General features: G+C 38.1%; 44 protein-coding genes, 1 tRNA gene and 1 pseudogene (1 of these 46 running past the window's edge). 13 read left to right on the top strand and 33 right to left on the bottom strand.

Features of this window, described 5'->3' with window-relative positions; translation table 11 throughout:
• The 7 genes in view from ADIARSV_RS18430 to spt are tightly spaced (at most 41 nt apart) and all read right to left on the bottom strand, a layout consistent with a single transcriptional unit that may run on beyond the window.
• A protein-coding gene (locus ADIARSV_RS18430) for a DUF5686 and carboxypeptidase-like regulatory domain-containing protein (protein ID WP_016197173.1) crosses the window boundary here: on the bottom strand, positions 1-502 show its start. The gene continues 2,060 nt to the left of window position 1, outside the view; 502 of the gene's 2,562 nt are visible here — the first part of the coding sequence; it begins with the start codon at positions 500-502; its stop codon lies off the left edge, out of view.
• The gene (locus ADIARSV_RS18425) at positions 503-874 is read right to left on the bottom strand and encodes a GtrA family protein (RefSeq protein ID WP_040300625.1); all 372 of its coding nucleotides are present in this window, start codon (positions 872-874) and stop codon (positions 503-505) included.
• A 5-nt stretch (positions 875-879) separates the two neighbouring features.
• Positions 880-1,323: a phosphatidylglycerophosphatase A family protein gene (locus tag ADIARSV_RS18420; RefSeq protein ID WP_016197172.1), complete on the bottom strand. Its 444-nt coding sequence runs from the start codon at positions 1,321-1,323 to the stop codon at positions 880-882.
• A gap of 1 nt (position 1,324) precedes the next feature.
• Entirely contained in the window at positions 1,325-2,653 is a 1,329-nt protein-coding gene (locus ADIARSV_RS18415) for an inositol-3-phosphate synthase (RefSeq protein WP_016197171.1), read from the bottom strand.
• A 41-nt stretch (positions 2,654-2,694) separates the two neighbouring features.
• Positions 2,695-3,693, bottom strand: coding sequence for an NAD-dependent epimerase/dehydratase family protein (locus ADIARSV_RS18410; RefSeq protein ID WP_016197170.1), 999 nt, complete (start codon positions 3,691-3,693; stop codon positions 2,695-2,697).
• The gene (locus ADIARSV_RS18405; protein WP_016197169.1) at positions 3,690-4,811 is read right to left on the bottom strand and encodes a hypothetical protein; all 1,122 of its coding nucleotides are present in this window, start codon (positions 4,809-4,811) and stop codon (positions 3,690-3,692) included. The genes ADIARSV_RS18410 and ADIARSV_RS18405 overlap by 4 nt, the downstream gene beginning before the upstream one ends.
• A 2-nt stretch (positions 4,812-4,813) precedes the next feature.
• Positions 4,814-6,016, bottom strand: coding sequence for a serine palmitoyltransferase (spt, locus tag ADIARSV_RS18400; RefSeq protein WP_016197168.1), 1,203 nt, complete (start codon positions 6,014-6,016; stop codon positions 4,814-4,816).
• 967 nt (positions 6,017-6,983) lie between these two features.
• Between spt and ADIARSV_RS18395 the strand changes: the two genes are divergently transcribed.
• Positions 6,984-9,260 (top strand): glycosyltransferase family 4 protein, encoded by a 2,277-nt coding sequence (locus tag ADIARSV_RS18395; protein ID WP_040300624.1) that lies wholly within the window; start codon positions 6,984-6,986, stop codon positions 9,258-9,260.
• A complete protein-coding gene (locus ADIARSV_RS18390) occupies positions 9,260-10,267 on the top strand; it encodes a glycosyltransferase family 4 protein (protein WP_016197166.1) in 1,008 nt (335 codons plus the stop codon). The genes ADIARSV_RS18395 and ADIARSV_RS18390 overlap by 1 nt, the downstream gene beginning before the upstream one ends.
• On the opposite strand, the gene ADIARSV_RS18385 is transcribed toward ADIARSV_RS18390, so the two are convergent.
• From ADIARSV_RS18385 to tsaD, 7 genes are all read right to left on the bottom strand, one after another.
• On the bottom strand, positions 10,264-11,730 hold the full coding sequence (locus ADIARSV_RS18385) for a glycoside hydrolase family 130 protein (protein ID WP_016197165.1): 1,467 nt from the start codon (positions 11,728-11,730) through the stop codon (positions 10,264-10,266). The genes ADIARSV_RS18390 and ADIARSV_RS18385 overlap by 4 nt on opposite strands.
• Positions 11,731-11,844: 114 nt before the next feature.
• Entirely contained in the window at positions 11,845-12,786 is a 942-nt protein-coding gene (locus tag ADIARSV_RS18380) for a DUF58 domain-containing protein (protein ID WP_016197164.1), read from the bottom strand.
• 54 nt (positions 12,787-12,840) lie between these two features.
• On the bottom strand, positions 12,841-13,161 hold the full coding sequence (gene trxA / locus ADIARSV_RS18375; RefSeq protein WP_016197163.1) for a thioredoxin: 321 nt from the start codon (positions 13,159-13,161) through the stop codon (positions 12,841-12,843).
• A 97-nt stretch (positions 13,162-13,258) separates the two neighbouring features.
• Complete coding sequence (dnaE, locus tag ADIARSV_RS18370) at positions 13,259-16,831, bottom strand: DNA polymerase III subunit alpha (protein ID WP_016197162.1); 3,573 nt, start codon at positions 16,829-16,831, stop codon at positions 13,259-13,261.
• Positions 16,832-16,882: 51 nt separating this feature from the next.
• A complete protein-coding gene (crtD, locus tag ADIARSV_RS18365) occupies positions 16,883-18,373 on the bottom strand; it encodes a 1-hydroxycarotenoid 3,4-desaturase CrtD (RefSeq protein WP_016197161.1) in 1,491 nt (496 codons plus the stop codon).
• 26 nt (positions 18,374-18,399) lie between these two features.
• Positions 18,400-18,576: a hypothetical protein gene (locus tag ADIARSV_RS21990; protein WP_016197160.1), complete on the bottom strand. Its 177-nt coding sequence runs from the start codon at positions 18,574-18,576 to the stop codon at positions 18,400-18,402.
• A 9-nt stretch (positions 18,577-18,585) separates the two neighbouring features.
• On the bottom strand, positions 18,586-19,587 hold the full coding sequence (gene tsaD / locus ADIARSV_RS18360; RefSeq protein ID WP_016197159.1) for a tRNA (adenosine(37)-N6)-threonylcarbamoyltransferase complex transferase subunit TsaD: 1,002 nt from the start codon (positions 19,585-19,587) through the stop codon (positions 18,586-18,588).
• Positions 19,588-19,664: 77 nt separating this feature from the next.
• Between tsaD and ADIARSV_RS18355 the strand changes: the two genes are divergently transcribed.
• The gene (locus ADIARSV_RS18355; RefSeq protein ID WP_052017055.1) at positions 19,665-24,077 is read left to right on the top strand and encodes a translocation/assembly module TamB domain-containing protein; all 4,413 of its coding nucleotides are present in this window, start codon (positions 19,665-19,667) and stop codon (positions 24,075-24,077) included.
• A 2-nt stretch (positions 24,078-24,079) separates the two neighbouring features.
• Here the strand turns inward: ADIARSV_RS18355 and ADIARSV_RS18350 are convergent, their stop codons facing one another.
• The 3 genes from ADIARSV_RS18350 to ADIARSV_RS18340 all read right to left on the bottom strand — a co-directional run bounded on the left by ADIARSV_RS18350 (position 24,080) and on the right by ADIARSV_RS18340 (position 27,220).
• A complete protein-coding gene (locus ADIARSV_RS18350; RefSeq protein WP_016197157.1) occupies positions 24,080-25,300 on the bottom strand; it encodes a bifunctional 3,4-dihydroxy-2-butanone-4-phosphate synthase/GTP cyclohydrolase II in 1,221 nt (406 codons plus the stop codon).
• 75 nt (positions 25,301-25,375) lie between these two features.
• On the bottom strand, positions 25,376-26,815 hold the full coding sequence (locus ADIARSV_RS18345; RefSeq protein ID WP_016197156.1) for an LptF/LptG family permease: 1,440 nt from the start codon (positions 26,813-26,815) through the stop codon (positions 25,376-25,378).
• Between the two features lie 24 nt (positions 26,816-26,839).
• Complete coding sequence (locus tag ADIARSV_RS18340; RefSeq protein WP_016197155.1) at positions 26,840-27,220, bottom strand: START-like domain-containing protein; 381 nt, start codon at positions 27,218-27,220, stop codon at positions 26,840-26,842.
• Between the two features lie 147 nt (positions 27,221-27,367).
• Here ADIARSV_RS18340 and ADIARSV_RS18335 point away from each other — a divergent pair.
• Positions 27,368-27,444, top strand: a tRNA-Met gene (locus ADIARSV_RS18335).
• Positions 27,445-28,362: 918 nt separating this feature from the next.
• Here the strand turns inward: ADIARSV_RS18335 and ADIARSV_RS18330 are convergent.
• Positions 28,363-29,649: a DUF4861 family protein gene (locus ADIARSV_RS18330; protein WP_152439943.1), complete on the bottom strand. Its 1,287-nt coding sequence runs from the start codon at positions 29,647-29,649 to the stop codon at positions 28,363-28,365.
• 365 nt (positions 29,650-30,014) lie between these two features.
• Between ADIARSV_RS18330 and ADIARSV_RS23335 the strand changes: the two are divergent.
• A pseudogene (locus ADIARSV_RS23335) lies at positions 30,015-30,290 on the top strand (hypothetical protein); the annotation flags it as partial.
• 259 nt (positions 30,291-30,549) lie between these two features.
• On the opposite strand, the gene ADIARSV_RS18320 reads toward ADIARSV_RS23335, so the two are convergent.
• Positions 30,550-33,402, bottom strand: coding sequence for a TonB-dependent receptor (locus tag ADIARSV_RS18320; protein WP_016197151.1), 2,853 nt, complete (start codon positions 33,400-33,402; stop codon positions 30,550-30,552).
• Between the two features lie 514 nt (positions 33,403-33,916).
• Here ADIARSV_RS18320 and ADIARSV_RS18315 point away from each other — a divergent pair.
• The 6 genes from ADIARSV_RS18315 to ADIARSV_RS18290 all read left to right on the top strand — a co-directional run bounded on the left by ADIARSV_RS18315 (position 33,917) and on the right by ADIARSV_RS18290 (position 39,932).
• Positions 33,917-34,804, top strand: coding sequence for an outer membrane protein assembly factor BamD (locus ADIARSV_RS18315; RefSeq protein WP_016197150.1), 888 nt, complete (start codon positions 33,917-33,919; stop codon positions 34,802-34,804).
• Positions 34,805-34,811: 7 nt separating this feature from the next.
• Entirely contained in the window at positions 34,812-35,144 is a 333-nt protein-coding gene (locus ADIARSV_RS18310) for a DNA-directed RNA polymerase subunit omega (RefSeq protein WP_016197149.1), read from the top strand.
• Positions 35,145-35,202: 58 nt separating this feature from the next.
• Positions 35,203-36,399 carry a bifunctional phosphopantothenoylcysteine decarboxylase/phosphopantothenate--cysteine ligase CoaBC gene (coaBC, locus tag ADIARSV_RS18305; RefSeq protein ID WP_016197148.1) on the top strand — a complete coding sequence of 399 codons (1,197 nt, stop codon included), beginning with the start codon at positions 35,203-35,205 and terminating at the stop codon, positions 36,397-36,399.
• Complete coding sequence (gene porD, locus ADIARSV_RS18300) at positions 36,399-37,301, top strand: type IX secretion system protein PorD (protein WP_016197147.1); 903 nt, start codon at positions 36,399-36,401, stop codon at positions 37,299-37,301. The genes coaBC and porD overlap by 1 nt, the downstream gene beginning before the upstream one ends.
• A 62-nt stretch (positions 37,302-37,363) precedes the next feature.
• Entirely contained in the window at positions 37,364-39,031 is a 1,668-nt protein-coding gene (recN, locus tag ADIARSV_RS18295; RefSeq protein ID WP_016197146.1) for a DNA repair protein RecN, read from the top strand.
• 88 nt (positions 39,032-39,119) lie between these two features.
• Entirely contained in the window at positions 39,120-39,932 is an 813-nt protein-coding gene (locus tag ADIARSV_RS18290; RefSeq protein WP_016197145.1) for an enoyl-ACP reductase FabI, read from the top strand.
• Positions 39,933-40,002: 70 nt separating this feature from the next.
• Here ADIARSV_RS18290 and ADIARSV_RS18285 read toward each other — a convergent pair whose 3' ends face one another.
• From ADIARSV_RS18285 to ADIARSV_RS18275, 3 genes are all read right to left on the bottom strand, one after another.
• The gene (locus tag ADIARSV_RS18285; RefSeq protein WP_152439942.1) at positions 40,003-40,392 is read right to left on the bottom strand and encodes a hypothetical protein; all 390 of its coding nucleotides are present in this window, start codon (positions 40,390-40,392) and stop codon (positions 40,003-40,005) included.
• Positions 40,393-40,478: 86 nt separating this feature from the next.
• Positions 40,479-40,967 (bottom strand): hypothetical protein, encoded by a 489-nt coding sequence (locus tag ADIARSV_RS18280; RefSeq protein WP_152439941.1) that lies wholly within the window; start codon positions 40,965-40,967, stop codon positions 40,479-40,481.
• A gap of 17 nt (positions 40,968-40,984) precedes the next feature.
• Entirely contained in the window at positions 40,985-41,686 is a 702-nt protein-coding gene (locus tag ADIARSV_RS18275) for an SDR family NAD(P)-dependent oxidoreductase (protein ID WP_016197142.1), read from the bottom strand.
• Between the two features lie 128 nt (positions 41,687-41,814).
• Here ADIARSV_RS18275 and ADIARSV_RS18270 point away from each other — a divergent pair, with 128 nt between their 5' ends.
• Complete coding sequence (locus ADIARSV_RS18270) at positions 41,815-42,792, top strand: GDP-mannose 4,6-dehydratase (RefSeq protein WP_016197141.1); 978 nt, start codon at positions 41,815-41,817, stop codon at positions 42,790-42,792.
• A 457-nt stretch (positions 42,793-43,249) separates the two neighbouring features.
• Here the strand turns inward: ADIARSV_RS18270 and ADIARSV_RS18260 are convergent, their stop codons facing one another.
• The 6 genes from ADIARSV_RS18260 to ADIARSV_RS18235 all read right to left on the bottom strand — a co-directional run bounded on the left by ADIARSV_RS18260 (position 43,250) and on the right by ADIARSV_RS18235 (position 51,955).
• Positions 43,250-44,158 (bottom strand): lysylphosphatidylglycerol synthase transmembrane domain-containing protein, encoded by a 909-nt coding sequence (locus ADIARSV_RS18260; protein WP_016197139.1) that lies wholly within the window; start codon positions 44,156-44,158, stop codon positions 43,250-43,252.
• On the bottom strand, positions 44,133-45,083 hold the full coding sequence (locus ADIARSV_RS18255; RefSeq protein WP_016197138.1) for a glycosyltransferase family 2 protein: 951 nt from the start codon (positions 45,081-45,083) through the stop codon (positions 44,133-44,135). Before ADIARSV_RS18255 ends, ADIARSV_RS18260 begins: the two co-directional genes overlap by 26 nt.
• Positions 45,080-46,684 carry an ArnT family glycosyltransferase gene (locus ADIARSV_RS18250; protein WP_016197137.1) on the bottom strand — a complete coding sequence of 535 codons (1,605 nt, stop codon included), beginning with the start codon at positions 46,682-46,684 and terminating at the stop codon, positions 45,080-45,082. Before ADIARSV_RS18250 ends, ADIARSV_RS18255 begins: the two co-directional genes overlap by 4 nt.
• Positions 46,685-46,746: 62 nt before the next feature.
• Positions 46,747-48,798, bottom strand: coding sequence for a TonB-dependent receptor (locus tag ADIARSV_RS18245; RefSeq protein WP_016197136.1), 2,052 nt, complete (start codon positions 48,796-48,798; stop codon positions 46,747-46,749).
• Positions 48,799-48,804: 6 nt separating this feature from the next.
• Positions 48,805-50,091, bottom strand: a complete 1,287-nt coding sequence (locus tag ADIARSV_RS18240) for a PQQ-dependent sugar dehydrogenase (RefSeq protein ID WP_040300621.1) — start codon at positions 50,089-50,091, stop codon at positions 48,805-48,807.
• Positions 50,092-50,698: 607 nt separating this feature from the next.
• Positions 50,699-51,955, bottom strand: coding sequence for a prephenate dehydrogenase (locus ADIARSV_RS18235; RefSeq protein ID WP_016197134.1), 1,257 nt, complete (start codon positions 51,953-51,955; stop codon positions 50,699-50,701).
• Between the two features lie 120 nt (positions 51,956-52,075).
• Between ADIARSV_RS18235 and ADIARSV_RS18230 the strand changes: the two genes are divergently transcribed.
• Positions 52,076-52,690 (top strand): hypothetical protein, encoded by a 615-nt coding sequence (locus ADIARSV_RS18230; protein ID WP_016197133.1) that lies wholly within the window; start codon positions 52,076-52,078, stop codon positions 52,688-52,690.
• A 75-nt stretch (positions 52,691-52,765) separates the two neighbouring features.
• Here the strand turns inward: ADIARSV_RS18230 and rpsJ are convergent, their stop codons facing one another.
• The 5 genes from rpsJ to ADIARSV_RS21985 all read right to left on the bottom strand — a co-directional run.
• Complete coding sequence (gene rpsJ / locus ADIARSV_RS18225) at positions 52,766-53,071, bottom strand: 30S ribosomal protein S10 (protein ID WP_016197132.1); 306 nt, start codon at positions 53,069-53,071, stop codon at positions 52,766-52,768.
• A 62-nt stretch (positions 53,072-53,133) separates the two neighbouring features.
• Entirely contained in the window at positions 53,134-55,242 is a 2,109-nt protein-coding gene (gene fusA / locus ADIARSV_RS18220) for an elongation factor G (protein WP_016197131.1), read from the bottom strand.
• Positions 55,243-55,340: 98 nt separating this feature from the next.
• Positions 55,341-55,808, bottom strand: coding sequence for a 30S ribosomal protein S7 (gene rpsG / locus ADIARSV_RS18215; RefSeq protein WP_040300620.1), 468 nt, complete (start codon positions 55,806-55,808; stop codon positions 55,341-55,343).
• 17 nt (positions 55,809-55,825) lie between these two features.
• On the bottom strand, positions 55,826-56,245 hold the full coding sequence (gene rpsL, locus ADIARSV_RS18210) for a 30S ribosomal protein S12 (protein ID WP_040300619.1): 420 nt from the start codon (positions 56,243-56,245) through the stop codon (positions 55,826-55,828).
• A 420-nt stretch (positions 56,246-56,665) separates the two neighbouring features.
• A partial coding sequence (locus tag ADIARSV_RS21985; protein WP_040300618.1) for a M1 family aminopeptidase occupies positions 56,666-57,671 on the bottom strand: 1,006 nt, incomplete at its 5' end.

Genomic DNA, 57,671 nt, shown 5'->3' with positions numbered 1-57,671 from the left:
ACAGATCACTTAAGGCGAATGAAAGCTTCTCGTACTTTTGATACTCAGCGAAATTATAACCTCTAACCCTGTTGTTATCTTTATTTGCGATTACCTTCTCAATTAGCTCTACAGCAGGATTATCTTTATTTCTGTATTTTTTTCGTCTTCCTGATTTAACAACAACCTCCGATAATACATTCGCATCTGCCTTTAAAAGCACTTTAATGGTTTGAGGAATACCTGGAGTGATATTTCTAACCTGTGATGTATAGCCTACGTATGTAAAAGAAATGGTTTTATAATTGCCACTCAATTGCACATTAAAATTACCGTCGGCATCCGTACTGGAACCTAACCTGGTCCCTGGTATAGTGACACTGACAAAAGGTAATGTTTCTTTAGTCTTTGCGTCAATTACTGTCCCTTTAACCACAGTATTTTGCGCAAATAACAGTTGCACACAGAATACGGAGATGATGGTAAAAAAGCTAATTTTAATAAACCTGTTGATTGAATCCACTTATTTAAAGACAAAATGTTTTTGTAAAAAATAGTTCCAACCTACGCTAACGAAAAGAGATACAATTACTTTACTGTATATATAAGATATGCTCATATAATGAGTGAGAACAAATACCCCAGAGGTATTCAAAATTATATTCCCAATCCAAACTAATACATATCTAAAAGCTTGCAAATGCAACTTTTCACCACGGGCTTGAAACACCCATATTCTACCCAGTGTAAAGTTGGTTAACCCTCCTAATATGTTGCCAGCTAAATTAGATGACACATACCAATGGTTAAAAACCTCCACACTGACTATTGTAGTAGAAAAGTCAATAGCTGTGCCACTAAATGATGCAAGTTGTGCTTTGATGAATTTTTTCATTGAATTTACAGAAAGCTTACAAATAATGCGATTTGCAGGATCAGGTTTGCATAAATTCCTGCCAGAACGTCATCCATCATTACTCCTAAACCACCTGGCAGTTTTTCAAGGCGTCTGATATAAAATGGCTTAGTGATATCAAAAAGTCGGAAAAGAAGGAATCCAACAACTAAGGTTTTAAAACTTAACGGCACAAAGAGCATGGTGACGTACATACCTGCAATTTCGTCAATAACGATCCGATAATTATCTTTTCCCCATAGGGGCTCCATTTTTTCTGCTGTGTACCAGCCTACTGCAAAAATGATTAGGGCAATAAGTACTGACAACGAGGGACTAATTCCACAAGTCCGGCTATAATACAAGCATATACAGCATAACAGGGAAGCAATTGTACCCCCTCCTTTAATATAGCCAATACCCAGACTTGTGGAAATTAATTTATACATATTATTGAATAGAGTCAACCAGGTCCTGATAATAATCTAACCCAAGGTGGGTAATTAGATCTTCATCCATCATATGGCGCAATGTATTCTGCAATTTCATCAATTGTTTAAAAATGTCATGCTCAGCCCTTAACCCTTCGGCAGTTTGAGGCGACTTTAAATAGAAGGACAACCATTCCTGAATTCCTGACATTCCTGCTCTCTTGGAAAGATCCATAAACAAGGCAAGATCTAATACAATTGGGGCAGCTAGAATGGAGTCGCGACAAAGAAAGTTAATCTTAATCTGCATCGGATATCCTAACCAACCAAATATGTCAATATTATCCCAGCTCTCTTTATTATCACCGTGTGGCGGATAATAGTTAATTCGAACTTTATGATACATATCAGCATACAAATCCGGGTTAGCTTCCGGTCTGAAGATCTCATCCAAAACGCTCAGTTTTGAAACTTCTTTCGTCTTAAAATTATCCGGATCATCCAATACCAGGCCATCTCTGTTCCCTAAGATATTTGTAGAAAACCAACCACGAACACCAAGAGCCCTGGCACTTAAACCTGGAGCAATGATTGTTTTCATGAGGGTTTGTCCGGTTTTAAAATCCTTACCCGCAACAGGAGTATGTGTCAAACTAGCCAGTTCTAACAAAGCTGGCGTATCCACAGTTAAGTTAGGGGCACCATTTGCAAAAGGAACACCTTCTTTAAGAGCCGCATAAGCATAAATCATACTCGGCGCGATTTCAGGATCATTGTTACGCAATCCCTCTTCAAACGCGGCCAACGTAAGATGTACATCGCTGATCTGATGATAGATCTCTGTTGATCCGCACCATACCATCACTAGCCTCTCACAATTATTATCCGCTTTAAAATTACGCATATCTTGAATTACCTGTTCGGCCAGATCCTGTTTGGTCACAAAGGACTTGATATAAGTGCCATCCAGATTTTTAACATAACGCCTGTCAAAAGCAGCTTTCATTGGAACGATAGCTTCTAATTCTGCCTTTACAGCAAATAAAAGATCCTTTTCCAATACTTTTGCTTTAGAGGCCGCTACATATACGTTATCGGCATACACATCCCATCCACCAAACACAATATCATTCAAATCAGCCAAAGGGACAAAGTCTTTAATCTTTGGGTTTCGATCTTCCGTTCTTTTACCAACACGAATATTACTCATTTGAGTAAGTGATCCTATTGGTTGAGCGAGACCCTTTTTAACGGCCTCTACCCCTGCAATAAAAGTTGTCGCCACAGCACCTAAACCAGGAATCAGAATTCCCAACTTACCTGTAGCAGGTTTTACTTGTTCTTTCATTTCTATTGATCTATTTTTATTGAATTATTAAAATATTAATCTTAGGTTAGCCAATTATTTTGCTTGTACCATAATAAAGTCTCTTCCATCCCCTTTTTAAGCGGGTAATCGGGAATAAAATTCATATCCTGTTTTAACGCAGAAATAGAACATGACCAGTTTTCAGCATTTAATTCGGCAACTTTCTCTTTATTCAATGCAGGAGCATCGCTTCTGAACGTATATATCAATTCCATAAAAGCCCCCAGAAGACTCACTAGAGGGATCGGTAAATGGAACTTAAATGTTTTTTTCTTTAATATGTTTTTTGTGATCTCTGCCAGCGCATATTTTGAGTATACAGCTCCGTCGGATACATTGTAGCTACTGCCAATGGGAGTGGTAGTTTGCAAACTGGCCAGAAGTACCTTGACAAGGTCTTTCACATAAATAAAACTTAATTTCTGTGGATTACTGCCAATATAAGGCTCCAAGCCTGAGGCTATAGTTTTAATAATAATAAAGATATCTTTTTCACGCGGCCCATAAACGGCTGTAGGACGAACGATCACTAATCGAAGGTTCGGTATTTCTTTCAACTGCTTTTCAGCAAGAAGTTTACTTTTCCCATAGGCAGTAACGGGTCGGGGGACATGATTAACCTCTATAAGGTTGTTATCATGATAGCCAATTGGCCCCAATGCAGCAAGACTACTTACAAAGACAAACTTTTCCAAAGGAATAGCGGCTCGAGCAGCTGCGTTTGCCAGGTTTACCGATAGCTCCGCATTTACGTAATCATAATCACGCTGTGTTTTTGCTTTCGTCGATCCGGCACAATGGATAATAAAGTTATATTGATTTTGCTCTAACTCAGCCTGCAATTTCTGAGGATCAGCCATACTGAGATTGACCCAATGGACAGGCAATGATTCGAAATCCTTTATATTACTAGAAGGTCTAACGGCTGCATAGACATCCAAACCTTCATCAAGAGCCGCGGATATAAGATGTGAACCCACAAACCCGGAGGCACCTGTAATTAGGATCCGTTTTCTCATAAAGCCTTTTCGAGAAGCCTGTATTTTTTATAAATTTTACCGTTAATAGCTTCAATAGCATTATTCATCATATAGTTATCTTCTAACATCCAGGAGCATTCAGCACCTTTAATGTTATTGGAAATCGCATTTTGAATAATTAATCCGTAAAGACACGCCTCAATTCCAAGCTTCCTATACTCTGTTAATACACCTAAAGCCATCACCCTTAACCAATCAACCTTTTTAAGACCAAACAAAAGTTTAAATATCCCAAAAGGCAATAAACGACCTCGTTTTACTTTGCGAAGCACTTGATTGATATCAGGAATCCCCAGTGCAAAGCCTATAAACTTATCACCCTGTTCAGCCACAAGACAAAATTCAGGATTTACAATCATCTTAAGGTCTTTAGCCAGATAATCAAATTCTTTTTCAGTCATTGGAACAAATCCAAGGTTTCTATCCCATGCCTGGTTATAAACATCGCGTAACTTGGCGGCTTCATTTTTGAAGTCTTTCATGTTTACTTTCCGAATAATAATATTGCTTCGCTTCAATCTAGCTTGTAAAGCACCTAGCAATCTTACAGACCGGTCGTTATGTGTATCGTAAGGCACATCATAAGCGAGTAAATCTGTTTTTTTTGCATAGCCTGCATTTTCAATCAGCTGAAGATAATAGGAATAGTTATAAGGCATCATCACGACAGGGGGACTATCGTATCCATCAATAAGGAGCCCTACCGTTTCGTTAGTCGAAAAATTTGCCGGACCAATAATAGTAGTAATACCTTGTTTTTTCAACCATAACTCCGCTTGATTAAGAAGCGCAGTGGCCACTTTCTGGTCGTTGATACATTCAAAGAAACCAAAGAAACCGTCAGTGGTATTGTTAAAGGCATTATGATTATTATTCAATATAGCGGCAATGCGTCCACAAACTTTATTCTGATCATCGTAAGCCAGAAATAACTGAACCTTTGAATGATCATGAAAAGGGTGCTTGCCCGGAGTCAACAAATCATGTTGAGCAATATATAATTCGGGTACATAATTCGGATCATTACGATATAAATCATGTGGAAAATCAATAAAACTTTTTATATGTTTTTGTCCTTCGAGAGCAAGCACCTTCATTTCTAATTCTTTATAGCTGCAAATATGTCACGTCTTTTAAAGGCGTGTGTGAGTTTATCAACCGCTTCGTCAATCTGATCAAACGTATGTGTCGACATGAGTGAAAGTCGAAGTAAGGATGAATCAGAAGGCACAGCAGGAGAAACAACAGGGTTTACAAACACACCATCCAGTAATAAATCATTGGTAACCTGGAAAGTTTTTTCGTTATCACGAACATAGATTGGAAGTATAGGACTTTCAGTATGACCAATATCGAAACCGTTTTCTAACAATAGCTTCTTAGCATACCTGGTGTTATCCCAAAGTTTGTCTATAATCTGTGGTTCGGCCTGAATAATATCGAGAGCAGCAATAACACTTGCAACTGCTGCAGGAGTCATACTTGCACTGAACAATAAGGAACGTGCCCGGTGTTTAATATAATCAATGGTCGCTTCGTCAGCAGCAATAAAGCCGCCTAAAGAGGCCAGTGACTTACTAAAAGTACCCATAATCAGATCGACTTCATCAGTCAAGCCGAAATGAGATGCAGTTCCAGCACCATTTACACCAATAACTCCCAGACTATGGGCATCATCTACAAAGATATTTGCACCAAATTCATTAGCCAGATCAACTATTTCAGGTAATTTAACAATATCCCCTTCCATGCTGAATATACCATCTACTGCAATTACCTTAGCTGCTTCTTCAGGCAACAAAGCTAACTTTGCACGAAGGTCATTCATGTCATTGTGAGCATATTTAATAGTTTTGGAGAAAGATAGACGGCTACCGTCTATAATTGAAGCATGATCAAACTCATCAAGGATGAGATAATCATTTCGGTTGGTGACGCATGATAAAACACCCAGGTTAACCTGGAAGCCGGTACTGAAAATTACAGCGGACTCTTTACCTACGTAGGTAGCAAGCTTACGCTCCAATTCCAAATGAATATCCAGCGTTCCATTTAAGAAACGTGAACCTGCACATCCTGTGCCATACTTATCAATTGCCTGTTTGGCTGCTTCCTTGATTTTGGGATGACTTGTAAGGCCTAAATATGAATTAGAGCCAAACATTAAAACTTCCTTACCATCAATAAACACCACTGTATCCTGGCCGGATTCTATAGCCCGGAAATATGGATACAAACCCTTTCTTTTAATTTCTAATGCTTCTGTAAAAGAAAGAACCCGATCATGTAATTTTTTACGCATTAAGGTGAAGTTAATTTTTTGTAAAAGTAAAACTCATTTATGTGATTATACGCTTTTATTTGGTCTTTTTTTTGTCTTATTTGACCATTAGTCGTAAAAAGTCAAAAATACGCTAATAGATTAATTAATCCCATCTTAATATTTTTTCGTGTTGACGTAGATGCTTAACTGAAACCTAACACTAGTTTAAATAAAAAAGTTTTACATGATATTGAATTTCAGAACATTAAATATAAAAATAACAAGTTAATAAAAAAATATTTCTTTACAACAACAAAAAAATATGACCATTTAGGTATAAATCTTTTATTTCAAATCGATTAATTTCAATTTAAGCAGTGTATATTGAATTATGTATGCTTAATTTTCTCTATTTTGAAGATTTAAGCAAACGAATGACATTATCTATTAAAAAGGCTTCATTTAAAACCTGAGTTTATAAATAGCTCCTTCCCCGGTGCTTTTGAACTATCTCGCTATTAATTTTAGCGCACATTATAGGCACCTTGTACGCACCTCCTCCGCACCTTCTCCGCTCGGGAATGTACAAAGTGCGGATTAGTTGAGAGTCAGCTCGGCTTTAATCGGCGCTTAAATAATAATTTGTGCTGCACTAACGGAAAAGAAGAAAAAATTTGTGGTTTAAAAAACCGGGCAGCATTGATTTGATATTGATATACGTTTTAGTTCATCATTAAACACTTAATTTAATGATCCTTAACACAACTCGGATATTCCCTTTTAATGTATATTGAGCAGCATGTTAATTCGTATATTTGTGCGCTGGTAAGGTTTTTATTCTTATTCAATTGTTTTAGGTAAACAACATGTTTTTTCAAAACAACGCAGCATTTAATCGATGTTAATCGTACCCCTCTGATTAGATTAGTAGATCCCAGACTACCTACAAACAACCGAATCAATAGGTTTTAAAAACAATGTCTGCCTTAAAATTGTTAATCTAATAATGAAAATAGCATATATTTCTACGTATTTACCCCGTGAATGTGGAATTGCTACATTTAACAGCAATCTCATTCAAGCAATAAGCTCTAATTTTAAAGATCAAGTTTTTTCAGATAGTGGATTTGTAGTAGCAATGAACGATTCTGATGATATTAAACAATACGCTTATCCTGAAGAAGTAAAATTTGTAATCCGCCAGGAACAACAGAAGGATTACATTCACGCAGCAGAATATATTAATGAGAGTGATGCGGACTCGTGTATTTTAGAGCACGAGTTTGGAATTTATGGTGGTGAGTGTGGAATTTATCTATTGTCATTACTTACTTCTTTACAAAAACCGCTAATTACTATCCTTCACACTGTATTACGAGAGCCTAATTATACCCAAAAGCTCATTACACGGCAAATTGCACAGCACTCTTCACGTATTGTGGTGATGAGCAAAAAAGCGGTCATGTTTCTGACTACCATTTATGGGATTCCTTTAGAAAAGATACAGTTAATTGAACATGGTGTACCCGATTTGGAGTCACCTAAGGTTAATTTAGTAAAAAACCAAGCTCCGTTTAAGGGCAAGAAGACCTTATTTACATTCGGTTTAATCAGCCGGAATAAGGGTCTGGAAACTGTGATACGTGCACTTCCGGGAATTGTAAAAAAACATCCTGATGTGGTTTATGTCATACTAGGGAATACACACCCTGGTGTGATAAAGAGCTCTGGCGAAGAATACAGAGATTCATTGAAGCAACTTGCGGCAGAACTTAACGTAGCAGAGCACCTTTTCTTTGTAAACAAATTTGTTTCAGAGGAAGAGTTAATGCACTACCTTACTGCATGTGATATTTATGTAACTCCATATTTAAACGAGGCACAAATCACAAGTGGCACCCTTTCTTATGCTGTAGGTGCTGGTGCAGCCGTGGTTTCTACTCCATACTGGCATGCCCAGGAATTACTGGATAACAATAGAGGCCGGCTATTTAATTTTAAAGATTTCAATACGCTGGCAGATATCGTGAATGATTTGCTTGACAATGCAGACAAACTAAAGAAGTTAAAGAAGAATGCCTATGAATATGGCTTACATCTAAGATGGCCGTTTATTGGTAAACAATACATTAATGCATTTAACAAGGCCATAAAAGATGCACGATCTAAAACGGAGAATTCTACATTTCTTCCCGAAAAAGAGTCGTTGCCTCCATTTGACCTCACACATATCCGCCGGCTTACAGACTCCACAGGCTTAATACAGCATGCCAAGTACGGCATTCCGAATTATAAAGAAGGGTATTGCCTGGATGACAATTCACGTGCTTTGATCCTCATGCTGATGGTTCATCAATATGATAAGTCATCGGAAGCATTGGAACTTTTCCCTAAATACCTGAGTTACATCCATTACATGCAGCGAGAGGATGGGAATTTTAGAAACTTTCTGAGCTTTAACCGGGACTATCTGGATGAAAAAGGTTCGGAAGATTCGTTCGGAAGAACGATTTGGGCACTGGGCTACCTAATAAATGCCTCACCAAATAATTCATACCGTGAGTTTGGCGAAGATTTGCTTCGATACTCAATACCTCATTTTAAGGCCCTCCGGTATATCCGGGGAATTGCCAATACGCTTATTGGGGTGACTTATTATTTAAAGACTTATCCATCAGACGGAAACATGATGGGTCAGCTTCAAATACTCACCGAACAACTGGTGGCAGCCTATAAGGCCAACAGGTCGGAAAACTGGCATTGGTTTGAGTCGAGCATGACTTATGATAATGCGATACTTCCGCTTGCCTTGTTACATTCTAGTGAAATAACAGGAATTGATAGTGTACGCTTAATTGCATTGGAATCATTGGCATTTTTAGAAGAAAAAACATTTCACAAAGACTATCTTACTCCAATTGGTAATAATGGATGGCTGATTAAGGGAGCAGAAGCACCTGTGTACGACCAACAGGCTATTGAAACCATGGCCATGGTACTTATGTATTCCCAAGCGTATCATTTAACTCAAGATCCCAAAATGCTACATAAAATGTATCAAAGCTTTATGTGGTTTTATGGTCTGAATGAGTTGCGGATTCCTTTGTACGATTCAGAAACAAAAGGCTGTTCGGATGGATTGCAAATGGGTGGCATCAATAGAAACCAAGGTGCTGAAAGTACGTTGGCTTGTTTAATCTCTCATGTAGCGGTTCTTAAAGGCATGGATGATGCATCCCGGTATTATAAAATTAAACGTAAGGCTTCAGCCTCTGTTCTTTAATGAAGATAGCTGTATTATCATCTATTGCCTGGAGGACTCCTCCAAGGCATTATGGTCCATGGGAACAAGTCGCATCTAATATTACAGAGGGTTTAGTGAAGCAAGGGCACGATGTGACGCTGTTTGCTACTGCCGATTCCCTGACTAAAGGCAAACTTGATGCTGTAGTAAAAAAAGGATACGAGGAAGATAATAACCAGGATGCCAAAGTATTAGAATGCCTCCATATCAGCAATTTAATGGAGAAATCTTCTTCATTTGATCTTATTCATAGCAATTTTGACTTTCTGCCATTAACCTATTCCGGACTTATTAAAACTCCTTTTTTAACTACAATTCACGGATTTTCTTCTGAAAGGATTCTACCAGTCTATAAAAAGTATAACCACTCTACTCAGTATGTGTCGATAAGCAATTCAGACCGGAGTCCGGAGCTTGATTATATAGCAACAGTATATAACGGATTGAATGTACCTGACTTTGACTTTAATGATTCGCCAGAAGATTACCTATTATTTTTTGGCCGCATCCATCGGGATAAAGGTGCAGCAGAAGCTATTCAGATAGCGATTAAGAGTAATAAAAGGCTGATAATGGCTGGACTAATTCAGGATACCAACTATTTTGAGGAACTGGTTAAACCCTTTTTAAATGAACAGATTCAGTTTATTGGTAATGTAGGTCCATCGGAGCGGAGTACAATATTAGGCAATGCGCTTGCGCTATTACATCCCATTCATTTTAACGAACCCTTTGGAATGAGTGTTGCTGAATCTATGCTGTGTGGAACTCCCGTTATTGCTTTTAATAAAGGGTCAATGCCTGAGTTGATAAATGATGGAAAAAGTGGGGTATTGGTAAATTCTATAGACGAAGCAGCAGAAGCAGTAAAGACAATATCATGTATTGATCGCCTTTACTGCCGTAACTGGGCCGAATCTAAATTTTCAACTGAAAAAATGGTGGCCGATTATATTCGTGTATACCAAAAGATGCTTAGCCTTTAAGCCACATCTGAAGTTAATTTATCAATCAGTTCCTTTAATCCTACTATTGCGAAAGAAGAAGAATAATCAGACAATCCGTAAGGTATGATCAGTTTATCATTATTGATTATTGATCCACAAGAATAAACTACGTTAGGAACATATCCTTCTCTTTCTTCCTTGTTTGGCACAAGTAAAGGTTCCTTTAATCTTCCTATTTCTACGCTAGGGTCATCTAACTTAAATAAACTAGCTCCAAGGCAATACCTTCTCATCGGACCAACACCATGAGTGATGACAAGCCATCCATATTCAGTTTCAATTGGCGAGCCGCAATTCCCTATTTGAACAAATTCCCAATTATATTTTGGTTCCTGAAGTAAGATCGGATCCTCCCAAATGGTAATATTCTTGGAATACATGATATAATTGTTCCATCCATCTATACGGGAGATCATGACATAATTGCCATTTATTTTACGTGGAAACAGTGCCAGGTTCTTATTCTGAGCTCCCTTTCCATATAATGGTCTTATTTTAAAGTCATAGAAATCGCGGGTTTCAAGCAGTTTAGGCATGATCATCGCACCGTCAAAGGCAGTATAAGTGGCATAATATATCGGATTTCCATCCTCATGTGTAAATTTCACAAAACGTGCATCTTCAATACCTTTTCTTTCGAGTTCAGAATAGGGAAAAATAACCCGGTCGGTAATATCGGTATCCAGGGAAAAGACCATCTCATAATACGAGTCAGAAAGCCATAATACCTTTTCATATTGAAGCTTTTTATAATCATCTTCTTCAACACGCTGGCATTCCATAATTATTTTTCTTAAAGCGGCGTATTCAAATTGATCGTCAAGTTTTGCTTTTAAAACTTCTAAAACACCCTCATCAATGATTGAGGTTACGGCTTTTTCAAAAAATAACTTTTTGTTGTATCGCGCATTTCTGATTACTTCAGCCTCATCAATATAGTTTCCTACAGGAATAACATTGATTGAATTATCTTTATTAATAATAGCTCTTCTAAACACGATCGAGGAAATATGCCCCTCGCCTACCGCTCTAAAACTTATAATCAGTCGTTTTTGTCCTTCTTCTAAATCACTCTGATCGGGATCTTCTACAATAGAAGGATTAAAAAAAGCAGCTGATTCAATTGAGTATTCATGGGTAAAATAAGACCCGATTAAAAGCCTGCGATAATGTTTAACTTCATCATAATCAATATTTAACTCCTCAAAAAGATGTTTTAACTTATTACAATGTTTGTGAAGTAAACGGGTAATATTCCTTTGTCTTTTTGAATAATCTTGCAAAATTGGAGAAATCAATCCGAAGACTTCCTGCTCATTAATGGCCATTACTCTTCTAATAATTCCTTTAGCTCTTTCTTCACCGTTAAAAAAAAATCGTGCTATTACTCTTTTTGAATCAGGGTAAACCTTAACTGGTGATCGTTCAATAGGGATTCTCATAAATTCTATATATGGCTATCGAGCCAATTATTTTAAATGAATATTAATAATATCAATGTACTGATCTTTTTTAAATAATGACCAATAAAACGTTTCTTATGTAGTTAAACACGCTCAAACAGTCATTCTATTTCGCTTTATCAAATAGGAATGGAGTACATCATTAAAGCCGGCATTTATATCTGCCTCAATTAAATCGATTGAATATTGGGCGCACTTAAGTCTGAGTTCTTTTAAATTTGATGCAACAGATTCTTTAAATGCTTCTCGCAACAAGGAAGGATGTAACTTGATCGTTTCTCCGTTTTCGATATCTATAAAATGATAAGGACGTTCCTTGAAATTAAAGTTTATCTCTGTTTCATAGTCGAGCACGTTAAAAATAATGATCTCATGTTTATTGTGTTTAAGGTGCTGTAGTGCAGCAAAGAGGTCTGAATAATTAGCTGTTTCGGTATAAGACTCATACAAATCTGTGAAAATAATTACTAATGACCTTTTATGCAGCTTCTCAGCGAGCTCGTGTAAAGAGGATACGAGTGCTGTTCGTTTATTTTGGGAACTGTGTAAGATTAGGTTTTGAAGTTCCGATAAGAGGAAATTCTGATGAGCCGTTGTTGATCTGGCGGCAGATGAAAACTCAAGGGTATCAGAGAAGTAGCTTAATCCAAATGCGTCTCTTTGTCGCTTAAACAGTTGCATCAACGCTGCAGCTGAGCAAGCCGAAAAAATAAGTTTGTTTAGTTTGTTTTCCGGAAAAAACATCGATGACGATACATCAAGAACAAGTTGGCATCTTAGGTTTGTTTCTTCTTCAAATCGCTTTACAAATAATTTATCCGTTCTTCCATATAACTTCCAGTCCACATTTTTAATAGAGTCCCCATTGTTATATAAACGATGCTCTGCAAATTCGACAGAGAAGCCATGAAAGGGGCTTTTGTGTAATCCCGTAATAAAGCCCTCTACAACTTGCCTTGCAAGAAGCTCCAGATTAATGAAACCCTCCGAACTAATATCTTCAAGTTTTAATATTGCTTTCTGAACTTTTCCCATAAAGTAAAAAACCGGCCCCAAGGAGCCGGTCAGAACTAATTCTTTACATTTAATTTAAGCTAATTGCTTAACTAATTTATCGGCAAGTACTGATTTTGGCACTGCGCCAATCTGTTTGTCAACAATTTCACCGTTCTTAAAGAACAGTAAAGCAGGAATATTTCTGATTCCGAATTTGGTAGATATACCCGGATTATTATCCACGTTTACTTTTCCAATTACTGCCTTTCCTTCGTATTCCTTAGATAATTCTTCTACTAAAGGACCAACCATACGGCATGGGCCACACCATTCTGCCCAAAAGTCAACTAATACAGGTTTATCAGATTTGAGAACTATTTCATCAAAGTTTGCATCTGTTATTTCTATAGCCATTTTTAATTATTTACAGGTTTCTTAAGCAAATTTATGAATACAATAACCTTACCACAAATTAATTGGGACATTGTGACAGGGAAATGTTTAAAGCCTGCTAGTTAAACCTATACATGATATTTTTGGAGTTTAAAGCATGTAAGAACTCATTACTAGGAAATATTTTAAAATTCTTAGAAGGCATCTCTATCGAGATTGCTCTTTCTTCCTCATCATATATGGCAAATTTCAATAAACAATTTCTATTTGGGTTTTGCTCTATATTAAGATTAAGAAGCTCATCAATCTGCTCAATAAAAGTGGATGATAGCCCTTGTAAAGGTAAATGTATGGTGAGACATTTAGACATCTTATCCCTTAAATCAGATAACAACGAAATCTGAGTAATCTTAAATTCCCAATTATCTTTTTGACGATATCGCTCAGATATGGTGCCCTTTATCTGTAAAAAGTAACCGTCTGTAAAAAACATCTTTTGCTTTACATACTCCTCACCAAATAAAACAATTTCAGAAGAATGGTTATAATCTTCCAGCATCATAGAGCCGAAAGGCTTGCCATTTTTAGTATAACGATCTTCAGCATTAGATACTAATCCCCCAATGCAGATCTCTTTGTTTTTAAGTTTCTCGAATTCTTCTGCATCCTCCTCATTCATCTCGCCGCTTTTAGACTCTGCCAAAAGCTTTAAGTGTCTGACCTGATGCGTACAGAAATTACTCATTTCAAACTTATAATTGTCGAGCGGATGTCCGGTAAGATAAATACCGATCATTTCCTTTTCGTATTTAAGTTTTTCGAGCAATTCCCATTCTTCACAATCAATCATAATGGGTTCCGAAATATTTGCATCAGAAGTACCACCAAACAAAGAAGACTGTGAGCTATTTAAGCTATCTTGATAATCATTATTATATTTAACAAGACGCTCTATGCCATTATAAAAAGCCCCCTCCGCTTTAAAAAAGAATTGTGAACGGCTGAATCCGAAGCAATCAAAGCCACCACTATAGGCCAGATTTTCATAAACTCTTTTATTAACAGTTCGGGAGTTTACACGTTTGGCAAAATCGTAGATACTAATAAACGGCCCATTCAGATCGCGTTCCTCAATAATACTTTCAACAGCCTTTTCGCCCACCCCTTTTATAGCGGACATTCCAAAGCGGATTTCTTTTTTCTTATTAACGGCAAAGCTCAGGTTCGACTCATTTATATCGGGACCCAGAACAGCAAGACCCATACGGCGACATTCCTCCATAAAGGTCGTGATCTTCTCAATATTATTCTGGTTATTTAATACCGCCGCCATGTATTCAGAGGGGTAATGTGCTTTTAAATAGGCAGTTTGAAAGGCTACAAGTGCATAACAAGTGGAATGCGATTTATTAAAGGCATAAGAAGCAAAAGCTTCCCAATCCGTCCATACCTTCTCCAACTGCTTCGCATCATGCCCTTTTAACTTTCCATTTTCAACAAATTGCGGCTTCAATTTGTCAATCATCTTTTTATCCTTTTTACCCATTGCCTTACGCAATACATCGGCATCGCCTTTTGTAAAGCCAGCAAGTTTTTGGGATAGGAGCATCACCTGTTCCTGATAAACATTGATTCCATATGTATCAGCAAGATATTCCTCCATATCCGGAAGGTCATAGGTAACCAACTCCCGGCCATGCTTACGTGCAATAAAATTGGGTATATATTCTATTGGTCCCGGACGGTATAATGCATTCATCGCAATAAGATCTTCAAACTTATCAGGCTTAAGTTCTCTTAAATACATTTTCATGCCTTCACTTTCAAACTGGAATGTTCCATTTGTATCACCACGTTGATAAAGTTCAAGTGTGGTCAGGTCATCCAGCGGGATATAATCGATATCAATGGAGATCCCATAGTTTGATTTGATCAGTCGAAGGGCATCTTTAATAATCGTTAGGGTTTTTAAGCCCAAAAAGTCCATTTTAATTACCCCGGCATCTTCAATAACCCGCCCATCGTATTGCGTAACCAGCAATGGGGAGTCTTTCATGATCGCTACCGGAATAATATTGGTCAAATCTTCCGGTGCAATGATAATACCCGCGGCGTGAATACCTGTACCTCTGATCTGGCCCTCGAGCTTTCCAGCCGCACGAAGTACCTGTGCTTTCATGTCATTCCCTTTCAGGATCGCATTAAGCTCAGGCACCTGTTCAAAAGCTTGTTTAAGTGTAATGCCAAGGGTATCAGGAACCATCTTCTTTAAAGCATTACTATCAGACAAAGGCACATTTAAAACGCGCGCTACATCAGCAATACTACTCCGTGCTGCCATAGAGCCATAGGTTACAATCTGCGCAACCTGGTTCTTCCCGTATTTCTCGACCACATAATCGATTACCTTCTGACGCCCTTCATCATCAAAATCCGTATCAATATCGGGCATTGACTTTCTGTCTGGATTTAAGAAACGCTCAAATAGCAGATTATACTTGATAGGGTCAATATTGGTGATACCGGTACAGTAGGCAACAACAGATCCTGCCGCAGAACCACGACCGGGTCCAATAAATACCCCAATGTCCCTTCCTGCCTTTATAAAATCGGATACAATCAAAAAGTACCCTGCAAATCCCATGATACGAATCGTGTTCAACTCAAAATCAAGACGCTCCTGAACTTCTGGTGTAATTTCCTGGTACCGTTCTTTCGCACCTCTCATGGTCATATCCTTTAGGAATTCCCATTGATTCATTACATCATCCTTATGGATACTGAATTCCTTAGGTATTGGGAAATTGGGAAGCATAATATCTCTTTTCAGCTTGAGATGCTCCACTTTATCTATAATTTCATTGGTATTATCTAACGATTCGGGAACATCATGAAACAGTTTACCCATTTCATCCTGTGTCTTAAAGTAAAACTGGTCATTTGGAAAACCAAAGCGATATCCTTTTCCACCCTCCTCATCTGTTGCAATTGGGGTTATTTGCTTTTCTCCTGTATTTAAACAAAGCAAGATATCATGTGCATTTGAATCCTCCTGATCCACATAATGTGAATCATTAGTACAAATGGTTTTGATGTTATATTTTTTAGCAAACTTTAAAAGAGTATCATTTATAATTTGCTGTTCAGGAATAGCATGACGCTGAAGTTCAATATAATAGTCGTCACCAAACAGATCATACCACCATTTAAGTTCTTTCTCTGCTTCCTCTTCTCCTTTTTTAAGAATAGCCTGAGGCACTGAAGCACCTATACAGCAGCTTGTCGCAATCAGTCCTTCGTGATATTGAAGTATTAACTCTTTATCAATTCGAGGCCATTTGCTATACAGCCCTTCCAGGTAACCCAGAGAGCAAAGCTTAGTCAGATTTTTGTAACCCTGAGCATTCTTAGCCAGAAAGAGCTGATGAAATCGAACGTCACGTTTTTCTTTGGTGAATTGTTTCTTATGCCTGTCATCCACTAAATAAAACTCACATCCTACGATAGGCTTTACATTATGCTTACCCGCTTCAGCAACAAATTTAAACACGCCGAACATGTTTCCATGGTCGGTAATTGCCAGGGCCTTCATGCCATCGGCAGCAGCTTTCTTATACAGTTTAGATATATCTGCTGCTCCGTCAAGAAGAGAGAATTGTGTATGTACATGTAAATGAGAGAATTCCGGCATCGCTAATCGTTCTATAAGGAAAAACTAAAATTACAAAAAATGAATCTTGAATTACTTGCATGTTGAAAAACTCTCATCAATAATTTTAGCTGATAGTAGTGCTAATGGAATGCCTCCTCCAGGATGAACGCTTCCCCCAACAAAATATAACCCATCAATGGTACTTGAAAAATTAGGATGACGAAGGAAAGCAGCAAATTTACCGTTTGAACTTGTACCATATATCGAGCCCTGATATGAAAATGTATTGGATTCAATAATTCTTGGGTCCATTACATTCTCGGATACAATGAGTGACCCAATATCTGCTTTTAATATTCGGCTTAATTTCTCTATAATATGATTTCTAGCCTCAGCTATTAATACATCCCAGTCCTGCCCGATATTGGCTGGTACATTAATCATAACAAACCAGTTTTCTGTACCTATTGGCGCATCAGTAGGGCAGTATTTTGATGTAATATTGATATAAACAGTAGGATCATTATAAATAGTTTTATGCTTCCAAATGGCAGAAAACTCCTTTTCATAATCCTCACTAAAGAAAATATTGTGCAAATCAAGCAAGGGAAACGTCTTATTTATACCCCAATAAAAGATAAGCGCAGAACTGCTTCGTTCCTGTTTTAAGATCTTGTCAGGTTTCTTTACTCCTTTTAACAGCTGATTGTAGGTAAACCACACATCCATATTTGATATAACATGCGGTGCATAAACAGATTTATCCTTCATTTGTATCCCTTTTACCTTTTTATCTTCGAGAAGGATCTCTTCAACTTTAGCGTTATAATGAAAATGAACGCCAAGCTCCTCTGCTAGCCTAACCAAAGAACTGGTAATGCTATACATTCCATTTTCTGGGAAATAAGCACCGAAATGTTGCTCCAAATGAGGGATGATATTCAGAGTTGCTGGGGCACTATAAGGGTTTGAGCCATTGTATGTGGCATATCGATTAAAAAAACGACGTGTTTTACTATCCTGAAAATCACTTTCATTTGCCTTATTCATTGTCCTGAAGGGATCAATATCCGGAAAACGTAAAAAGGACTTTATCGTACTCCAAGTGAAGTAAGTGCTCAGCTTATGAAGCGATTTTTCTAAAAAGACATGATGGGTAATAGTATAGATCTTGCTGCTCTTTTTTAGAAACCGAATGATTGATTGTTTCGTGTCAGCAGTTTTTAATTCAAACTCTTTAGCCAACTTATCAGGGTCTGACCAAGCCGTTAAAATGGTGCTATCCTCAAAAAAGTACTGACATACAACATCTAGCTTTTTATATCTGAAATAATCCTGAGGATCTTTGTTTGCCAAACGAAACAATTCATCTACGTATTGAGGCATAGTAAATAAACTTGGACCTGCATCAAAGCGAAATCCTGAATTGGTAAATTCAGTTAATTTACCCCCTGGAACTGAATTCGCCTCATAAACATCAACCTCATATCCTTTGATGGCCAATCTTATTGCAGAGGCGATCCCTGCAATACCAGCACCTACAACAATAACGTGTTCATTACTTATCTGACGGTCTGTCATTCGAAACTTTTATACAGGAATAAACTTTAAATCCCCTTATCCTTATTAGCCTGATAAGCAACAAGTACGGCAAAGACAAGGAGTATGATCAACACCGCAATCCCCAAATTACGTTTCTGCTTATCTTTCCAGATCAGATAAAAAATAAAGCCCACTAATGGAATTGCGAAAACGAAGGCGAATATTAATGAATTAACTATCATTGTTTTTATTTAAAAGTCCATTCGGGCAAGGGGAGAAACATCCTGTCCAACAAAATCTCCATGAATGTATTTATAATATCCGGCAATGGCAATCATAGCAGCATTATCGGTACAATATTCAAATGCAGGAATATAAATCTGCCAGTTTTCTTTCGCAGCTGTTTCAGTAAGCAGATCACGGAGCCCCGAATTTGCTGAAACCCCTCCTGCAATTGCAACATGAGAAATGTTGTATTGTTTAGCTGCCTTTTTGAGTTTATTAAGTAAGATAGTAACGATCCGATATTGTACTGAAGCGCAAATATCTGTCATGTTATTCTGCACAAAATCCGGATCAAGCTTCTTATGATCTCTTACAAAATAAAGTATCGAGGTCTTTAATCCACTAAAGCTAAAATTCAATCCAGGGATCTGCGGTTCAGGAAAATTAAAGGCATGTGGATTACCTAACCTGGCCTGTTTATCCACTAAGGGTCCACCAGGATAAGGCAACCCTAAAATCTTAGCCGTCTTATCAAACGCCTCTCCTGCTGCATCGTCAGTGGTCTCCCCTACAATCTCAATATCGAAATAATCTTTCACAAGAATGATTTGTGTATGCCCACCGGATACCGTAAGGCAAAGAAAAGGAAAAGCAGGTTTCGGATCATCTATAAAATGAGCCAGTATATGGGCATGCATATGATTTATTTCAATCAGAGGCACATTTAGAGCCAATGCAAAGCCTTTAGCAAAGGATGTTCCTACAAGTAATGAGCCTAAAAGTCCGGGTCCTCTTGTAAAAGCAACCGCTTCAATGTCTTTTTTGCTTACTTTAGCGGCCAAAATAGCTTCTACCACTACAGGAATGATATTTTGTTGATGAGCCCTGGAGGCAAGTTCGGGAACTACGCCTCCGTATTTTTCATGAACTGCTTGAGTTGCAATTATATTAGATAGGATTTTACCATCTTTACATATAGATGCAGAGGTTTCATCGCAGGACGATTCGATAGCGAGAATTGTAGCCAAACTAGATAATGAATTTGTTGTTGTGATACTTAAAGTACAAAATTATTAAAAAACTACTTAAAATAACATTATGGATCTTGTCAGCAATAATTTTGCTGGCTGCATCACTAATATTTGCACTGCAATTTAAATCAGTTCAAACATTTGCTGCCAAAAAGGCCGCCACCTATTTATCAAAAGAACTCGATACTAAAATCGAGATTACCAGTTTGTACATTAAACCTTTCAAGCTTATTGTTCTTGAAGGCCTCTATGTACAAGACCGCGATAAAGATACATTACTTTATACGCCTAAATTCTCTGTTGACTTAAATTTACTTTCATTAAAGAACAAGACTATTGATATAAATACGATTCAACTGGACAGTGGATCATTTTTTCTGAAGCGATACCCCAATAAAACCACCAACCTCCAGTTTATTCTCGATTACTTTAACTCGGGTAAACCCAAACAGAAAACAACTGGAAAACCCTACACGATTACCTTAGAAAAGGTCATTGTGAATAACACCTCCTTTAAATATAAAAATCTGAATGATTCCACCTTTACAACCGGAGTTAATTTCAACGACATAGCCCTGAGTAAATTAAATGCAGTATTAACGGGAATAGACATCAACAACTACCTCTTTAAAGCTAAGGTTCGTGGTCTGTCTTTTGAGGAAAGAAGTGGATTCAAACTCAATAACTTAAATGCCAATACCACAATTGATACGGCAAGGATGGAATTTGCGGACCTACATCTGGAAACAGACAGGAGTCTGGTTAGCAATTACCTGGTATTTAAATATAAAAACTTTGGTGACTTCAGCGATTTTATTAACAAAGTATATGTCAAAGGATCATTAAAAAATAGCACCCTCGATTCTAAAGATATCTCCTACTTTACTACAGCTCTCAAAAAGATGAATGTTTCCTTTAAACTTAATGGAAATATCAGTGGATATGTAAATAATATTAACGCCCAAAAATTCTCTATTACCGCAGGTCAGGCTACTTATGTTAAAGGTGACTTTAAAATTAAGGGACTGCCAAACCTGGATAAGACCCATTTAGATTTAAAAATAGAGCGGTTCTTTACCAATAAAAAAGATGCTGATAATTTAATAAAACGAACCACCGGACTAAGCGGCAAAATCCCATTGATCGCACAAAAGCTAGGTAATGTTAGTTTTACCGGTTCATTTAAAGGACTCATTAAAGATTTTGAGACAAAAGGTGAAATTAAAACAGGCCTTGGTAGGTTAATTCCCGATATCAGAATGAACCTTTTAAATTTACCAGCTTATTCAGGAACCGTCAAAGCAGTAGATTTTAACCTGGGAGAATTACTCGATCAAAAATCACTAGGCCGCACCACGGTTACCGCTAAAGTAGATGGAAAAGGCTTCAACTTGAATCAACTTAAGGACAAAATAGATGCAAATGCAACCTACTTTGACCTGAAGGGCTACCGATATACCAATATTAATATCAACGGGAATATTATTAATAAACTTTTCCAGGGTAGGATTAAAATTAATGACCCAAACATCAAATTAGATTTCAACGGTGACATCAACTTAAATACAACGCTCCCCTCCTTCAATTTCAATGCCTCGCTTACAGGTGTAAATCTGCATAAACTCCATTTCTCCAAAGACACACTTCAGCTGGATGCAGACTTGAATACAGCATTTACAGGGAACAATTTAAACAACATTGAAGGAAAACTAGAGATGAATCGGTTACGTTTTACCAGTTCCGACAGCTCATTAGTTGTAAATTCTATCGTTTTAAGTGCCGATGGAATTGGTAGCTCCAGATCTATTGCGATAAACTCAGACATCCTCGAAGCAAAAATCAACGGTCAGTATGATCTGAATACCCTTCCATCCTATTTCAAATCAGTAGTTAAACGCTACATTCCATCATTAAAAACAGATATACGAAAGTTTGGCTTACAGGAATTCAATTTTTATTTAAATATAAAAGACTTTGCTCCTTTGAGCATGCTGCTCATTCCTGATCTTAAAATCCCTAAGGGAGCCGTTTTTTACGGACGATTTAATAGCAATGATAGTCTCGCCGCAATTAACGGATCAAGCGAACTGATCCAGTATAAAAAGATCAAAGTGAATAATTTCATTATTGATGAATCAGCAGCAAGCAAAGCCCTTAACTTGTTTATGACCGCCGACCGCATCGATATAACGGATAGTCTATACATCCAAAATATAAACGTTGCCAACATATTATACAAAGACAGTCTGGCTCTCAATATCAAGCTTTCAGATAAAGATGCCAACAATCAGCTCGATTTAAATGCTTTGGTAGAATTTGGAACCGACACCCTTGCCAAATTAAGCCTGCTTCCTTCTGATTTTATTATTAACAGAGAGATCTGGAAAGTTCCCGAGCAAGTTAAACTACGATTTGATAAGCGAAAAGTGTTTGTCCAGGGCTTTGAACTCCTACGAAATGACCAACTATTAACAATTGATGGAATTATTTCAGACCAACCTGAAGACAAGCTGAATATAGATTTCCAAAACTTTACCCTTGTAACCTTCAATTCTTTAACAAAAGCAGCAGGAGTAGTTCTGGGGGGACGACTAAACGGAAAAGTAGCTTTAAGCTCTGTTTTAAAAACCGCAAAAGTAGAGTCACAATTAAAGATAGATACCCTTGTGGTTAATAATACAGGAGTAGGTGACCTTAAACTAGTTGCGGATCTCGATAATGAGACCAAACTGGTAAATGTCACTATGGATATCACTAAAGATGGCAAAAAAACCATGAATATCCAGGGGACCTATAATGCCAGCGCCGAAATCAACACCCTTGATTTAAATGTAAGTATGGAGGATAATGAATTGGTCATCTTCACCCCTGCCATACGAAGCCTGGTTTCCAATGTTAAAGGTAAAGTTTCTGCCAAGGTAAATGTAAGCGGCAACATCCTTGATCCTAAAATAAACGGAACCCTAAGTTTAAAAGATGCTCATTTAACAGTGAATTATTTACGAACACCGTACCGGATCACAGACAATGTAGCCATAGAAAACAGTGTCATCAATCTTGATGATCTGGAATTAACTGATATTAACGACAATAAAGCCATTGCCACTGGAACAGTAGACTTAACCAATCTACAGAATCCGGTAATGGATATTTCAATCAAAGCTACTCGCTTCATGGCATTGAATACCACTGCAAAAGACAATCCTATCTACTACGGAACTGCTTATGCAACAGGAACCTTTAAGTTCAGAGGGCCTATAAAGAGCATGAATATCGATATTAATGCCAAAACAGAAGCTGGTACCGTATTCAATATCCCTTTAAATGCCTCTGAAACAATTGGAAATAATGATTACATCACATTTGTAGCAAAAGACTCTTCATTCACTCCCAAAGCACAATCTTTCTTCCAGGGGCTTGTCATGAATTTTGATCTGGTAGTTGATGAAAACAGTCAGGTCAATATAATAACCAACCTGGGGAAATTAAACGGGAGAGGAAATGCCACTTTAAATCTTAAGATTACCAGTTTAGGCGATTTTGAAATGTACGGTGATTACCTCATATCAAGTGGTAAATTTCAACTTACCGCACAAGATTTTATCAATAAAATATTTGATCTAAGTCAGGGTGGATCTATCCGCTGGACAGGCGATCCCTCAGACGCCCTCATCAATTTAAAAGCAGTTTATGGTGTACGAACAGATATCAGCCCTCTTTATCAGGCAGCAGGACGAGCAGCATCATCAACGGGTAGGGTTCTTGCTGAAGCAATAATGAACCTAAGTGGCAATCTGGCACAACCGGATATCTCCTTTGACATTAACTTTCCTTCAGATACTTATTTCAAAGATGAGTTTCAAAACTACTTTAGCGACGTAAACAATAAGAATACACAAGCATTGAGTTTAATTGTGCGGCGATCATTTTCACCTAACACAGGGCTGGTAAATGTACAGGCAGTTAACTCCACTTTATTCAGTGCTGGTACTGAGCTTTTCTTTAACCAGCTGAATAATATTCTTGCACAGTCTCTTAATCTTAATTTTGTGGATTTAAATATTCGCTCACTTAATGAAGCCAGCGCCTCATTACGGCTATTAAAAGATCGATTAGTAATCACAGGAGGTGTCACAGACAGAAGAGCTGAACTGAACGACTTAAACATAATTGGCAATTCAGTAGCGCGGGATGTTGAGCTTTTGTACTTGTTACGAAAAGATGGGAGTCTTAATTTAAGAGCATCAAACCGGTTAAATAATAGAAACTTTCTAAATCCTGATCAGGAATACATCAGTGCTATTGGGTTACTTTACCGACAAGACTTTGAAACTCTAAATGAGTTTTTACGCGCCTTGGTTGGTAAAAGAAGAAGGGATGAAAGGCAATTACCCGCTCCCATCCCTGTTTCTAAATCCCCTTCAACTCCTGCTGTAATTATTTTACCAACTTCTACAGAAAGTTCTGAAAAGAAAACATCAAAATAATATTAAATGATTGGATTATTCATAATAGAATGTCCCATTCGATCACGCTTAGTCTTCAGATATAATTCATTATGAACATTAGAAGCTATTTCGATTGGAATATTTTCAACAATCTCAATCCCATATCCTATTAATCCAGCACGCTTGGTTGGGTTATTAGACAGTAGTTTCATTTTAGTAATACCCAGACTTCTTAATATTTGAGCGCCAACACCATAATCCCGTTGATCCATTTTAAAACCAAGTTGAAGATTAGCATCAACCGTATCAAAACCATTCTCCTGAAGGTTATAGGCATGAAGTTTATTAATAAGTCCTATTCCACGACCTTCCTGATTCATATAAATAACAACGCCTTTACCCGCTTCATCAATCATCTGCATCGCTTTATGAAGCTGGGGGCCACAATCGCATCTGCATGAACCAAAGATATCACCAGTCACACAAGAACTGTGTACACGCACTAAAACGGGTTCATCAGGCTCCCACTCGCCTTTAATAAGCGCAAGATGATGCTCCTGTGTATCCGTTTGTGTATAGGCTATCATTTGAAAATCGCCCCACTCTGTAGGAAGCGTTACCGAAACTTCTTTAGTGATTAAAGATTCAGTTTGCAAACGATAGTTTATGAGATCCTTAATGGAAATTATTTTTAAATTATGCTTCTCTGCAATGATCATTAAATCAGGAAGACGAGCCATTTCCCCGTTTTCTTTCATGATTTCAACCAAAACACCTGCAGGTTCCATTCCAGCTATACTGGCCAAATCTACAACAGCTTCAGTATGTCCGGCACGACGTAAAACGCCTCCTTCTTTAGCACGCAAAGGAAATACATGGCCTGGACGACCAAGATCTTCCGGACGGGTAGCAGGATGAATTAACGCTTGTATTGTTTTGGAACGATCGGACGTTGAAATACCTGTCGTGCAACCATTACCTATTAAATCTACTGATACCGTAAAATTAGTTTCATGAAGAGCTGTATTATTGCCTACCATTAAATTAAGGCCCAATTCATCACATCTCGCCTCCGTCATTGGCACACAAATTAAACCTCTGCCATATGCGGCCATGAAGTTTATGATTTCAGGAGTTACGTTGCGGGCTGTAGTAACAAAGTCACCTTCGTTTTCCCGATCTTCATCATCAACTACAATGATAACCTTGCCAGCTTTAAGCTCGTCAATGGCTTCTTCAATTGTATTAAGTTTAATTTTCATTTGAGTACAAAATTAAGTTAATCTGTCAAGATTACTATAATAGATAGGTAAAGATTCACAAGATGTGATCTATACTTATTTAACGATTTTATTCTTTTTAAAGCGATTAAAGAATTTCTTAATGGCCTGCTTGTAGGAATCAGCATCAAACAAAGCAGAATCGCTGGCAGCTTTATAAGTTAAAAATATGCCAAGGGGGGTTAGGACAAATATAGCAATCCACATACCTAATACAGGTGAAATGTCACCTTCTTTAGCTGATTTTTCTCCAATTGTAGAAATGATATGATAGATCAGAAAGAAGATGATGGACATGACAACTGGCAGACCCAGCCCACCTTTGCGGATAATTGCGCCCAGAGGAGCCCCTATCGAAAATAACACCAGGCATGACACTGATAAAGTAAACTTTCGGTTATACTCAATCGAATAACGTCTGATTGTTTTTTGCAATAACAAATACTCTTCAGTTCTTCCTGTCAGCGTTTCAGTAACAGATCGCGATTCATTTAGTGCATAACTTATTGCAGAAGACTTCTGTTCCTTATTAAAAAGCTCGGAAACACTGTTCTGGTAGACTTTAACATTCCGAACAGGACGACCGGGCTGTTTCACGAAACTAAACAGTCTGAATGCTGGAGCGATAAAAGGCATTATTGCCTTTACAGCACTGTCCGCCTGCCGTGTTGTCGAATCTTTATAAATCTTCAACTGACGGAGGTTTAACATGGCATAATTAGACTTAAAAAGCCCCTCATCTGTCCGTTTCATTTCGAAATCATCCAGTGGAAACTTTTGCTCAGTCGCCTTAAAACGATAGCGCGTAAAACGTTGTCTTGGATTATAAGATTTATCCCCTGAAGTTTCTTCATAACGAACCCCATCTTTTAATTCCAACACCAATGTACGGTCTTTATTGGTTTTGTACATGACCCCTTCTTTGGCCAGTGTAGTCGAAATATTTCCATTAGTTCCTGTTTGATCATAGATCAATACATTTTTCAAAGTACGGCCATCATCGCCTTTTTGTTGCACACGTATGGCGTAACCTTCAATACTATTATTAAAAATACCTTCCTCTATCAGGAATGATGCTTTTTGATTTCGCACATCATAGAGTAAAGAGCCCATTTTAAGGTTGGCTACAGGAAGCATATAATCGGAAAATAGAAATGCCGAGATACTTAATACGGTTACAAGCAAAAACAAAGGACGCATTGCCTTTTGTAAAGAAACTCCAATAGATTTTATGGCAACAAGCTCATAACTTTCACCTAGGTTCCCAAAAGTCATAATGGACGAAAGCAACATAGCCAAAGGCAAGGCCATAGCCACATTTGTTGCTGAAGCGTATAGTAACAAACGCAAAATCACATGCCACTCAAATCCCTTACCAATCAGATCGTCGATGTATTTGAATAAAAATAACATCAGCAACACAAACATCACAATGAAAAAGGTAACAATAAAAGGCTTAATGAATGCCTTAATTATTAGCAGATAAACTTTCTTCACCTTACAAAATTAGTGAATTGTTACTTATGCACCTAATACACTGATCAAATACTGAATTTGATTATCCCAAATAAGTCTTCTTTCTTCAAAAGCTTCAGCCGGAGCGAAATCTGTAATAGATAACGCCACATCATTTGTTAGCTCATCCTGTAGAATCTCCATCTCAAAATAGTATTGAGGTTCATCATCAAGCCATCTAAACCGAACAAATTTGTTCTCTTTTACGTTTGTAAGTTTTGCTTTATGCTCTTCTCCATCCCACATAAACGAGTAGATTTGTTCCCTATATAAAACGTCGTCAGCAAACCATTGAGCCAATCCATTGGGTTCATTCAGGAAAGTAAACAAAATTTTAGGTGAAGAATGAATTTCGTACTCTATCGTAAACTTCTTTTTCTCAGACATTTTCTTGATTAAAAAAACCTAATGCAAGCATTTTTTAGATTTATTTCCTAAAGAAAAGTATTTTAAACTATATTTGCAACTCAAATTTGAAAGGCGGCAATATAATTTGCTTTGTTGCAAACTAAAAAGTCAATCAAATATGAATACGGCGGGGTAGCTCAGATGGTTAGAGCGCAGGATTCATAACCCTGAGGTCGGCAGTTCGATCCTGCTCCCCGCTACCAAATAAGCAAAAGAGGCATTATCCAGATTTGATTCAGGAATGCCTCTTTCCTTTTTAAGGATAATCTGCTAAAAATAAGCGATATACAAAAACACCAAATTAATCTCACTGGTTCGATCTTCATCATTTTTCTTATCGTAACTCATACCACTAGGGAACAGTAATGCTTACAACTGTTGCTAAGTGTGGTAGTCACCAGAAAGCCAGTTTAAAGGTAGCTGAGTGGCATATTTGATTGCCAACCTAACGCATTTTAAAAGGTTCGAACTTTTATTTGACAGGATGAGCAAATTGTGCTCAATTTCCTTCTTTTCTTCCGTATATTTTTCATAGTATTTTTTGTAAAGCTTCTGACTAAGATCTTCTTCAATGTACTTCTGTTACAGGGGTATTCTACTCCATGGACATCAGTAAAGCAAGCGTACATGACATAAAGCACTCTGGATTAAATAAATTGCACATTGATTGGCGACAAGGGGATATTTATCAAAAACCAGCCAGTTAGATTTATTCAATACAGTAAAAATCCAGTTAAAGACTCCTATGCGCAACAATCAAAAAGACAAGCAACCATTAGAACCTGTATTCAGGAAATGCAGAAAAAGAATTGAAACCTTATTCGCGCAGCTGTGCGATCAGTTCATGCTCAAATGAAAGCATGCAAAATCTTTAAAGGGTTTAGCTATGCGAATATTTGCTAAACTTGCCGCAGTTACTTGCCTGCAGTATATCAATAACAAAAACAACAAACCCAATAATCAGCTTAAATATGCACTCGCTTTTTAATTGCACAACACGTTATATATAGACTGACTACAACAAATTGGAGATCTTTTAAAGGTTGACTTATTTATTTTTAGAAAAAAAGAGAATTCCGTTTCATCAGAATCCTCCTTGTTTCATTGTTTTAATCAATACCCTATTTAATCATTAAAGCCGCATTATATAAAGCAGCCTCATCTGTCAAATACTTTTTAAATGAGTCGAAGGTTTTAAAACGACTATCACTGGCTTCCCAGGCAGAATAAAACCGGTAGGTAGTAGCCGCCTTTGAACGAATTGGCATTTGCAAAGTGTAGGTATTTAAAATATCCGATCCAACATTAGGGGTTTGACCAATCCCAACAAAGTTAGACTTAGACACCATCAAAGCCATTCCCAATTGATCCTTATTTTCAGACTGTGTATCAAAAGTGTAGAGTGCCCTGGTACTTCCATAACTCAGTAAAGAAGACTTCTTACTTTTTAGATTCACAATACCGCTTACCAACTCTGCCCCTTTGGGTGCATTCTTTACAGTAACTTCACTCTGATAAAAATATTGTCCACCCCAAATACTGATTTGCTCAGTTAAGGAAGCTAATTTACCATTTCCCAATACATTCCATTCCGGATAAGACAGTGCAAATACGGCCCTAATTGGACCATCGGCAATCATCTTATAAACCATCTTGCCCATATTCTGACCACCAAGTCGTACCAAAGTATCTGCTTTGCCAGCTAAAGGCACCTTCAAAGCAAGCGAACCTGCTCCCAGTGACTTACCTACTGCCAGAATATCCATCCCCCATTTATCCAAATGATGATAAATAACCTTTGGATCTACTCCTACTGTATCCATCATCATCTCTGAAGTGGTTTTCCCCCATATATCTTTTATATTACGTACATCCATATAAATACGAAAACCAACTTTATCATTTTCCCAGGCTGGACCTTCGGTTAAACGGGAAGGAAGCGTCTGTTTGGTAAAATCAGTATTGGGCTGACCGGCTGGAACGCTGTCCGCATAAACAAGCAGCCCAAAGCTATCATCCGCATTTTTTATCCGTTGCCTTACATGCGCTTTTATGATAGGTTTAATTTGAATATCCGATTTAGAGATGGGTAGATCAACCTGCTCCTGCCCCTTAAAGGAATATAAAAAAGCGACTTCATCCCAATTGCCATCATCAGTCAAGTCATCGAACTGAATAAATAGAGGAGATCCTTTCGCAGACCTAATACTGATACGTTCTTCGCCGGAAAGTATTCCTACTTTCTTTTCAATGAAATCCCTTTTCAATATGATAAGCTCATTATCCCTATTGATAGTTGCTGGATTTTTGATAGTAATTACTTTATTTTGAGCTGATGCAGAGTAGGCTGAGATCATGACACTGCATACTAAAAGCAGCGCCAATCTTATTTTAGATTCAGAATTCATATAATATAGTATTTGTTAAAATTGCAATTAATCACATAATGTGTATTACGCTGAAATATACATTTTTTTAGATAAAATGCAAGATGGATAAATAACTTGTTACCAAATACCAATCTGATTCTAATTAGTCGGGCCTTAATTCTATTAACTATTTAATTATCAATATAATATATTTACATTTTACATATCTTTTGTATTAAAACATGCAGGAAATGGTTGTTTTCGATTTAAAACCTAGCAATTTTTTTTGATATGTTAGCCAAGAAATCTGTAGATAAAGGTCCTAACCTATTTTATTCTTCCTTATCGGTAATGCTGAACCAGAAGCACCCATTAAAACCAAACTACGCAAAGGGTTAAAGCGAAGAGCTGCAACAGAACCGACAATTGGGCATCTGAAGACAGATCATCGCTTAGCTCGGAACTTTTACAAAGGGATATTTGGCGATAACATCAACATTATGCTTGCTTCCGCAGATTTCAACTTTAAAAGGATGATGAACAAGTGGAAATCATCTCTTTTTGGCCTCTTTTTTAACTCGCTCAAGCTTGTCATATTCATCTTTAATAATTTGCTTGAAATACAGATGAAATCAGATCCAAAACAAATTAATAACTTTAAAACAAAATGGACTTTTTAATGCTCGACTATTTAAAAGCAAATTCAAAGCAATGTGTTTCCCACAAAAGTCCGACTTAAACTAGCCTACATCGGACTTATATCGGAATCATACTGCTATCTTATTGGTATCTTTAATATCCAGTTAGTAACATGCCGTCTTCGTTTGCGGCAATAGACACCCCTCAAATCACAAAAAGGTCTTTACAAATTACCATTGTGGCAATCCGCAAAGACCTTTTTAATTAATAGCTTATCGTTTTCGATAAGGCTGTATTATTTTAGAAAGTATAAGTTACTTTACCAGATACAAACCGTCCGTTAAAACCAAATTGCGATACTGCTCTGCTGTAAGCAAAGTGACCATTTGAGGTATTATCACGACCGGTAGTATAGTTAGCTGTAGGATCGCCGCTTAAATTTGTTTCAGAGTTGCGGGCATCCATATAGTTTTTATCTGGATAAATATCAAACAGATTGTTTACCGCAACATTTAAAGCCAGCTGTTTGATCACCTTGTAACTTACAGAAAGGTCAGTCACCCATTTTCCATTAAAAGTCTGATCAAGCTCCAGTGGTAAATTATTGGCAGCAACAGTTGGATCTACAGGATTCAAATAGGTTACTTTTCCAAAATAAACGGTTCTTAGTGACAGATCAACTTTCTTCATAGTATAGGCCGCACTCAAATTAATTTTACTTGCCGGTACTGATGATTCGTAACGGGAACGTTCGGTACGGTCAAACAATTTGGCTTTCAAACTCGCATTGCCTTCTATAATATCCGATCCCTTTATGGAACGAACTTTGGTTTCATTAAAATTGGCTGCTGCCGAAAGAGTTAAAACATTACCTGAAGTTAAGCTGATCCGATCAGTCAAAACGACATCTAATCCTTTAGTGCGGGTTGAAATGGCATTGGTAAAAAACTGAACGCTATTGATCGTTCTATTGGGATCAACTGTATCCAGGATCTCATTTACACCAGCAGTTGCACGGGTAAACTGACTTGAAAATACAATCCGGTCCTTAATATCAATTTGGTAGGCATCTACACTATAGGTTAATCCCGGAATGACGGTACCTGTTAATCCCAAACTATAAGAAGTTGATTTTTCAGGTTTTAATGAACCTACTCCAAATTTGGCTACGATAGGATTATCGTTATTAACCGTTAAAACTTGTGTTGGGTTGCCACTTACAAATTGGGTACTTTCATTATTGAAATAACGTTGTGCTAATGAAGGTGCCCGAAAACCGGTTGCTATAGCACCACGAAGAGAAAGCTGATCGGCAGCTTTTACTCTGGCAGTGAATTTATTGGAGAAATTAGAACCGAAGTCACTAAAGTTTTCATAACGACCTGCTGCTTCCACTAATAAACGGGGACCAAACTCGGCTTCGAAATCGGCATACAAACTGGTGTTATGTCTGGACTTGTCAATTGCATTGGCTGGTCTGAAACCAGGGAAGACCTGTGCACCAGCAGCTGTAGGACTGGTACCGACTAAACGTCCGGGGATATTTTGAGATGGCTGGCCGTAAGAATAAGAAAGTTCTTCACCTGGATTGATGGAGTAACTATCTACACGATATTCAGCACCGTAGGCTGTATTTAAGGAAGTCAGGAATCCGTCGAAATCAAATTTTCTGGAAACATCGAGATTAGTGGTATTCTGACTGAAAACTAATTTACCTGCATAAAAGGAAGTAGGACTTGTACCTATAGGTAAAGAAGCGTTTAAGGTATGATCAATATCGAAGGCAATATTGTTTTCGCCAAAGGTATTACTCACATCATATTTCCATGAACCGAGTGTTCCTTTAAGACCTCCACTGATGGAAACGTCATTTATTGAGGTATTGATAAAAGGCAAAAATCCATTGGGATAAAGGGTCACATCAATTTGTGTGGCTTGACTTGGTAAACGAATGAATCCAGCTGCTGATCCTGTTTTATGCGTATAACCAGCTGCCAGGTATACGCTTGCAGCGTTTGAAAATGCATATTGACCATTTGCAAACGAGCCAAAGTTCTTGGAATGAGAGTTACCTACGACCATATTATTACGGTTAACTCCTGCAGCATCAGCTTTTGCGTCATCAGCTTGCTTTAAAGTCGCAAACCGGGTTTCAAAATCAGCTTCCGTTTCTGTAGCAGCTTTAGAGGGCAGAGAAGAGTATAAAAGAGGACGGGTATCTAAACCTCCACGATTTGTAGCGCCTCTATCCTGGTATTGAGCGGCAACATTAACAAAACCTTTTCCGTTTAAGCTCCAGCCTTTACTGGCGTCAAACTGATAAGTTTTACCATCAGAATAGTTATTACCCAATGTTGAAGTGGCTGATTGGCCGTACATAGAAGAGACGACAAGTGGGGTGATTTTTTTCAATACAATATTGATAACACCTGCAATTGCATCAGAACCGTACTGCGCTGCTGCACCATCACGTAAAACTTCGATATGGTCGATGGATGATACAGGAATGGAATTCATGTCTGTACCAACGGTTCCTCTACCGAATGTACCGTTGATATTTACGAGTGCAGTGGTATGGCGTCTTTTACCGTTTACTAATACCAAAACCTGGTCGGGTCCTAATCCTCTTAGTGATGCAGGGTCGATATGATCGGTTCCATCAGCCACCGTTTGGCGGTTCGAACTAAAGGATGGAGCAATATAATTCAGGATCTGGGTAACGTCGGATTGAGGGTAACTTCTGATTTCTTTTGCAGAAATTACATCTACCGGAACAGGCGAGTTAATGTTGGTTCGGGATGGTGACCTTGAGCCGATGATAGCGACTTCTGTCAATGTAGTGCCTGAGGGTTTTAAGCTGTAATCGAAATTAGTAGCGGTAGTGCTTACAACGATATCAGCGGTTAAACTTTCGTAACCTATATAAGAAAGCCGGAGCTTGTGTGGCCCGGCGGCAAGATTGAGGGTGTATTCGCCCGTTGCATTAGTCGAAGTTCTTTGGGAGGTGCCGACAACGGCAACAATTACTCCCGGCATTGGAGTGCTGTTTGTGGCATCAGTAATCTTTCCTGTGATGCTTTGGGCGAGTAGGATTTGAGTACTTGCGAGGAAAAGCAGAATGAATAAAGAGATTTTTGAATAGATTTTCGGCATATTTTTATTTTTTGCTTAAAATAGCGATAATCATATTATATTGAAAGAAATAATGCAATTTTTATATCATATGTGTAATTTATGTGACAATTTGGTCATATTATTAAACAATTAAGCTACATTATACTTATTTCAGAGCGAGTATCCACAAAACTCCACCTATACACTTTAATAAAGCAAAGAAATATAGCAGTATTACACATTAACCTGAATTAAATAATAGATTTTTAAAATTTACACTTGTAAATACAGTATTAATTATCGGTTTATACAGACAAGCACTAAATATAGACACCTTAAAGAAGAAAAAATCACTTAAATCTAGCTGTATTAGAGAAATTAATTTTCCATTTGTGTACTGTTCTTTACATTTTCAATCAGCATTACTTGGTTAGGGAAAACGTTTCTTTTTTGTTAAGTATTGTTAAAATGCTCTGACTGAAAATAAATAAACATACCTTCGATTTTAATTAATTGAATTGTCTATTATTTTGATTTAATGTATCTTTGCAGGATGTTTAAAAACAGGCGTTTATTAACGTGGAGCTTATTGTTGATTTTAGCCGTTGTTGCTGGTTGTAAAAGCAAGTTTGAAAAGTTAGTTGCGAGCAACGATACGGGCAAAAAGTATCAGGAAGCGATAAGGCTTTACAATAAGAAGGACTATAGTAAGGCCCTGCTTTTGTTCGATGGTTTAAACCAGAAATACAAAGGTCGTGGTGAAGCAGAAGATCTTGCTTACTATTTTGCCTATACCAATTATCGTTTAAGAGATTATACGACTGCACGTTATCAGTTTAAACTTTTTGCCGATACTTATCCAAATAGCGCCCGTTCTGAGGAATGCAGGTTTATGTCGGCCTATTGCTATTACCTGGATTCTCCTAGTTTTAGTCTGGATCAACAAAACACGCTTCATGCCATTGAGTCTCTTCAACTATTCATCAATCTTTATCCAAAGAGTGACCGTGTGGTAGAAGCAAGTGGACTTATTGCAGATTTGCGTGATAAACTAGAGCGTAAAGCGATGGCTAATGCTCGTTTATATCTGGATATAGGGGATTATAAATCAGCTGTAATAGCTTTTGATAATGCATTGCGCGATTTTCCGGATACTAAGTATGCAGAAGAAATGGAGTCTCTGGCTATCGAGGCTCAGTATCTATATGCACAAAACAGCTTAGAGATTCGTCAGGAAGAACGTTATACTTTGGCAATCACTATGGCCGATCGGTTTGTGGAAGATTATCCAAAGAGTAAGTTTCTGAAAGATGCTCAGGATGTAAAAAAACATGCTGAACAAGGGCTTGTTCAGGTTCAGAAACTAATGGCAGCTTCTCAGCCAGTGGTAAAAGAAGAGGTTAATAAAGAAGAAGAAAAAGTCACTACGCAAAATAAATAAGGTAAAGATGAGTAATACAGTAAAAAGCACAGTTGCACCAAGCACTATCACAAGAGATTTACGCCAGTTAGATACAACTACAGGAAATGTTTACGAATCTTTAGTTGTAATTGCAAAGCGAGCAAATCAAATTTCAAATAACATAAAGGAAGAGTTGTCAGGTAAGTTATCTGAATTTGCGTCATCTAATGACAACCTGGAAGAGATATTTGAAAATCGTGAACAAATTGAGATCTCCAAACATTATGAGCGCATGCCTAAGCCTACGCTTATCGCAATTGATGAATTTTTAAACGACAAGGTGTATTTCCGTAACCCTGCTAAAGAGCAACAGGTATAATCGATTAAGAATTAGTAAGTTTAGATTTTAATGATCTGAACTATTTACTTAATGCGATATGCTTCAAGGAAAAAAAATATTACTAGGCGTCTGTGGCAGTATAGCCAGTTACAAATCTGCTACTTTAACTCGTTTACTGGTTAAAGCTGGTGCAGACGTCAAGGTAATTATGACTACAGATGCGAGGCATTTTATCACCCCGCTTACGCTTGCGACGCTATCTAAGAATCCGGTTTACAGTACTTATTTTAAATCGGATACAGGGGAATGGAACAATCATGTTGAACTGGCCTTATGGGCTGACCTGATCTTAGTAGCTCCTGCTACTGCAAATACACTGGCTAAATTTGCCAACGGTATTTGTGACAATTTACTTTCGGCTATTTATTTATCTGCAACCTGTAAGGTGTTTTTTGCTCCGGCAATGGATCTGGATATGTGGCTACATCCTGCTGTTAAGTATAATGTGGAAAAGATGAAATCGTATGGAAACATCCAGATTAAACCTGCTTATGGCGAACTAGCAAGTGGGCTTGTTGGTGAAGGAAGGATGGCAGAACCGGAAGACATTATTGCTTTTCTACGAGACACTTACAGCGCTGATTTACCCCTAAAAAATAAAAAGGCTATCGTTACTGCTGGCCCTACTTACGAAGCGATTGATCCGGTACGTTTTCTGGGTAATCATTCGTCAGGGAAAATGGGTATCGCTATAGCGGAAGAGCTTGCCCGAAAGGGAGCTGCTGTCACGCTGATCTGCGGACCATCATCTCAAATTTTATCCAACAGTCAAATTAAACGTATTGATGTTGTTTCTGCTGAGGATATGCATCAGGCTACACAAAAATTGTTTTCGGAAACCGACATTATGGTTATGAATGCTGCTGTTGCTGATTATAAGCCTTTAGAAGTTTCGGCAGAAAAAATTAAAAAAGATGACTCTCATTTTTCTATAGACCTGATGAAAACCACTGATATCCTGTCTTCGCTTGGCAAGATTAAAAGGGATGATCAGATTCTTGTTGGGTTTGCATTGGAGACCTTCAATGAAGAAGAACATGCTCTACTGAAGCTTAAAAAGAAGAACCTTGACTTCATTGTACTTAATTCGCTTCGTGATACAGGTGCAGGATTTCAGGGCGATACCAATAAGATCACTATAATTGATAAGCATTTAAACAAACAGGAATTCCCTTTAAAATCAAAAGAAGAGGTTGCTAAAGATGTTTGTCAGAAAATAATTGAGTTGAGCTAATGAAAAAGCTAGCCCTACTTATGCTCTTGTGTTTCCATATTGGATTACATGCGCAGGCACAAGACTTAAATGCCAGGGTTCAGGTATTGTCTCCTCAGGTTCAAAATACCAATAAACGTGCACTTAAAGTTCTTGAAGCAGCTATACGTGATTTTCTGAATGGTAAAGAATGGTCGCAGGATCAATTAAAGCCACAGGAAAGAATAGATTGTAGCTTCTTGATTAATATTACAGAATGGGATGGCTCCTCGAATTTTAGAGCGGAGTTACAGGTTCAATCCAGCAGACCTGTTTATGAGGCAACCTATCAATCCACGCTATTAAATTTTAGTGATAAAGATTTTAACTTCAGTTATATTGAAGGGCAAGCTTTAGATTTTTCTGATCAGCAATACATTAGTAACCTATCAGCGCTACTGGCTTATTATTCTTATATTATAGTAGGTTTGGATCACGATACATTTTCGATGTATGGTGGAAGTCCTTATTATACAAAGGCGCAAACTATTGTAAATTATTCACAAAATGCAGCATATATAGGATGGAAGGCGTTTGAGGGGTTACGCAATCGGTATTGGCTGATTGAAAATTTAACAAACGCTGCTTATCAGCCTATACGAAATTTCATGTATGAATATCATAGAAATGGTCTTGATATCATGTCAGAAAACCCGGAGAAAGGAAGGAAAGTCATTCTTTCTCTTCTTCCAGATTTGCTTAAAATTGACAAGCAACGTCAGGGAGCTATGCTGAATCAAGTTCTTTTTACTGCAAAAGCGGATGAGCTGGTTCAACTTTTAAATGGTGCTAATCCACAGGAAAAAAAACGTGCACTTTCTATTTTAAGTTCTGTTGATCCCTCCAACATTCGGAAGTATGATTTGTTAAAGAGTAATCAATAGTGCTGTTGTATATTTGATGCACTTTTAAAGAATTAGTTGTAAGCTTTAGTTCAAACACCATTATGTTAAGTCGTTTAATAATCCGCAATTATGCTCTTATTGAAAATCTTGATATTGCATTTTCAGGAAAACTGAATATTGTTACAGGAGAAACAGGGGCTGGAAAATCTATCATTCTTGGCGCACTATCGCTGATACTGGGACAACGTATAGAAGGGAAATACTTTTTCAATCAACAGAAGAAGTGTGTAATTGAGGGGCATTTCAACATATCAGATTACCAGCTAGGCAGTTTCTTTGACGACAAGGATCTGGACTATGAAAAGGAAACGGTGCTGAGAAGGGAGATTTCTTCAGATGGTAAGTCCCGCGCTTTTGTAAATGACACACCGGTTAACTTAACGGTACTACGTGAACTGGGCGAGTTGTTGATTGACATTCATTCGCAGCATGCTACGATGGAGATCAATAATGAGAAATTTCAGTTGCTGGTAGTGGATTCTATTGCCTCTAATGAACTGCTTTTAAAGAGCTATCAGGATAATTACCGAAAGTTCAAGGCGGTGACTCATTCTTTAAAAACGCTTCAGGAGAGTTCCGCACAGGCTAAGACGGATGCGGATTACTATCTTTTTCAATTTAATGAGCTGGAAGAAGCATCCTTAAGTGCAACAGATGAACAGGAATTATTGGAGCAGGAACTGGATGCGCTAAGTCATGCTGAGGAAATCAAAAAGAGCCTGATCAATGTAGGTCTGGCCCTTTCGGATGAAGAGCATGCCGCTGTTGTATTATTAAAGGAGGCATTGCTGGAGTTACAGCATACACAGAAGTTTCTTCCGGAAATGGAAATTCTGACTGAACGTTTGGATAGTGCACTGATAGAGGTAAGGGATATTGCTGCTGAAGTTGAACTGATTGAGCAGGGCACCTTAATTGATGTGCCCAGGACTGATATATTAAGTGAACGCCTGAGTATTATTTACAACCTACAAAAGAAACATCACGTGAGCTCAGTTGAGGAGCTTATTGCTGTGAGAGATAGTTTTTCAGATAAGCTCAATTCGGTTTCGCATGCAGATGAAGAAATCGAGCGTCTAAAAAAGGAGAGCGAGCTACTTAAAGCTGAACTAATCGTTCTGTCGGATACTTTATCGGCCAGTCGCAATGAAATTATACCCACTATAGAGCTGCGCTTGCAGGAGATGCTAACAGAAATCGGAATGCCTAATGCGCACTTAAAAATAGACAATCAACTCCTGGATGAGCTGTCATTAAGTACTAGCGGAAGGAATAAGATCCAGTTTTTATTCTCTGCAAATAAGGGTCAGGATCTTGCTCCAATGAATAAAGTGGCGTCGGGTGGTGAACTTTCACGCCTCATGCTAAGTATAAAATCGCTCATGTCGCACCATATTGCACTGCCTACCATTATTTTTGATGAAATTGATACCGGTATTTCTGGCGAGATAGCCTTGAAAGTTGGCTCTATTATGGAGCGTCTATCAGAAGGAATGCAGGTGATTGCAATTACTCATCTTCCACAGATTGCAAGTAAGGGTGATGCTCATTATTATGTGTATAAAGATGAGAGGCAGGACATTACGCATACGAACATTGCTTTATTGACAAAAGAAGAGCGCATTACCGAGATAGCAAAGATGCTGAGTGGAGAGCCTCCGGGTACATTTGCACTACAGCATGCTAAAGAATTATTAGATGTGAAATAAGATTTAACAACCTGAGAAATAAAATGATATCAATAGATTTCATTTTAACTAATTAGATTCCTTACTTTAGACCCCAAATTGGTTAATAATGGCTTATAATTTACTAAAAGGCAAAAAGGGTATTATATTCGGAGCACTTGATGAGAAATCAATCGCCTGGAAAACTGCTCTCCGCTGTGTTGAAGAAGGCGCCGAAATTGTGCTTACTAACGCTCCTATCGCGATGCGGTTAGGTGAAATTAATAGACTTGCTGAACTTTGCAATGCTCCTGTTATTCCGGCTGATGTTACCAGCATGGACGATTTGGAAAATTTGTTCAGTAAGACCCTTGAACACTTTGGCGGTGGTGTAGATTTTATTCTGCATTCTGTTGGGATGAGTATGAATCTTCGTAAAGGGAATCCCTATACAGATACCAATTACGATTTAATGCATAAGAGTTTGGATATCTCTGCAATGAGCTTACATCGTGTATTGCAGACCGCGATGAAGATGGATGCAATTAATGAATGGGGTTCTGTAGTGGCTTTGTCTTACATTGCAGCTCAACGTGTATTTCCGGACTACAATGATATGGCTGATGCTAAATCAATGCTGGAAAGTATTACGCGTAACTTCGGTTACCAATATGCAGTTAAGAAGCATGTGCGGGTAAATACTATTTCTCAATCCCCTACCCGTACAACTGCCGGTTCAGGAGTGAAAGGATTTGAAGGATTTATTAAGTTTGCTGAGAAACAATCTCCGCTTGGAAATGCTTCGGCTGACCAGTGTGCAGACTATACAGTTACTTTATTTTCGGACCTTACTAAAATGGTTACGATGCAAAACTTATTCCATGATGGAGGATTCTCCTTTACAGGAATTAGCCATGCAGTCATTGATCAGATGGAAATGTAAATTTTCATTACATAAAAAAGCGGCGAAAGTTTATTCTTTCGCCGCTTTTTTTGCTTAATGGTGTTCTGACTTAATAGTTGGAATCGATAAGAACGATTTTGACGGTCATAGCGGCAGGTCTATCAATTATTATTGAAGCCCCAGCACTTTGTGCCTCTATTTTAATACTTCCAGCTGTTGCAACGTAACTATAAGCAAACCCATTATATACTTGGGGAATCTGCTCATAGTTTCTGTTATCTAAACTTCTATAAACGAGGATTGCACCTTCATCATTATTGTAATCATCGTATTCGGGAAGGTCTACCGGAGTCTCCCAAGTATAACCCCTATCGTAGGTTACCCAGTCACTAGCACGTATATCTACAACAACTGTGCGGTTTGGCACCACATATTCGGTTTGTTCGCATGCCGACATCATCAGCATAAGAGGCATAATTAGGGTTAGTAAATATTTCATAATCTCGTGTGTTTCTATGTAAGACGAGAGGAAATACAAATGGTTGCATGCTTTCTATGAAGAAAATGATTGTAACTTCTTTTTTACTATTTGAAGTTCTTGAAGTCCGCTCTATTATAGGTTCCCGGCATGGCATGGTCACCTACTTCAAATTCAAAAGTCACTTCTTTTATTGTAGGAATCTCCGTTAAAGAATAGGTTGCTTCGGCCATATAGGTCTCTGCACCTGCTGTCCCAATATTTTGTGTAAGTTGAAAAGCATCCTTTATTCGCGTGATAACGGTATCTCCTTTTGCGCTGACAAACTCCATTTGAATGTCCGGGTATTTTTTATTTAATGCCTTGATGATATCTTCCTGCCCTACTCCCGTCATATCGCCGACATGATGCTTTAACACTAATTCATGCGTCTGTTCATTGTATATTGTATTCCATGGCAAGGAATCAAGTACAGGTTTATCTGCTGGCTTAGTGGCAATAGAATCATGTGTTTCAGCAACTGGCGCTTTCTTATCGCTAGTACAGGAATAGATGAATGTCATTAAAATAATAAATGACCATGCGTAAATTTTCATAAGCAATTTTTTATGGATTATGGAGTAGTAACAGCAACAGGAATCACTTTACCATTGAAAAATTTATGACCTGTAAGTGCAAAATCAGCAATGTATTTGCCCATTTCAAATGCCATAACAGGAGATTTATAATTCGGAAATGCTTCTTCCAGCATTTCTGTCTGTGCAGACCCTAAGGCAAGACAGTTAAAATGGATATTGCGTTCGGTATATTCTACTGCCAGACACTCTGTGAGGGCATGTAGAGCAGCCTTGCTTGCTGAATAGGCAGCAAGCCCAGGAAACTTAACACTCCCCATATAACCTCCCATGCTACCTATATTGACAACATGTGCATTATCATTCATCAAGGGAAGCATATTTTGGATCATTTTAACATGCCCTAAGAGATTTGCCTGAAGCATAGCGGCAAAATCTATGTGGGTAATCTCCGCAAATGGCTTATTAATCAACTGTCCTGCATTATTTATCAGGACATCAATAGACCCCATTTTGTCCTTCACATAAGTCTGCAAAGAACCGTAATCGTCATGTACAATATCAAAGGTAGCAGGATAAAGCTTACAGTCAGGGTTTAATCCCATTGCAATATCGTACAGTTTCTTCAATTTATCTTCCGACCGGGCTAATGCTATAACCTCATGGTCATTCCTTTGAATCAATTCAAGCACAGCTTCAAATCCCACTCCACTGCTTACTCCTGTAATTAAGATTTTCATTATTGGGTTGTTCTAAAAGAATACTAAATTAAGAAAAAGATTCTTTAACTATAAAAAACACCTATTTAGAGTTAAGTTTGAATTGCAATGAATAACTGAAAAATGTAGATTTGCAGCTTAGATAAATCATGGAACATATTCTTGTAACTGGTGGTGCTGGTTTTATTGGGAGCAACCTTATTGCTTCATTATTGCAAAGCAAAAAATACAAAATAACCTGTATCGATAATTTTGATGACTTTTATTCTATTGAACAAAAAGAATGGAATATAAAGCCTTTTCTACCTAATCCTGACTTTTCCTTTATTCAGGGAGACATTAGAAATGCTGAAGATTTAAATCTTGCGAAAGAGGTCGATATAATAATCCACCTTGCAGCAAAGGCAGGTGTAAGACCAAGCATACAGAATCCATCACTGTACTTGGATGTTAATACCAACGGAACGCAGGTATTACTTGAATATGCGCATGCAAACGACATCAAGCGTTTTATTTTCGCTTCCTCCAGCAGTGTGTATGGCATTAACGAACATTCTCCATGGATTGAAGAAGATACTTTATGTCCAATTAGTCCATACGCTTCTTCTAAGATAGCGGGAGAAATGCTGGGACATGTTTATAGTCACCTATATGGTATTCGTTTTTTAGCCCTACGTTTCTTTACTGTATACGGTCCCGGACAACGTCCAGACCTTGCTATTCATAAATTTTTTAAAGCGATTTCTGAAGAAAATGCGATTCCTGTTTATGGAGATGGCACAACCAGTCGTGATTATACTTTTGTGGGTGATGCTGTAAAAGGAATTGTGGCAGCTTTAGATTATGAGAGATCAAATTTTGAAATCGTAAATATCGGAAATCATAATGTTATTACCCTTAGAAAATTAATTACTGCAATTGAAGCGATATGTGGTAAAACCGCTATTATAGATCGCTATTTAGAGCAACCTGGAGATGTATCTAAAACCTTTGCAGACATATCTAAAGCTCAGGAATATTTAGGCTATGACCCCTCTACCTCGCTTGAGGAAGGACTTCTATCTTTCTATGATTGGTTTAAGATGTACTATGCTGTAAAAGCTCATGAGACATTAAGAATCAATTAAGGATTACCTTGATCATTTAAATAGAACATCTAAAAGAGGGTAGCTCATAAATCATGATTACCCTCTTTTAATTTTTATCCATCATACAATGAACTATTATATGAAAAGCTGGTAATATTCGTCTTTTTTCTATAGGCACAGATTAATTTTCACCTAAAAAACAATTAACGCTTTTTCCAGATTACTATTTATGACTATGAGTCCCTTTTGGATTCTTAGTCAGCATTTGGACTTTAAATTTTTATTTAGCTATCCGGTTAAAAGCCAGATAACCTTTAAATTGATTATTTTTCTGTTTGACTTTGTGCTTCACCTTCCAATTTTTATTCCGTTGAAACAGATTGTCTTAACCTTAATTAATCACTCCTGGATTGCTGAAGCTTTATTTTAATGCCAGTTTCAAGAGGATAAATCTGTAAACTGACCTTAAAAATTCTTGATCGTTGCAATACTTTAATTATTCATCTTCTTTCTTCACTAGTTCAGCCTCTTCTTCTGTTGGCAGAGGTTCAAACTCTTTAGACCGGTATACAAACCATAACCCCGGTAAAGAGGCCAGGACGTTAATCATCCAGAATGTAAAGGTTATAAATACAGCCAGATTCTGATTGATATCGAATACCGAAGATGCGTGAGCCATAAATAAGTCCCTGACTCCTAAACCCGCTACACCTATATTAACCAGCGCGGCAATAGACGACATCAAAAAACTAAATAGATAAGGAGAGTATTTTCCTGTAAAGTTCTGAGACAGCAATATAAAAATCACACTTAATATTTGCAGCGACTGTACGGTACCTGCCTTTATATGGCTTCGGAAAAAGTGTCGGGAATAGTCAGTAAAAAATCTTTTCATCACCAGGTAATAGATCAGGGTTCCTATCAGCAGGGCTGCTATAGGCCACGTTTTGGGGATTTGAATCTGAGGAATAAAGATAATTAGCGAAACCGAGATAAAACCAACGGCCCAAAGACCACTTAACCGGTCAAAGAAAAGTGCTAATAACAATCTTTTGGTAGGTAATTTATATTTCTTACGCAGTAAATACACTTTATATCCATCCCCACCTATTCCTCCAGGTAAAAAGACATTGTAAAACATCCCTAACAGATATAACCTAAAGTTAAATCCAAAAGAAAAGTCTAGTCCTATTGCTTTTAAAAAACCCAGTAATCGCCAGGAAGATACAACCTGAGATAATAAATAAGTAAAAAAGGCTAACAAAATGAACCACAGATTACTTGTTAAGAACAGCGATTTTACTTTATTAAAATCAATTTTCTGAAATACATAATAGATCAGAAGACAAGTGACAATAATTTTAAGCGCAACCTTAGCGCTACTCCAGAGTTTCTTCTTGTCCATTAAATATTCGTCTGACCTGATATGTTTTTCTGTTCGTTCCTTCAAAGTAATTACGGATACTGATTTCTGCTATAATACCAATAGTAATAAGCTGTATTCCTCCCAGCAGCAATATAAGTCCTAAAATCAATAAAGGTTTTCCACCAATGTCATGACCAAGAAGCTTTAAGATGAGCAAATAAAAATTGATCAATAAACCTAGTCCAAACGACACAAAACCCAATGTACCAAAAAGATGCATGGGCTTTTGTATGTATTTCCCAAAGAACACCATGGTAATTAAGTCTGCCATCACTTTGAATGTTCGGCTCAGCCCATATTTAGATTTACCATACATCCTCGCATGATGTTTCACATCGACCTGAGTAATACTAGCACCCTGAAGTTTAGCCAACACAGGTATAAAACGGTGAAGCTCCCCATAAATACCCAAATCCTCAGCAATTTCTCTTTTAAATACCTTTAACGTACATCCGTAGTCTTTAATATAGACACCTGTCATACGGCGAATAATGGCGTTAGCAATCATAGATGGGAATTTCCTAAGGAATGCGCCATCCTGACGATCCTTTCTATTTCCAGCTACAACATCCCAATCTTCGTCAATCAGCTTTTCAAGCATCATAGGGATATCAGTTGGGTCATTTTGCAAATCACCATCCAGGAGAGCAATATAACGTCCTGTGGAATGTTCAATACCTGCCGTCATTGCCGTACTTTGACCATAATTCCGTCGAAGTTCAACAAGTATAATATGGTCATCGGCATACTTACGGATCTCTTTTTGAGTTCCATCAGATGATCCATCATCAACAAATACCACTTCATAACTCAGTGGACCTAGTGCATTCCTGATCGCTTCCAGAAGGGGTAATATATTTTCTCTTTCGTTGAGGACTGTAATTACTACGGAAAGATCTTTCATTTCACTTTAAATAGTTTGAGATTATTTTCATAGGTTTTAACTAAAACCGCTTGAGGATTATTTAAATCCCTGTCAAAGGTAAGATAATACCCGGGCTTAGTATCAGCTTCAGTGGTTTGAATAATATTCATCCGTTCCCGCTCAATATAAAATACAAGACGGTGATAAAATGGAATGCTATATACAGGCGGATCAAAATGATAAAAGTAAAAGGTACTCCCTTTGCTAATTTTAGCCATTTCTACTGATGCTGTCTTATAATACTGACCTTCATTGTTTTGAAAACGATGCGGTAATACAAAAAAACTAAAGGCGAGACGTACCATAATAAGCAGTCCTACAAAGGCTAACAACTGATGCCTTTCGAAATTAAAGATTAAATATGTAAAGAGAGCACATCCTATAAACACGGTGAATACTTTAATCGGAAGAGCAGAGACATAAGCGTTCATCCCAATAAATAAAGGAGCGCAAACAGCAAGTGTAACCAGCACTGCTATAATCAGGAGAGTCTTTTCAAAAACACGGTTGAGCTTTGGATATTTGTCTTTATAGGTATAATATGCATGGCTCCATATGATAAAAAGAAATGGATATAACATTAACAGATAGCGGGGACGTGTTTCAGGCGACAACCAGTATACCCAAATATTGGCTAGAAAAGTTACACTACAAAAAAGGAGAAATTCATTCTTTCTTATCCCTTGAATAAAATTCTTATTCAGACAAAATACGAGCAATAAACTAGCAGGTAAAAGATGAACAATATGTTCAAATGGAAAGGAAATGATATGTTTAATGCTGTACCAAAATCCGGTACGAATAGCGGTGCGCTGACTGCTTTGATCCCAAATGGTACTAAAGTATCCTTCCAGATTAGCATTGAAGCGTGAATAGTTATAAAAATAAGCCCCTATAATAAGAAGGCATAGTAAACCTGAAACAATATGTTGCCAGCTAAATAACTTTTTAAAGTTCCTGGTATAAGTTAAAAATGCAATTAACGTAAAACCCTGGAATACAATAGATGGCAAGCCTTTGCTCAAAAAAGTGATGGACGTAATGAGATAGGAAACAAAAAAGAGCATGAACCACAACTTCTTTTGATAGAAATAGAGAATGCTCATAAACGAGATGAAGGTGAGCCAGGAATAAAAGATATCAATATGTCCAAGCATTGAATCATACAATAACATCCTTCCGTTTACAAGGAAAAACAGACCGCTCAGCATAGCTATTCTTTTATCCTTAATAAAATAACTTACAGAAATATAAATTGTTACGGCAAATAAGAGCATAGGAATCACTGCTGGAAGCCTGGTAATAAACTCTGAATAACTCCCAAAAAGAAGATATAAGGAGGCTAGGATCCAATTATATACAGGAGGTTTATTATAATAATAGTCGCCAGCAATAGTTGGAACAGCATAATTTTTACTCAGAATCATTTCCAGAGCCACATTTGATCGTGTTGGCTCATCAGCAAATAGAGGCAAAAGACCCAGGTTTATTAAAAAGGCAGGAAGAGCCAGAAGGATAAACAACAAAAATATCCTACCCGGGTACCTATCTATATAATCTTCTATTTGCTTCAACATCATAATCCTGCAAAGATAGAAAAGGATTGTAGGTTAAGAAACGAGGGTGAACTTATAATTTCCCCTTACAAAGCCACAGTCAGTCCGGCCAAGAAGTTCCTTTTTGCCGCAGCATTGAAATATCTGCTACCAAAAGCATTCAAATCATTTCCCAGGCTATATAGTTGGTTTAAAATATTATCAGCACCTACAAAGAACGATAGGTTTGTTTGGGCTGATACCTTAAATTGGTAAGATGCTTTAGCTTGTAAGAGATGGTACTTTTTGGCATAAGTTGTACCCGCATCGTTCAAAGGAATAGAAGAAGTAAAATTATGCTGTACAAACAAGCTGTAATTTTTAGGGAATCGCATACTTAGAGAGGATACCAGGACATGCCGAGGAACGCCTGTTAAACGATTGCCTGAATAATCAGCATCTTCATCCTGATAATTACTGAACGAAAATGAGCTGAAGGTATAGCTGTTTCTAAATTGGAGGCTACGTAATAAGCCTGTCTTTTTTTCAGGAACGATCCAATACATAAGCTGCGACTCTATTCCCCTCTGTTTGGTTCTCCCTGCATTGATAAAATATTCCTCGTCTGTTTCATTAAGGCGCCTCACTATAGCATCAGTAAGATCGAACTTAAATAGTACCCCATCCCAATACAAGCGGTTATTCCAAAGAGACATGCGTAAACCTGTTTCATAATTCCATCCCGATTCAGGTTGAAGATTCGTATTAATAACAGTATTTGATGCTCTAACCTCCGCAATAGTGGGTGCAGAATAACCTCTACTCGTTGATGCCCTTAGCGCTACCTTTTCCGAAAGCTTATAGGACATAGCCAGGCGTGGCATAAACTGCGTATCAAATTTAACCGTACTTAGCTCAGATATACTCAAACTTGAAGCGCCATAGTCATAATTATAAAAGTTAATGCTAGCTGCCGCTTCCAGTATTAGCCTTTTATTTATATCGAAACTAACATGAGAAAATACAAATTGCTGATTATTCGTTATTTGATCCGCAGATTGCAGGGCTCCTTTAACTCCCCCCAAATTAGTAAAATTACTAATATCTGATGTAGTTCGCTGCCCTTCATATCCTATTTCCCATTCTACAGGAATTGAAAGCAAAGGCATACCCGAATATTGAAGGTAAGTCCTTAATCCTGCCGTCTGCTCTTTCCTTGTTTCATAATTCGTAATAAAGGGATTTTTAAAGTCAGTGAAGGAACCTGTATACGAAATAACGTGTTTGAATTTACTACCGATGTTTATTTCATGCTGCAATCCTGCAAGAAGTGTTTTATTATAAATACCAGCCTTTTGATCTTCAGCACCGGGACTGCTACCCGATGCAGGTCTTGCTGCCCGTGGATTAGCGAGGAATTGCAATTCTGTTAATCCCCCCGGCGTATGGTAGCTCATAACAGAATACAGCATTATTGCTTTAACTGAAGCATGATCAGAATAGTTCCATTGCGGTAAGGCCTGCACATACTTTCTATCCAGTGCACTGTTATTTCTATACCCATCAGACTTCTGATAGGCCTGATTAACAGTCAAATTTACTTTATTCCATTTTTTTTGAAGAGATAAATTCTGTTGAAACAAACCATAAGCACCACCAACAAGACTCCCCCTTATAGAGGAAGAATCTTCATCTGATGTGTTAATTAAAACAACGCCTCCCGTATTTGCGCCATAAACACTTGCCTCAGGTCCCTTTAAAATGGTTATTTGAGACACTCCCCCAGCATCCAATGCATTCAGATAAGTATTACCACCTGCATCAGTCAGGATAAAATCATCCACATACATTTTAACATTACGGATTCCAAAAGGAGATCGAAGTAAACTACCACGAATAGACAAACGATAACTTCCCGGCGATCGCTCCTCCATTCGTACACCTGGAATTGAATTTACAGCAGAAACAAGTGATTGCGGTTGTTGTTCATCGAGCATCCTCCTGCTTAAAAAGCCAACAGTGGATGGTAGCCTCAGTATAGGTTGTCTATTAAAATAAGCCTTTACGTGCACTTCATCCAATCGCTCAATACTATCACGGTCTTGAGCAATTGCAGATAAAGTGATTAAATAGCATAGAATAATTAAATAAATGCGCATGTAGCTTTATTTTGCGGCTACCCGCCAGATCGTATTACCTGCATCATCGGCCACTAATAATGCACCATCTGGAGTAACAGCAACGGCAACCGGACGACCATATACATCATTTCCACCCTTCTCAACAATAAATCCAGTTAGGAAATCTTCTAATTTTCCCGCAGGTTTACCATCTTTAAATGGAACAAACGCTACCTTGTACCCGGCAAGCGTAGAGCGGTTCCATGATCCATGCTGGCCAATAAAAGCTCCATTTCTATACTTTTCAGGAAATGATGTTTGATTATAAAAAGCAAGTCCTAAGGAAGCAGTGTGTGCTCCAAGGGCAACGTCGGGTACAATTGCCTTTTTCACAAGCTCAGGATTCTCTCCCGCACGTCTTGGATCCTCATGCTGTCCGAAATAAGAAAAAGGCCAGCCATAAAAACCACCATCCTTTACGCCAGTAATATAATCGGGTACGAGGTCATCTCCTAACTCATCGCGTTCATTTACTGCGGTCCATAATACCTTACTAGTCGGATTCCAGGCCATACCTACCGGATTCCTTAATCCGGATGCGTAAACACGTTCACCACTTCCATCAGGGTTTATCTCTAAAATATTTGCTCGTCTGACTTCATTCTGCATGCCATGCTCAGCTACATTACTCCCGGATCCTACCGAAACGTAAATTTTAGAATTATTTGAGCTTGCTATTAAATTGCGGGTCCAGTGATTATTGTACCCTCCGGCTGGCAAATCAAGAATCTTCTTGCCTGCAGAAGTCATCTCTTCCTGACCTTCTTTATAAGGATACATCCACACCCCATCTGTATTAGCTACATAAAAAGAGTTTCCAATTATCAACATACCAAAAGGACGGTTCAATCCAGATAAAAACACCTTTGAAACATCAGGCTTTCCATCCTTATTCGTATCCCTGAACAAGACTATGGAATTAGGACTGTCCCCTAAATTTTGTGATTTAGATTTTCCACTAATTACATCAACAATCTTTTTCGATTCAGTGGTTGCCTGCGCTACAAAAACATCACCATTTGGAGCAATATAGATCCATCTTGGGTTAGTTAAGCTCCCTGCGTATTTAGTAACATTAAATCCAGCAGGTGCAATAGGTGTTTTACCTTCCGGCCAACCAATCACCTTGCTATAACTGGTTTTTGACTCTCCTGGTGCCGGTAAAGTTGCGTTTCCTGTAGTATCCTGCGGCTGACTTTGACTCTTATTCGAGTTGCAGGCCATTAAGATTACGGTAAAATAGGCTACCAATGATATTTGCAAAATTCTCATAGTCAAAGATTTTATAAAATACTGAACTAGATACTTTTAACATTGTTTTTCTTTTTTTATACCACAGCTATAATTAAATAAGTTATTAACCCTTGCTATTCAGAGGGCAAGGGCTTCACATTAAACCTAACACCCGCCTGGCCATAGGAAGTTTTGCTTCAATTTAGACAAGTTCAAGTATCCTTACAAAGAATCACCAATTTCTTTCAACGTAAAACAGACAAGCTTTACTGCATTGTAAATCTTTCGATACAGTCACTTTTCATAAAAAAAAGGTTCCCGATATTTATCTGAATATCTTTCAGTACAGTTGATCTTTATAAAAACAGCAAATCGTTATCCAATTGTATGCTTACGCTTCTATGAATCTTAGAAAAGGGGATCGAATTAAAGGTTGATATTGAAAAAGAAGTGTCTGCAATGATTTTAAATAAAAAACAAGCTCTCGCTATCCATTTCTATTCGTAAATCAGACACTATGCAACAAATTGTATTCTGTCGCTTCAGTTGATCTAAATAAAAAAAATTAGCCTCTCAAATCCAATTATAACCACATAACAAAAAATACAGATAAGAGCCATCCTAATCCCCACAATAAAACAAAAAATTACTGAGTCAGCTTTTCAATTAGCCTTGCACTTTGCCTGGCCCCTTCTTGCAACCTATCCGCAAAGAACCCCTTCACCTGTTCAAAATGCGAAAGGTAACCATTCATATCGCCATATTCAATAATCGAGGCCCACTCCCTTACAGCCGAATGAAACTCTAAATCATCAGCACGGATACTTTTATCATACAATGCCGTCTGAATAGTTTCCTCCAAAAGCACTTCATTTTTAAACAAATACTCAGCAATCCCTAATCTTAAACGAAACGGAGGCGTTTGACAAATTAAATTTTCATACGGATTAACCCCCATCTGATACCAGGCATCTACCATGGCCAGCAAACTCAAATGCGAATTTGGCATATAATTACCGGCCTCTTCAGCCATCTTGAAATCCTTCATGATCTCCGGATCAAGGGTTATAAAATCCCGTATCCCATGAAACACAAATTCACTCGCTGCCTTAATCCGCTGCCGAAAGCTATCCTCTCTCTCGCAAATCATCATTTTAAATAGTTCTGATTCAGATTTCGCGTATTGCCTTACCTGTTTTCGCGCATAAGGGTTTAAAATAGCAAGTCCAGCGTACACATGCGCCTTGTAACTAAAAATCCGTAAGGTTGTCAGGATTTTTACATTGTCTATTCCATTTGAATAGGCACCATGATCCCAGGGATAAAAGCCTGCATTTTTCCATGCGGTACCCATACTCTCAAATCCCATATGAGTTACAGCCTGCGTGTCGGCCATAATCTGATCATGCATTTTGTAGTCTGCAATTTCAATTATTTCAGATTCAAGTGCTTCAAATATTTGCATCGCCTGCTGATAAATAGCATCAGTAGCACGATGTCTCACCACAATTAATTTTTGGCCCTCTGTTGTAAAAGCAGGACCATGTAGAGAATGGCAGGTCACAATATGAACATCCGAAGGCAAATATTTTTCAAAGGCAGCAATCTCAGGCGTTTTCACAGAGGTTTGTCCTGCAATGATACACCCATATTTAACTGAATCGGCAGTTTGAGCCACGACAGGACCTATATTTGTTGCCTCAACGGAATATAACAGGAAGTCGGCCTTCCTTGCTACTGCTTTTGACGACTCTAAAATAGTGACTGAAGTACCTTCAAACTGCTCAATTAGAAGATCATACCTTTCAGGAAGATCACTGCCAAATACAGCAAAACCTCTAGAGGCCCATTTTTTGGCACAGACAGAACCCATGTCTCCTAACCCTATGATACCAATGTTCATACTGTAAATATATGCATAGATTTTAGATCTTATTTTTGCAAGTAATAACTTTAACTTATTATTGCCTTTGTAGAATTGATTTTCTTAAACAATTCATCTTTAAATAGAAATTCCAACACTATGAAAAATTCCTTTTTAATAGGTCTATCACTTTCGAGCATACTAGTATGTGGATCTCTTAGTGATATAAAAGCCCAGGACACCACAAAAGTAGCCAATCTAAGCTTAACTAGTCAATATAATGAGATGCTCAGCAAGACCAGAACTCTTGATGGATATAAACTCGTTAACCCAACACGGTTAACTAATCTATGGCGGAGTGCTACCGACTCATTAAAACGCGAGCAAAGAAAGCTAAGACAAGCAGAAGCTAAATTAAATACGCTAACCACATCGGTAGGTACGCTTAAGAAAACACTGACAACGAATGAAGAAGCATTAGCAGCATCTACATTAAAGTTAGACCAGGTAAGCTTTTTAGGCATGCCTGTGGATAAGTCAACCTATAATTTGATTATGTGGGGTGCAGTTCTGTTACTTGGAATCGCTCTTTTCGTTAGCGTCTTCCAATCCACAAGCGCACGCAAAGAAGCACGATACCGTGTTAAATTGTTTGAAGAGCTTTCTACCGAATTTCAAACCTACAAGGTTAAAGCAAATGAAAGAGAAAAGAAATTAGCCCGCGAATTGCAGGACGAACGAAATAAACTGGACGATTTAGGACACCGGGATTAACAAAACGCGACCTACAAAAAAAGACCATACTTGAATCAAGCATGGTCTTTTTTATATCATATAAGCAATAAGTACTTACACTTTGATTTCAACTTCAACACCACTTGGCAATTCAAGTTTCATCAAAGCATCTACTGTCTTAGAGTTAGAACTGTAAATGTCAAGAAGTCTTTTGTAAGCACATAATTCAAACTGCTCACGAGCCTTCTTGTTTACGTGTGGAGAACGCAATACTGTAAAAATTCTCTTTTCTGTTGGAAGAGGAATAGGACCACTCACTACTGCACCAGTAGGCTTTACAGTTTTAACGATCTTCTCAGCTGATTTATCAACCAAGTTGTAATCGTAAGATTTTAATTTAATTCTAATTCTTTGGCTCATTGTTATTTTTTGTTAAACCTTACTTAAGAGCTATTAGTTAAGCAAGGCGATTTATTTTTATATTAACTATTCTTGGCACCCTTTACCTTAGCAATAACCTCTTCTTGTACACCACGAGGAGCTTCAGCATAATGATCAAACTCCATAGTAGAGGTTGCACGTCCTGAAGTAATCGTACGTAACTGAGTTACATAACCAAACATTTCAGAAAGAGGCACTGTAGCTTTAATTACCTGAGCACCAGCACGAGAATCCATACCTAACAATTGACCACGACGACGGTTCATATCACCAATAACGTCACCCATGTTTTCTTCCGGAGTAAGTATTTCTACCTTCATTATTGGCTCCATCAGAACTGGTCTACATTTTGGCAATGCTTCACGGAATGCAGAACGCGCACAGATTTCAAAAGACAAAGCATCTGAATCGACTGCGTGAAAAGATCCATCAATTAAACGAACCTTCATGTTCGGTAGAGGGAATCCTGCCAACACACCATTAGCCATGGCAGCAGCAAAACCTTTTTCTACAGAAGGAATAAATTCACGTGGAATAGAACCACCAGAAATTTCATTCACAAACTGAAGACCGCCCTTTTCAAAGTCCTTATCAATTGGAGAGATAATAACCTGAATATCGGCAAACTTACCACGACCACCTGTTTGTTTCTTATATGTTTCACGGTGTTGAGCTGTACCAGTAATCGCTTCCTTGTAAGCTACTTGCGGTGCACCCTGGTTCACTTCAACCTTGAATTCACGTTTCAAACGGTCCATCAGGATATCTAAGTGAAGCTCACCCATACCTGAAATAACGGTTTGTCCTGTTTCTTCATCTGTCTTCACATGGAATGTAGGATCTTCTTCCGCTAACTTAGCTAAAGATAAACCTAACTTATCCATATCAGCCTGAGTTTTAGGTTCAATCGCTAAACCAATAACCGGCTCAGGGAAATTCATAGACTCAAGAACAATCGGGAACTTTTCATCACAAAGTGTATCACCTGTTTTGATATCCTTAAACCCAACTACAGCAGCAATATCTCCAGCTCCAACATTAGGAATAGGATTTTGCTTATTTGCATGCATTTGGAAGATACGTGAAATACGTTCTTTATTTCCTGATCTCATGTTATACACATAAGAACCTGCATCCAGGTTACCTGAATAAACACGGATGAAACAAAGGCGACCTACGAAAGGATCCGTTGCAATTTTAAATGCTAACGCAGCGAAAGGCTCAGTAATAGATGGCTTGCGAACGATTTCTGCACCAGTATCAGGGTTAGTACCCACAATACCTTCAACGTCCATCGGTGAAGGAAGTAATTCCATCACATAATCAAGCATGGTTTGAACACCCTTATTCTTGAAAGATGAACCACATACCATAGGAACAATCTTTGCATCTAAAACAGCTTTACGTAAAGCATCAAGTACTTCACGTTCAGTGATTGTTTCAGGAGCATCAAAGAATTTCTCCATCAAGGTATCATCATATTCAGCAACAGATTCAAGCAATTTCTCTCTCCACTCAGTCGCTTCTTCAATCATATCCGCAGGAATAGGCACTTCAGTAAAGGTCATACCTAAATCATGCTCATTCCAAACGATACCACGGAAGTTAATCAGGTCAATTACGCCCTGAAAATGCTCTTCAGCACCAATTGGCAATTGCAATGGCACTGCGTTGCTACCCAACATTTCTTTAACCTGCTTAACTACATTTAAGAAGTCAGCTCCTGAACGGTCCATTTTATTAACGAAGCCTATACGGGCAACATTATAGTTATTAGCAAGACGCCAGTTGGTTTCAGATTGAGGTTCAACACCATCAACTGCTGAAAAAAGAAATACTAATCCATCAAGTACACGCAATGAACGATTTACCTCAACGGTAAAATCCACGTGACCCGGTGTATCAATAATATTGATGTGATAGGAATGATTTCTGTATTTCCATTCCACAGTTGTAGCAGCAGAAGTAATCGTGATACCACGTTCCTGCTCCTGAGCCATCCAGTCCATAACTGCAGCACCTTCATGTACTTCACCTATCTTGTGGCTAACTCCTGCGTAATAGAGGATACGCTCAGTTGTTGTGGTTTTACCCGCATCAATATGGGCAGCAATACCTATATTTCTTGTATATTTTAAATCTCTTGCCATTATGTTTTTATGATTCTCTAATTAAAAAAGGATTACATCGGTCTGCAAAGCTAATTGCAGACCGTGTAATCTATTTTAAATCTATGTAATCTTATTAATTAGAAACGGAAGTGAGAGAACGCCTTGTTAGCCTCAGCCATTTTGTGCGTATCTTCTTTCTTCTTTACAGCAGCACCTTCTCCTTTAGAAGCAGACATGATTTCACCTGCTAATTTCTCCATCATTGTTTTTTCTCCACGACGACGAGAGTACAGGATTAACCACTTCATTCCCAAAGCAATTTTGCGCTCTGCACGAACTTCAGTAGGAACCTGGAAATTTGCTCCACCTACACGGCGGGATTTAACCTCTACAGCTGGCATTACATTGTTTAATGCTTTCTTCCATGCTTCAAGGCCACTTTCGCTAGTGCGTTTTTCAACTAGCTCAACAGCATCGTAAAAGATTGAATAAGCAATTGATTTCTTTCCGTCGTACATCATGTTATTCACGAAACGGGTTACCATTACGTCATTGAACTTCGGATCAGGAAGGATAATTCTCTTTTTTGGTTTTGACTTTCTCATTTATATATCCTCCTTACTTATTTCTTTTTAGGCTTTCCTTTTGCAGGGGCTGCAGCTGCCTGTCCTGGTTTAGGACGTTTTGTACCATATTTTGAACGACGTTGATTTCTTCCAGCTACTCCTGAAGTATCTAATGCTCCACGGATGATGTGATAACGTACACCTGGTAAATCTTTAACACGTCCACCTCTGATCAATACGATAGAGTGTTCCTGCAAATTGTGTCCTTCTCCTGGAATATAAGCGTTAACTTCTTTTCCATTTGTTAAACGAACACGCGCAACTTTACGCATTGCTGAGTTTGGTTTTTTAGGGGTAGTAGTGTATACACGGGTACACACGCCTCTTCGCTGTGGACAGCTGTCCAACGCTGGGGATTTACTCTTATCCACCAGAGCTACTCTACCTTTCCTAACTAATTGTTGAATAGTAGGCATTTACGTTTTTTTGTTTTTAATTAAATTTACTTAATTGTATTGTCCTAAAAAGGAATGCAAAGGTAATAAGAAATTTATGATTATCAAGCGGTTGAACTATTATATTATGCTATTATATTTTGGTAAGTACTTGTACTATCGCTCGAAACCACACATATGCCGTTAAATATGCCCCGTAAAGCGAAAATAGGGCTTAGTTTATAGCCCCAAACAACGGAAACGCAATGAAATCAGCTATACATTATTGATACCCGATTCGATAAAATAAGGTATCCACTGGAAGATAAAAAGGAGCACTGTCCGTTCGTTGTTCGTTGGTGCTGGCTTACTCCTTCGACTCGAGACGGAGCAAGAAGCCAGCACCAACGAACATGACAGGGTCTACATGCGGATCACTCCCCAACTTGGTTCCTACTCCTTTTAGTTCTTAACCTGCCAGGTGTTATTGTCGGTATTGATATCCGGATAGGCTTCATCAGGATCAACTTTTACTGTCGCTATCTCTTCTGTGGAAGGATACTGAAAGGTCCAGCTCGCATCCCTTTGCCATATTTCTACAGGAAGCTGAACCCGGGAAATGTTACCACTTTTTGTAGTGATCTCTATAACAACCGGCATCACCATTTTATTCAGGTTCACCACCGTAATCAAGACCCCATTCAAAGGATCATTTTTAACATAATTTACACCTGTAATACCTTGATCCAGCTCCCAGTTATTCAAAAACCAGCCGCGCCAAAACCAATTCAGGTTCTCACCACTAGCGTTTTCCATGGTACGATAGAAATCATCAGGACTTGGATGTTTAAATGCCCAGCGGTCAATGTACAATTTAAAGGCACGGTCAAAACGCTCCGCACCCAGTACATAATCCCGCAGCATGAACAGCGCCACAGCAGGTTTATAGTAAGAAAGATAGGTAATATTCTTTTCCTTTATATTATCGGCACTATTCACAATCGGTTCAAAAGAAGGGTCTGTTATTAAAGAAACCCATCTTCGCTTATTCTGGGCCACTTTGTCGTATTCTCCTTCATTAAACGAAGTGGCCGAAAATTCATTTATAAATGTATTCAGTCCTTCATCCATCCAGGGGTACAAACGTTCGTTAGAACCCACTATCATGGGGAACCAGGTATGTCCGAATTCATGATCTATCACCCCCCATAAGGCTGAAGTACGGGCTTTACTCCCGCAAAATACAAGTCCCGGGTATTCCATACCACCCACATTACTGGCCACATTTATGGCTACAGGATAGGGATATTCCATCAACTTTGCCGAGTAGTACTCCACAGATGCTTTAACATATTGGGTTGATCTTCCCCAGGCAAATTTACCGCTTGACTCTGCAGGATATACCGAAACAGCCAAAGCCGCCCTGCCACTGGGCAAGTTAATCCGTGCAGCATCCACCATAAAGGCC

Source organism: Arcticibacter svalbardensis MN12-7 (assembly GCF_000403135.1).
Taxonomy (GTDB): Bacteria; Bacteroidota; Bacteroidia; order Sphingobacteriales; family Sphingobacteriaceae; genus Arcticibacter; species Arcticibacter svalbardensis.
This window is presented reverse-complemented; position numbering and strand designations above follow the sequence as displayed.

Coding starts and splice junctions, on each gene's coding strand:
- ADIARSV_RS18425 (WP_040300625.1), bottom strand. CDS start 874: ATGAAAAAATTCATCAAAGCACAACTTGCATCATTTAGTGGCACAGCT.
- ADIARSV_RS18420 (WP_016197172.1), bottom strand. CDS start 1,323: ATGTATAAATTAATTTCCACAAGTCTGGGTATTGGCTATATTAAAGGA.
- ADIARSV_RS18415 (WP_016197171.1), bottom strand. CDS start 2,653: ATGAAAGAACAAGTAAAACCTGCTACAGGTAAGTTGGGAATTCTGATT.
- ADIARSV_RS18410 (WP_016197170.1), bottom strand. CDS start 3,693: ATGAGAAAACGGATCCTAATTACAGGTGCCTCCGGGTTTGTGGGTTCA.
- ADIARSV_RS18405 (WP_016197169.1), bottom strand. CDS start 4,811: ATGAAGGTGCTTGCTCTCGAAGGACAAAAACATATAAAAAGTTTTATT.
- spt (WP_016197168.1), bottom strand. CDS start 6,016: ATGCGTAAAAAATTACATGATCGGGTTCTTTCTTTTACAGAAGCATTA.
- ADIARSV_RS18395 (WP_040300624.1), top strand. CDS start 6,984: ATGAAAATAGCATATATTTCTACGTATTTACCCCGTGAATGTGGAATT.
- ADIARSV_RS18390 (WP_016197166.1), top strand. CDS start 9,260: ATGAAGATAGCTGTATTATCATCTATTGCCTGGAGGACTCCTCCAAGG.
- ADIARSV_RS18385 (WP_016197165.1), bottom strand. CDS start 11,730: ATGAGAATCCCTATTGAACGATCACCAGTTAAGGTTTACCCTGATTCA.
- ADIARSV_RS18380 (WP_016197164.1), bottom strand. CDS start 12,786: ATGGGAAAAGTTCAGAAAGCAATATTAAAACTTGAAGATATTAGTTCG.
- trxA (WP_016197163.1), bottom strand. CDS start 13,161: ATGGCTATAGAAATAACAGATGCAAACTTTGATGAAATAGTTCTCAAA.
- dnaE (WP_016197162.1), bottom strand. CDS start 16,831: ATGCCGGAATTCTCTCATTTACATGTACATACACAATTCTCTCTTCTT.
- crtD (WP_016197161.1), bottom strand. CDS start 18,373: ATGACAGACCGTCAGATAAGTAATGAACACGTTATTGTTGTAGGTGCT.
- ADIARSV_RS21990 (WP_016197160.1), bottom strand. CDS start 18,576: ATGATAGTTAATTCATTAATATTCGCCTTCGTTTTCGCAATTCCATTA.
- ADIARSV_RS18350 (WP_016197157.1), bottom strand. CDS start 25,300: ATGAAAATTAAACTTAATACAATTGAAGAAGCCATTGACGAGCTTAAA.
- ADIARSV_RS18340 (WP_016197155.1), bottom strand. CDS start 27,220: ATGTCTGAGAAAAAGAAGTTTACGATAGAGTACGAAATTCATTCTTCA.
- ADIARSV_RS18330 (WP_152439943.1), bottom strand. CDS start 29,649: ATGAATTCTGAATCTAAAATAAGATTGGCGCTGCTTTTAGTATGCAGT.
- ADIARSV_RS18320 (WP_016197151.1), bottom strand. CDS start 33,402: ATGCCGAAAATCTATTCAAAAATCTCTTTATTCATTCTGCTTTTCCTC.
- ADIARSV_RS18315 (WP_016197150.1), top strand. CDS start 33,917: ATGTTTAAAAACAGGCGTTTATTAACGTGGAGCTTATTGTTGATTTTA.
- ADIARSV_RS18310 (WP_016197149.1), top strand. CDS start 34,812: ATGAGTAATACAGTAAAAAGCACAGTTGCACCAAGCACTATCACAAGA.
- coaBC (WP_016197148.1), top strand. CDS start 35,203: ATGCTTCAAGGAAAAAAAATATTACTAGGCGTCTGTGGCAGTATAGCC.
- porD (WP_016197147.1), top strand. CDS start 36,399: ATGAAAAAGCTAGCCCTACTTATGCTCTTGTGTTTCCATATTGGATTA.
- recN (WP_016197146.1), top strand. CDS start 37,364: ATGTTAAGTCGTTTAATAATCCGCAATTATGCTCTTATTGAAAATCTT.
- ADIARSV_RS18290 (WP_016197145.1), top strand. CDS start 39,120: ATGGCTTATAATTTACTAAAAGGCAAAAAGGGTATTATATTCGGAGCA.
- ADIARSV_RS18285 (WP_152439942.1), bottom strand. CDS start 40,392: ATGAAATATTTACTAACCCTAATTATGCCTCTTATGCTGATGATGTCG.
- ADIARSV_RS18280 (WP_152439941.1), bottom strand. CDS start 40,967: ATGAAAATTTACGCATGGTCATTTATTATTTTAATGACATTCATCTAT.
- ADIARSV_RS18275 (WP_016197142.1), bottom strand. CDS start 41,686: ATGAAAATCTTAATTACAGGAGTAAGCAGTGGAGTGGGATTTGAAGCT.
- ADIARSV_RS18270 (WP_016197141.1), top strand. CDS start 41,815: ATGGAACATATTCTTGTAACTGGTGGTGCTGGTTTTATTGGGAGCAAC.
- ADIARSV_RS18260 (WP_016197139.1), bottom strand. CDS start 44,158: ATGGACAAGAAGAAACTCTGGAGTAGCGCTAAGGTTGCGCTTAAAATT.
- ADIARSV_RS18255 (WP_016197138.1), bottom strand. CDS start 45,083: ATGAAAGATCTTTCCGTAGTAATTACAGTCCTCAACGAAAGAGAAAAT.
- ADIARSV_RS18250 (WP_016197137.1), bottom strand. CDS start 46,684: ATGATGTTGAAGCAAATAGAAGATTATATAGATAGGTACCCGGGTAGG.
- ADIARSV_RS18245 (WP_016197136.1), bottom strand. CDS start 48,798: ATGCGCATTTATTTAATTATTCTATGCTATTTAATCACTTTATCTGCA.
- ADIARSV_RS18240 (WP_040300621.1), bottom strand. CDS start 50,091: ATGAGAATTTTGCAAATATCATTGGTAGCCTATTTTACCGTAATCTTA.
- ADIARSV_RS18235 (WP_016197134.1), bottom strand. CDS start 51,955: ATGAACATTGGTATCATAGGGTTAGGAGACATGGGTTCTGTCTGTGCC.
- ADIARSV_RS18230 (WP_016197133.1), top strand. CDS start 52,076: ATGAAAAATTCCTTTTTAATAGGTCTATCACTTTCGAGCATACTAGTA.
- rpsJ (WP_016197132.1), bottom strand. CDS start 53,071: ATGAGCCAAAGAATTAGAATTAAATTAAAATCTTACGATTACAACTTG.
- fusA (WP_016197131.1), bottom strand. CDS start 55,242: ATGGCAAGAGATTTAAAATATACAAGAAATATAGGTATTGCTGCCCAT.
- rpsG (WP_040300620.1), bottom strand. CDS start 55,808: ATGAGAAAGTCAAAACCAAAAAAGAGAATTATCCTTCCTGATCCGAAG.
- rpsL (WP_040300619.1), bottom strand. CDS start 56,245: ATGCCTACTATTCAACAATTAGTTAGGAAAGGTAGAGTAGCTCTGGTG.